Origin of the sequence: Flavonifractor sp. An100 (genome assembly GCF_002161175.1) — a bacterium.
Classification (GTDB): Bacteria; Bacillota; Clostridia; order Oscillospirales; family Oscillospiraceae; genus Lawsonibacter.
Genome location: NZ_NFMA01000017.1, coordinates 1 through 57,671 on the forward strand (window position 1 = coordinate 1; position 57,671 = coordinate 57,671).

Consider the following 57,671-nt stretch of genomic DNA (forward strand, 5'->3'; position numbering starts at 1 on the left):
TTCGGCCGGCGACAGGTTTTGGCCTGCCGCTTTTTGTGCTGCGATGGTTTTTCATGAGGCGTTGAAAGCCTGTTTGTCAAGGTTCACGCCCTCGCTACTTATTTTCGTAGCAAGGTGCCGTTCCGAATGTTGGGGACCAATTCCCCGTTGACAATCGGATTTGCGGGTGTTAGACTATTGTAAGATTATTTTGACAGTCCCCTGTGAGAGTATTGTAGCATGTGAACCTACCCCCTTGTCAAGACTATTTTATAAATTTTTTATGATTGTCTATTTTGGAGGGCGCCGACATGTGGTATGCCAAGATGTACTTCTCTGAGAAAAAAGAGGTTTTCCAATTCGATAGCCACGGGATCCAGGGCGTACCCTCGACCTATCGGGAGCTCCCGTTCCTGGAGAGCCTGCTGTCTTTTCTGGAGACCGACTGTAAGGAGCTGGAGCCCCTGCTACAGCGGGCTTATGAGAATTGGTCCCTTCTGATCGACAGGGATGATAGAGATGCTGGGGTCCGTACCTTGATGGACCTGGGTGACCTTGGGAGCCGGCACATCTACCTGAATCTTCTGTATGTGCGCTGGTTTGAGCGGTTTGGACGCATGGGGATCACCCAGGACCGGGGGAGCAGGGAGGATCAGCAGATGCTGAAGGAGCTGCAGGGCATCCCGGAACAGCTCCCGCTTTATCAGCAGCAGGTACAGCGTTTCTTTGATCTCGTTCTGGATGTGGACAAGGCGGGGCGGGATCCCCAGCAGCAGGCATCGGCACACTATCTCTACGATGCCCCCAAGGACCCGTCTCTGTTCTCCTTCCGGCCCATCCCCCTCAGCTTTGAACCGGTGGAGCCGGGCCGGTGCTCGCCGGTCCTGTATCCCCTCCACATTTCGGACATGATCGACTACTCCCTGCGCAGCTGCGTGGAGCGTGGGATCACTGTCCGGCGGTGCAAGAACTGCGGACGGTGGTTCCCACAGACCGGCCGGGTCAGCGCGGAGTACTGTGAGCGCCCGGTGGCCTCCGGCCAGCAGACCTGCCGGGAGGCCGGGGCCTTCCAGCAGTGGACCAAGAAACAGTCTGACGATCCGGTGTTCAAGGCCTACCGCAAGGAGTACAAGAAACGCTTTGCCTGGATCAAGGCCGGCCGTATCACCGACGAGCAGTTCTACGCCTGGAGCGAACAGGCCAGAGAGATGAAAAAGAAATGCGACCGGGAGGTCATCACCCTGGACGAGTTCAAGGACTGGCTGGGGAAGCCGTGAGGACGAATCGGCAGAAAATGAACAACGGGACGCGCCCAAAGGCGCGTCCCGTGTATTCTTTGTATCGGCGATGCAGTTTTTGCATGGTCCACATGTGCTTAGGCTTCCTGTTTTGGGTCTATGACTCCGTCTCATAGGGCCAGGTATTGATGCCGCCGAATTCGTAGATATTGGTGTAGCCCAGTTCTACCAGGGTGGAGGATGCTGTCTTGCTACGGTTTCCGCTACGGCAGTAGACCAGAACCGTGGAATCCTTCTCGGGGATCACCTCGGCGGCGGTATCCTCGTCGATGCTCCCCACCGGAAGCAGGACCGCACCGGAGATGTGGCTGCTGTCGTACTCGTCCTGCTCCCGTACATCCAGGATGATGACCTCCTGGGTGTCCATCATCTCTTTGGCCTCCTCCTGAGTGATCTGCTGGTAGCCGTCCGAGGTATTTCCTCCGCATCCGGTCAGCAGCAATAGGGATAACAGCAAAGAGGGGAATATTCGTTTCATTTGAGTACCTCCAGAAGTCCGGCGGCAAAGGTTTTGTGCCCCTGCTCCGTAAAGTGGACGCCGTCGTAGGCCAAGGGGATGTCCCACTTTCCGGCGTCGGCAAAGCGGATGCCCAGATGCTCTGCCAGGGTCTGACAGAGTTGAGCAAAGGTGCGGGAATCGTCAATGAGTTGTTGGTTCGGCACCCACGCGCCCAGCTGTACTGGTGGTGGGGCAATCAGCAGGATTTTATTTTGATCCAAGGAGATGCCTGAGAGGAACCGATTCAGCTTCTCAGCGGCCTGCTCCGGACTTCTGCCCTGGAGCAGGTCGTTGGTTCCCAGCATGATAATCAGCAGATCGGTGTCTTCTGGTAAAACAGGAGCGGCAGATGGGATTTCCCGGCCGTTCTCTCCCATGTTGGAGACCGTCCATCCGGTCTCCGAAGCCAGGATGTCCACCCACCGGCTGTCCCCGTCATAGCGCCCGCCGAAATAGCCGTGAGGGTCGTAACCGTAGGTGTTGGAGTCGCCAAAACAGATGACATTCATTTGGTATTTCCTCTTCTCTGCGTGATATCGGGGGAGCTTCGATAGACTCATTGCCCTATGGAGATCGTTGCTCTCAGCTCCCGTTCAAGCCGTTCTTTCTCTCCGCTTTCATCTGTCCGGAGCCGCAGTAGCGGAATACCGCATAGTTCAAAAATCCGGTTTTTCTTTTCATCTCTGTCTGCCTGGGTGCTTCCTGCAGCGTGAAACGCGACTCCATCTACCTCTACTGCCAGCAGAGGAGACTTGTCCATCCTGCGGAACAAGAGAAAGTCCACATGGGTCAGGGGATTGCGGGCGTATGCGGTTTCCTCCTCTGTCAACATGGAGTAGTCTTTCACCAGATTGACCAACGACACATGGACTGCACAGTCCACAAAAGAAAACTCTTCCTTCTGGAGAACATCCTGGATCACAGCATAGAGAAGATTTTCCGAGTCATATTCCGAAACTCGCCCATGCTTTTTTAGAAAAGCCCGCCGCTGCTCGGCGTACCCCTGATAGAGCAAGTCAAAAACGGAGTAGACCGAACTCTCGATCACCGCACAGTTGTTGTACTCGATATAGCGGGCCAGATCACCGTAGTTAGTCCGATCATTTTGTGGATCCTGAGAGGTGATAACAGTTAGAGATTTGACAGCCCGGGATACCGCTACATTCAGCATTCTGGGGTCATCCACAAAGTCGGTAATAACATTATCCACCGAGGTGAGAATGATGGCGTCCTTTTCCCGGCCCTGGAACTTATGGACGGTAGCCACTTCCAGGTTCTTGCCCAGCTGTGTTTGAATTGCCGCCACCTGATCTCTGTATGGTGTAATGATGCCGATACTCCCATACCCTTGTCTCGCCAGACTTGGAAGTACCTCCTGCCGAATCACGTCGATCTGTCTTTGATTCAGGTGACCACGGGCGTGGTTGCCAGGCGCTGTCCGATACATGGTCAGGACATCCGGCTCTTCATGGTCCTCTGTCATGACGATGAGCTTCCCACCGTAGAATTTCTGATTGCAGAAATTGATGATCTTGGGATGGCAGCGATAGTGTTCCCGCAGGAGAACAGTGGGAGCCTCCGGCCATGTGGCAATGGCGGAGGAGAGCAGACTGTGGGAAGAGAAATGGTAGATCTCCGGGAGAGAATACCGCACCCAGACTGCCTCGCTGTCCTGGAAGTTTTTGCTGTCCAGCACATTGGGAAGTTGCTGGAGATCTCCCACAATGACGATATTACGAGCACTTGCAAAGGCGAGTACACCTGTGGCTAAATCTACTTGGGAGGCCTCGTCCACGATCAAGTAGTCATAAATATGTTCAAAGCTTAGCGTGCCTTTAATGGAGTAGGTCGTACTTAAGATTACTGGATACTCCCGGTTAAATTCCCCAGACTTCCCACGAAAATCCCGCATCTCAAAGCGACGACGTGGCTCCTGCCAATGGAATTTTTCACTCAGCTCCGCCCGGAACAACCGCAGAGACTTTTCCGTCAGTTCCGCCATCTTTTCGTCAAATGAATATTGCTCAAGTTTCTTCTCCAGTTGAGCCTGCTCTTCCGCCAATTCTTGTCGGCGTACCACATAGAATTGCCGCTGGAGGTATGGAATCACCAGTTCTGACGTCTGGAGGAACACTTTCAGCGCACTGCGATTGAAGCGAAAGAGAATGGATATCTTTTGGAGCAGACCCAATTTACTCTCCTGCTGGGCATGCTGCTCGTATTCTAACCACAGGGATAAGATCTTTTGGGAGGAGAGGCCCTTCACCTCATCCTTTGGTGCCTGGGCATAGGTGTTGTAGTACTCACTAAAATAGTGTTGTTCCGGCGTCAGTTGGAGGAGTTCCTGTTCAATGGCAGCAATGCGGTTCTTCGCATTGAGCATCTCACCGAGTTCTTTAGAGAGGACGGTCACCTCTTGATCCAACTGCGATTTCTCCTCCGGCTCCATAACCCAAGCCGACATGTCTGGATATTGTCCAGTCTGTGTCTCCAGAAAATGCTCCTTATTGGAACGACTCCCCAGAAAAGCAGTCAGAAACGAGAGCCCCTTCTTCTCCAATTTTTCCGCCACATTCAAGGTGGCGGAGTTATTGTTAGAGACAACGGCTACCGTCTGACCATTTCGAACCGCATTGGAGATGATATTCAGAATGGTTTGTGTCTTTCCGGTACCGGGAGGTCCCTGAATGATGCTGACCTGGGAGGAAAGGGCATTCTCCACTGCTGTTTTCTGGCTTTGGTTCAGGCCGAAGGGGTAGATGACTGCCTCAGGGAGCGCCTGCACTGCGGGCTTCTTGGAAGAATCCAGATAGCAAGACAGCACGGTTACGTCGCTGACACTTTTGATCCGCTCATACTGGGCGCTCAGAATGTTGAGGCCGCCTTCGGCTACCAGGCTGACCGCCGCTGCTGTTTCTTTGAAGTATTCAAAAACGCCCGCCTGCTTCTGGTCCTTCAGGCAGTTTTTCTGGAGTTCCACTTGGCCTTTGGGGTATGTAAGGGCCTTTTTTCCTGTTCGGAGAAAACGGTAAAAGGGGCCAAAATCCAGAATCACATCAACCTGTGAAAGAGGATTTCCGTTCACGGCAATAATGAACTGCGATGGATCAATCCGGTTCTGTACCTTCAGAAGCTGTACTTTTTCGGCATGGTAGTGATAGGCCTTTGGGGAATTGGTATAGATCACCTCGCACATACCGTTCTGAAAACGGAAGCTGGCGACGGAGTCGGTTTTATCCTGGCCATTGATTAAAATCAGGTATTGTTCTCCGTTCACCATGCTCTTCCTCCGTATCATGCAATTTTACCGCATCACTTTGTCCAATAGAGCCTGATATCCATCGATTACATCATAGACTACATCTCCGCTGCTGATAGCCTTAAAGTGCTCTCTTGCGCAGTGAATCTTGGCCTTTTCAATATCCCGCAGTTGCATAGATCGCATGGAACCCTTGGTCTCCGCCACAAAATAGATGTGTTTCACCTTTCCTTCATAAAAGGCGATGGCCCAATCCGGATTATAGCGGCCCACCGGCGTGGAGATGTAAAACCCATCCGGCAGTTTCACATAGACGGCTACCTCTGATTTGATTTCCAGATCGTTGGCAAAATCCCGCTCGTTAGTGGAGTCATAGAGAATATGGTCATAGAGATGTTTGTCCGCCTTCATCGCATTGGTGCCCAGCCTGCCTTTGAGGGTGGGCTCGGTAAACACATCTGTGTCATAACGGTCATCCAGAACGTGATAGGTGATGTGCTGAATGATAGCGGTGGCCTTCTGATCGTTGATAAGAGACGCGGCCTTTATAATGAACTCCTCCGGGTTCTCCTGGAACTGATTGAACACTACCGGCTGAATCCCGGTCAGGATGGCGATTACCGCTTTGCGGGTCAGGCTGGTTTCCTCCACCAGTTTGCCTACCAGGTCATACTTCACAGCACTGTTCGCTCGTACCTGCTTATCCTGGGAGTACAACTCGGATTTCTTTTTGGAGAAAGAACTTCCATCCAGTAGTGATTCCTTAGATTTGACTTCTTCCATGGAACCACTCTCTACCCTAAAATAGATTTTGGAAACTCGCAGATCCTTATCAAGAGATTGAATGGCCTTTTGGATTAGCTCTTGGGTGTCAAAGTCCACCACATAGACGGACTTGCTGTTAATTCTGGACCAGAGAGCCTTGAACTCCGGCATGGCCAGCTTGTCCGGGTCCACCTGCAGCTCCACATTGTTGCTCCGGGCGTTCTCTGGCTTCATAGCCCTGTCATTGTACACGGAGTCCAGAATTTCCAGAACAGAATCGGCGCAGTCTGCCGCTTCCTCCGCAATCTTCACCTGTTTGTTGGCCTTATCCTCGAAGAACTTGTCGGTCAGAGCGCCCTTGCGGTCCACATAGCCGTTGATGATCAGGTCATAGCAGATAGCCTGGGCGAGAACATCGTCCACCACCTGCTCATTGCCAGAGGTATCCCGGAGGACTTTACCCTTGAACAAGTCCGCCGTGACCGCACGGGGACGATCCGCCACGGCTTCAGCCATTTCAGACTGCAATCCCCGTGCAAAGCTATCATAGCTCTCGCTGGCGATGACCGTCAGCACATTGATGTTGTGGACGTCGTTTCCCAGCACATTGGCGTCCATACGCTCACCGTCCTGGTTGACGCACAGGCGGAGACCACGGCCCACCTCCTGGCGCTTGCGAACCTCACTGCTGCTCTGTTTCAGCGTGCAGATCTGGAACACATTGGGGTTGTCCCAGCCCTCCCGCAAGGCGGAGTGGGAGAAAATAAACCGCACCGGAGACTTTTTGGGGTCCCGGTCCAACAACAGCTCCTTGTTCTTCATGATCAAATCATAGGCGTCTTTGTCGTCGGAAGTCCGCTCCTTTTTATCGCCCAGCTTGCTGTCGGTCATGTGTCCTTTTTTATCTACAGAGAAATAGCCCGCATGGGTGTCCTCAGCCTTGATGGATTTCAGATACTTGAGATATTCATCCTCCCCGATGCCAAGCTGCATGGTGGAGAGAATGTCGTTGTACTCCTCCTCGAACATATCCGCAAAGATGCCGTTGTGGGGCTGTCCGGCGGCGTCGTACTGCTTGTAGTGGGCCACCTCGTCGATGAAGAACAGAGAGAGCACTTTGATGCTCTTATAGAACAGCTGCCGCTCCCGCTCGATGTGGGAGAGAATTGTCTCCCGGATCTGGATGCGGCGGAGCTGTTCTTCCGTGACCTTGCCTACCACGTCCCCTGCGTAGAGCTTGACACCGTTCAAAAACTCCAGGGAGTCGTCCCGACCGTCAATGGCCTTCACAACGAAGCCGTTTTTATACTCCTCCAGCTTGGTGACGTCCCCGGAGTTGTCATAGAGGTTGTAGCCGATGCCCACCTTACGGGAGATCTTCCGCAGGCCGGACTTCCCCATATAGTCGAACTGGATGGTGGCCGTGGGGGCTGCCTTGGAGAGGTTGATACCCTCCAGGTATACATAGCCGTCAGTGGCGGTGGAGCCGCTTTCGGTAATACCCTTGACGGCGATTTTCTTCACCAGCTTCTTGTTATATGCCTCCATGGCGTCCAAACGATAGACCATGTTGTAGATGCTGTCCGACTTATGAGTAGCGGAGTAGCGCAGGGTGAAGAGGGGGTTGAACTCTTTCAGCCGCTCCTTGGTCTGCTTGCCCTCCACAGATTGGGGCTCGTCGATGATCAGGATGGGGTTGGTTTTGGCGATGATGTCAATGGGGCGGCGGGAGCGAAACTCATCCAGCTTCATGTAGATGCGCCGGGCGTCCTTGCCCCGGGCGTTGAAGGCCTGGGAGTTGATAATCATCACATTGATGGAGCTGTCCGAGGCAAAGCGGTCAATCTCCGTCAGCTGGGCGGAATTGTAGATAAAGAACCGGATCTTCTTCCCATACTCCTCCGCAAGGTGCTCCTGGGTCACCTGGAAAGACTTGTAGACACCCTCCCGGATAGCCACGCTGGGTACCACCACGATGAACTTGCTCCAGCCGTAGTGCCGGTTCAGCTCGTACATGGTCTTGATGTAGGTGTAGGTCTTGCCCACGCCGGTCTCCATCTCGATGGTCAGATTATAGCGGCCCTCCAGCCGGGGAGAGGGGGCGATCTGGTTGGCCCGCTGGATCTTGTTCAGGTGCTCCAGCACCACCTGATCGCTGAGTTCCGGGACGATGGGCTCATTGCGCCAGCCGGTAAAACTCATCTCCTCCAGGGTGAGCTGGTGAGCGTCGGAGCCCCGGTCCATCAAATAGGTGGGGGTCAGGTAGGGCTGCCCGGCGAACACATCCACCACGGCCTTAGCGGCGTCAGCCTGAAATTTTTGATGTTTGAATTGGAGTTTCATTTCTGTACTTCCTTATGCTGGCGTGTTAAAGACCGATTGAAGGACATAGGGGAGCGCAATTTTACCTACTTCAAACCCTTTTTCCGCAATCCATTTCAACACGCCTTGAGCCTTTTCCCATTTTGATTCTTTTGATTTCTCCGCAGACAGAGAGGCTAATTTCCCGCATAAGGTATCTTTGTCCTCGGCTGATAATGATTCCTGTGGTAAAGAATTGATGTCAGAAACCGTTTGATCCAGAGAAATAGAGATACTGTTTTTCATTGCCTGCTGAACATTTTGAGTGACGTTTACAGAATTATCATTGTTGCGGAGTAATTTATGCAGTCCAGAAGCTAAATTGAGTTTATAATTATAAAGTTTAGCACGAAGTATAGTAGCGTCACCGATATTGTCGACAGGGGTTGTCATATATACATGATGTGGGCTGTATGCATCAAGTCCACTTCTTATCCCATCAATTTCGTTTTCATAAACCGCAACAATTTCATGCCGTAATTGTTTAGCTAATTCATCGCTTTTCTTTGAAATTGCTTCGTCAAGTTTCTCTATATATTCATCAAGTAGTTGAATTTTTTCTTCCATCGCATGAGTCATAAACATATCCCCCTCAAATCACCTTTACCCGGGTATCCGGGGCCAACAACTTGAAAATCTCACCCACGTTGATCTTCTCCGGACTGGTGGCAAAGCTACTGTCCCGGAACACGGCCCGGAGAGGCTTCCGCTTGGCGATCTCCCGGATGACGCTCTCCGGGATGTTTTCGTCAAAGCAGGCGATCAGGTCGCCGTCGTTGTATGTGTGAACGGTGCAGTCCTCCACCTGCTCAGAGCGATAGGGCATGGACAGGGGCAAGCCCCACTCCAGCAGGCAGCCGAACAGCAAGTCCAGGTCCGTGCGGTCGGGCTTGATATTGCTCTCCATCTTCTGGAGCATCTGCTGGTCGTACTCCTGGGCGGAGTAGTAGACGGCCTCCATGTTGGTCTCGTCCAGTTTGAGGACACGGAAACCAATATCCAAATCGTCCGCCATTTTCTTTTTAGCAGTAACAACTTCTGGGGAGTCAGACCATTCTGCATAAACGAACCCCATTGGTGTTCCGTGTTCTTTTTTGAACTTTTCCATTGCACGAACAGCTGTTCCTTCTTCCTCCAAGGCCTTTTTTGCCATATCGCCCGCCCGACGAATGCGTTCTTTACCGATTTCGCAGAGGGTATCATATTGTGGAGATGGACTTTTTTCTGGCAACTGAACCAGAATGAATTTACGGTGTCCACCGTCTTGAGCATTTTTTCGCATGACAGCGTGAGCGGTAGTAGCAGAACCCGAGAAGAAGTCCATCACAATGGAGTCCTGGTCCGTGGCAATGGTCAACATACGGTCCAGTAGACGAACTGGCTTCGGTGTGTCAAATGGAGCGGAACTATCAAACAAATTTTTAAGTTCTTTTTTGGCTTCGTCAGTGTGCCCCACTTCTTCGTATGGCCAAAAGTTTGTAGGCAATTTGCCAACAACCTTATTGATATATGTTTTTCGGCGAATTCCGCCTCTCCCGTTTTGAGTGAAATAGAATCTTGGCCATTGGCCACGCTCTAATACAGCTTCTGCCTGAGCCTGCGCAACTTCAAGCGGTTCTACCAGTACCAATGCTTTTACATCTTTTTTGACGTCATCAGAAGAGATACCGCAGATTTGTGCTCGCTTTTCTGCATCTTGCAAGTCCTTCAAAGTGTACTGTGTCCACCCATTCATAATTTCCAACATAGTATCCTGTTGATAACGCCAATGGGCACCGCTATATGGATATATCATTTCGCCGGTGAAAGGATGCTGTATTGCATACACCATGCCTTGATGAGTTGAAGCATCCGCCGCAAAAGCATCACTGCTTGTCCAAGGCATGATATCATTATCTGGATTCTTGTATTTCGCATCCATTTCCGCTGTGCGAGGCAGATAATTTGGCATCCAAGAGGTTTGCTTGCTATATACAACAATATGTTCCACTTCACTGACGACTCCTTTGGAATCGTTCCGAGGAGAATATGTTCTCTGCCAGGAAATGTCCGCCACAAAATTGCTTTCTCCAAACACTTCTCTGCACATCTGCAAGAGATTAGCACACTCGTTATCATCAATCGAAATGAAAATGACCCCATCGTCCGCCAGCATATTTCTCGCCAGCATCAGCCGCGGGTACATCATGCTACACCAGTCGGAGTGGAACCGGGGATTGCTCTCGGAGTTCTCCGCAAACTGCTTGTTGCCCTCTTCGTCAAACAGGCCAATCTGCTGGTCATACTCCTGCTTGTCCATCTCAAATCGGTCGTTGTAGATGAAGTCGTGGCCGGTGTTGTAGGGCGGGTCGATGTAGATCATCTTCACCTTGCCCAGATAGGCCTCCTGGAGCAGCTTGAGCACCTCCAGGTTGTCGCCCTCGATATACAGGTTTTCGGTGGTGTCCCAGTTCTTGCTCTCCTCGGGGCAGGGGCGCAGGGTCTTGCGGATGGGCTTGTTAGCCTCCACGATGGAGGCTTTCTTGCCCACCCAGGTGAACTCGTAGGCCTCGTCCCCCTCCAGCACATCGTCGGACAGCATCTGCTTAAGCAACTCAAAGTTGATGGCCTTTTTCAGCCCGCCCTTGCCGTCCGGGCCCTCTGTGATGCACCCGGGGAACAGGGCGGCGATCCTCTCTATATTCTGTGCCGTCAAGTCCGGCGTCTCAAATTTCATGTGGTCCATTATGAAGTTCCTCCATTATCGAAAATTGCGGACCTTAACCTTCGATGCAATCTCACTTGCTCGTTTATCAAATGCAATATTTACATAGCTTTCGGGATCGGCAACAAAATCATCCCATTTTACGAGAACACAGTACCGTTCACTTTCGGACCATGCGCACCCAGAATGAGGCTCTATGTAGTAATTTGTGCTGAACTCTCGAATTACAGTGGAGTCTCCAATTACAACCGTATTGTGTGTACCGCCGCAAGTAAGGCATTGGTGACTCCCTTTATAAATGCGGTCATACATTTCCGGTAGGACTACACCCAAAATTCCGTTTCGAGTGTTACCAACCCCATTATATAGAGAAGCTTGCAATTCTCGTTCAATAAAATAGTTTTTTCTTCGTCCCATGAAATCACAGCCTTCATTTTCAGAGGAGTGTGTTCCAATCACGAAGATTGTTACAGTAGAGTCCTGGAGATAATCCTGGCGAATTGTTTTCATAATGTAGTCACCATCATTGCTGTTGATAACTCGGTCAAGCCCTTTGTTAATCAAATCCGACTTTGCAATCAACTTATCAATGCGCTCCCGATACCATTGATCTTCCTTTTTGAAAGAAATAAAACATTTGTGCCCCATGGTAAACCTCCTATGCTTCAAGCCTCAAATCGCTTTTTTATATCGTACAAACTAATTTTATCCAAGCAATCATTTGTGAGAACAATTTTCGCTTTAGCTGGATATTGAAATCGAATACGACTGACTTTGAACGTCCAAATAATTATTTCAAGAAGTTCTTGATCCGTAATATTTTCGTAGCCTCGGAAGCGAGTGATTCCTGAACCAAGTAATGGTAAAACCACCGTGTTTCCACCATAATGAATATCACACTCATTCCACATATTCATTAGGCAAGAAGTGAAGTCATTAATCTCTAAAAACGCACGATTATCTTTGTCAAAGTGGGTAAATGCAAGGAGAAAATATTCACCATTTTTTATTATAGTTCCAAGCCTATATTGGTTTGTCTTGCCAGTTTTTCTTTCGCATTTTCCAAGAATATATTCTGCTGAATGTGAATCTGAATCAATGGTTTTATCCAAGTCGGAGGGATTCAGATAAAAGCGGGTGATATATTGCCCATTTAATGTGTTTTTTGAAATCAATGTGCCGTCTACTTTTGTGTCAAAAAATTCGTTAAACGGAATAATTTTGAAACCATCCTCTGAAAAAATGTCACCCGTTTCGATTTCCATTGTTGAGTTATTTATTTTTAACGATATTTTCTTGAGATTATTCGCACGATACCACCTGAAAAGAAATACTACGACAAGAAAAATGGCAAACGCAATAAAGCAACATGTTTTTTTGTCATCGGGGATATCCAAAAACAGAAAAGTAAGTGAGGCAATAACGCTAACGATAGAGAGAGTTGCGTAGTATTCCTTCCATAATTTCTTGTTTAGGAATTTAACTTTCATAATTACAACATCTCCAATTCCCTCTTCAACTTCTTTATGTTTACATTTATCTCCACCTGCCGGTTGAGTTGTTTTTCCTTCCTGATCTTGTTCTCCAACACTGTAATCTGTTTCTGGAGCTGCTGCCGCCGGAGGTCCCTCACCACAGACTCATGCAGGCTCTCCGCTTCGGCAGGCACAAGGCTTTCCCCGGCGACTTGCCGCACAAAATTTTCATACACGGCGTCCAGGGAGTGGCCCTCCATGCAGAGGGGGAGCTGGACTGCTTCCATCCAGTCGGTGTGATAGTATTGGCTGACTTTGAAGGCGGAACTGCCGGAGGCGGCTTCTTTGTAGCCGATCCAGGCCTGGTATTTTCCCCCGTATTCCAGCAGGAAGAGAATGTGGTAGGGGATCTCTCTGTCGATTTGGAGCAGGACGGATTCGTCAAATGAGGGCTGGCTGAGCCGGAGTTCCAGCACCTCAATCTCTGTGACAGCCTCTCCCGGGGCCAGATTGACCGTTGCGGCGGCGATCTTGTTCCGCCACCAGATGATCTTAACCTGCTCTGTAAAGGCCCGCTTTAGGCCAGGCGTCACTGTCAGGTTCTCATAGAACTTTTGCTTCGGAATACGCTTATTGAATTCTGTAGTTTTTGGCAGGCCCAGCACAGGATCACCCCTTTTCCCTTATGCATGTCAACAAATATTACTTTAGCAATCCATTTTCTCTTAAATAGTCAAGGAACTTCGCCATTATTTCCTCGGTTCTATCCAAAATATCTTTTTCGGTAAAGTCTGTCAAAGTTTCAGAGAGATGATGCAACTCATGGTTTCTTGTGCCCTCCTTCTTCTGATTGCGACTATTCACAAAGCCTTGGTAATACTTGATTTTATCCTCAAAGCGATAATCAGCGGCACGGATATTAATGCGTTTTTCCAAAAGAGCCTTGTTTCCCAGCGCCTCCAGATTTTTTACATCTGTTAGAGACTTATCTTTGTCATAGCGATTCCTGGCATAGATATGTTCAATCTCAAGTACCGTTTCAAGGGGAAAAAGCTCCTGATCATCATCTTGGAACGTCCACCATGCTAACATCGATTTTGTGATCGGTCTACTATTGTTGAATGTAAAGTTAGCAAACATGCTCTGCACCTTATCCGCCTCAAACTTGAAGTCGACAAAAGTAACCGGCTGGCTGTTGACGATACTGACCATCTCGGCATATATAGGGGTACGAAGTGCATTTACCCCAGGGTTTGTAACTGCATATGTCCAGATAAATCCAGTGATTTTGCTGAGGAACCGATAGAACTGGTCCTCATCTAACAGTCCTTCGCTATCTCGATTCTGCATAAAGAACACGGAAACAACATAGGTCCACATACCATTTGGGGCATAATTTAATACAAATAGGCGGCGCAAAATCCGTTGTGAGAACCGATCTTTATCTTGATTGATGACATCCTCCCAAAAATGAGCAAGTGTAATCAGATCATTAAACGTATCTTCTCTTTTGAGTAAGGTGTAATTGTCTTTCTCATAAAATTTGCGCAATGCTTCAGTCGTGGAAGACTTGATTCCCTGCTTGGCACGGATATAATACATGTACCGTGTAAACAGTTCATCCATTGGCGTTCCGTTTAGCGGATGGAAAATTGATTCCGTTAATTCCTCCAGATCTTTCCACTGCTTAATAAATAGATCCTTTTTTCCGATATCAGAGTAATATTTGTAAAACTGTGCCTTGAAAATATCAGAATCAGAGAGTGGCATTCCTCGGTCATTTAATGTTGAAAAGATTCGGAGCGCAGTGTCCTGCGATTCTGCTTCGATAGGGAGGAGAATGCAGTTGTTCATGATTCGAGTGGGTAAATAAGCAAAATACGTCGGATACTTTGCTAAAAAGTCGTCAATACAGTTCTGAAAGAACCGGTAATTGGCGGCATATCTGCTTTTTTGCCCAGGTTTTACAACACCCGTTTTCAATATCTCAAGAAATTCGTCTTTGTCTTTATCAGTGGCAACTTCAGAATCAATCTTTAGAGCTGACATATCAGGCTCACCAAATTCATCCGTTTTCCAGATACATTTCTCAATATTCTGTTTTGTAGCAACAGAGGCCTTGTCTTGCATGTGGCCAAATTTTTCATAGAAGGCACGTAAAAGTAGCATTAGCGTAGTAAGCCGTTGTTGTCCATCAATCACTTCCATCTTGGAGACACTATTTTTGAAAGTAACGATTGGTCCGAGAAAGTATTCACTATTACTGTCAAATTCTGTGCGTCCTTCGTCTGGAATTGCGAATGAAAAGATATCATCCCAAAGGGTCTGACACTCAGTTTCACCCCACGCATAGGGACGCTGGTAATCAGGAATCAAAAAGTCTGCTCGTTTATCCTGGAATAAATCTTTAATTGTCTTTTGGTCCACGTTCAGCTTCGACATTTTTCTTCCTCCAATAAGCTTATCTAATTCGACTTCCGATTACTACTTCACAACTAAAAAGCAGATCAACTCAAAATCATCCAGCCCGGAGATCTGGGAAAGCAGAGCCGTCGTGCCGCCGCTTTTGAACAGGCTGTCGATGTCGCTCTCTTCCTTCACATCGATGATGGAGTTGACCGCCTCACTCAGCAGTTCTGACATCTCAGCCATATTCCGGCCATCGTCAGTCTCCTGATTGAATTTCCGGCAGAGGTCGGAAATAGGTTCCGTTCTGCCTCTGCACAGCAGGCGGATAGTGTCCAGCATCTGCTTGGGGTTGAGATAGTCGCAGAGGATCTCGCCATCCATCCCGATGTAGACCATGTAGAACGGATGGATGCGGTTCCGGTGGTCTACGTTTACGCTGTCGTTGACATTCCGAAGGACGAAGATGGCGCCGGCCGGGGCGTCCTCCCGGGCCGGGACTACGGCGTGCATCCCATGAGGCGTGGTCTCCACATCATGGTGGTGTTTCATATACTCCAAAAGGTCCAGGCGGAATTCGTTGAGACCCAGATCCATGATGGAGATGCCGCTGGACATCTCCTCGATGTCCACGACTTCCTCCTGAAGCCGCTTTAGTTGCTGGCGGCGATACTCTAAATCTCCCTTTTCTTCGGAATTGATGGGATCATCGTCGCCGGTGGAAGTCATAACAGAAATCTTCATGCGGGTCTCCACCCGGCTTTTCAAATTGATGTATTCGTCCAGGTCCATATCCGGCCAGAAGTTCACCAGCTGGATCACCTGGTTCCGGCTTCCAATGCGGTCGATCCGGCCAAACCGCTGGATGATGCGGACCGGGTTCCAGTGGATGTCATAGTTGATGAGATAGTCGCAGTCCTGGAGATTCTGGCCCTCGGAGATGCAGTCGGTAGCAATCAGGATGTCCAACTCTTCCGTACTGCCCGGCATCAAAATATCCCGGCCTTTTGAGATGGGGGAGAAACAGGTAAGGACCGTATTCAAGTCCGCCCGCAAGCGGGGAATCGTCGTCCTGCCGTCTACGGTGCCCGTGACCTCCGCTGTGTTTAGACCAAAATTCTGTTTGACAAAGGGAGCGACCTGATGATAGAGGTAGTCCGCAGTGTCGGAGAAGGCGGTGAAAATGATGATTTTCCGGTTTCCGGAATTGATGGGATGCTCTTGTTTGTCCCGGATCAAGTTCAGCAACGTTTGCAGTTTGGTGTCGTGCTCTGGTGTGATGTCACCGATCATCAGGGAGAGCAGCTGCAGATTGTCAGCGTCTTTTTCCAAATCCCGCAGCCAGGAGAAGTAGTCCATATCTGCCAGATCGATTTTGATCTTCCGACCCACGGAGAAATAGTCGGTGTTCTGGTCATCCAGATCAAACTCGTCGGCGTCAGAAAGTTCTTGCAAGTCCAAAATCTGCTCACCGGACTGGTAGGCGTGGATCGTCTCAATGGTAGACTGGATCAGTTGATAGACCCGGTCAATGGTGAGCCGGAAGGCGTAGACCGAACTCTCCAACCGTTTGAGCAGATTGATGCTCATCAGGCGCCGAATGCCTTCCTCCCGGCCCTTCTGGGTCAGGCTTGTCCCCTTGTTGTGGGTGAGATCCTCATATTTGGAAAGCCGGGAGGACATGATGTAATAGGTGGGGGTGTAGATTGAAAGATTCAGAGAGATCAACAGCTCATAGATTTGATTGTAGTTGATGGCATCCCCCAAATCGGTCAGGCAGGGGCGCAGGGAGATGGGCTTGAGTCGCTCCGGAAATTTTCCAATGTCCGTGGTATCGTAATACTTCTCAATGTGCCGCCGGGAGCGGGCGATGGTCACGCTGTCCAGCACTTCAAAGAAGTCAAAGTCCAGCATTTTCAGCAATGCGTCCGTAGTGCGTTCTTCGGCGGGCAGACGGCTCCACACATTAAAGGCTTTCTGGGCCCGGCGGAAAATTTCATCAATGGAGGTGCTGGTGTCCAGCTTCTCATTGATTTGGGTGGAATCTCCCTCATAGGCCAGAGCAAGCTGATTTTTCAGGTCAATGAATCGGTTGTTGACCGGGGTGGCAGAGAGCATCAGTACTTTGGTGCGGACACCTGCCCGGATGACTTTGTTCATCAATTTCAAGTAGCGGTTTTCCTTAGCGCCCTCGCCAGAAATTTCCCCGCCATTGCGGAAGTTGTGGCTCTCGTCGATGACCACCAGATCATAATTACCCCAATTCAGACGATCCAAATCAATGCCGTTGGATTTGCCTTGTTCTCGGGACAGATCCGTATGATAGAGCACGTCATACCGTAGGCGATCTTCGGCGATTGGGTTGTTAATATAGTTCCCTTTATAGGTGTTCCAGTTCTCGGACAGTTTCTTGGGGCACAGGACCAGGACAGATTTGTTGCGGTTTTCGTAGTATTTGATGACCGCCAAGGCTGTGAAGGTCTTGCCCAGGCCAACGCTGTCTGCCAGAATGCAGCCGTTGTACTTTTCCAATTTGTTGATGATAGCAAGGGCGGCATCTTTCTGGAAGTTGTAGAGCAGGTTCCAAATCTTGCTCTGTTTGAATCCCGTTGCCTCGTTGGGCAGAACATCCTCCGAGATGTCATCCAAAAATTCGTTGAAAATATTATACAAAGTAAAGAAATAGATGAAGTCTGGGGAATTTTCTCGATATGCAGTAGAGATACTGTCAAGTACCAAATCTGTGACATCCTGTAAGCGAGTCTTATCGTTCCAAATTTCCTCAAACAACTTCAAGAAATACCGGCTGTTTTCATGGGAATCCGTTTTCTGAACAGGGTAATAGGCATTGTTGCCCCGCTCACAGCCCAGATCCACTGTGGTAAAGCCGTTGATGGGCATATAGGTGCTCTCATCCACAGTCAGAAATCCCATCATCTGTTCCTGCGTCACATTGGACTTGAAAGTCACCTTTTTCCGCACCCAATCGGCGCACTCTTTGGCAATGGCCTTTTGGGTCAATTCATTGCGCAGTTTGATCTCAAAATCAGTCCCATACAGGCTACGCTCCCGGTTCAGTCTGGGGATATAGAACTCCCGCTTCTCTTTGGGAATCTTCTCCTGGATGAACGTAGGAGAGGTGAAGATAAATCGCAGCTCATCAATGCTGTCCAGCTGCTTCTTCAGCTCTTGATAGGCATAGATGGAGAAACAGGCGGCGGCGATGGATACTTTGCTTCCTTTTTTGATCGAGGCCTGCAAATCAGACCGCACTGTCTGATTGATATTGTCTAATATCTGCATAACGGCCTCCTTCAGCGGCCAGAAGTTTCAGGATTTTCGGCAGAACATTCCTTTTTCTTTCGATACTTCTCAGAAAAACCGATATATTTTCCGCTTTTGATTCTGGCGTCACCAGGCTTTTGAGCGTCTTTTGGAATCGCCCAGCTTCGTCCCAGGCGTTCTGCGCCGGAGATTCGGCCAGAGGCGCACAGAATCTGGACCCGGCGGGAACTAATCCCCCATTTTGCAGCCGCATCAGAAATGGTCATGTAATCCATCTGGGTCCTCCTAATCGACAGTACTACAAATTCCTCTTAATTCTGATAATACACGATTTGGCGAATATTATCAACATAAATCTACAATTTTAGCCTGCCGTGCCCCGGTTCCTTCGTGTTGTGTGGCACGACCTGTCATATGTAGAAAATTTGTAAGTTTACTATCGTTGTGAAACTGAATTTGTTCCAATATAATAAAACTAAAGTAAATGGTGAGGATTTTCACAGAAAGCAGGTGGCGCAAAATGATTGACCCTACCATGGAAAAGAAAGCCGCATCCGTCTTTCCAACTACTTTTCCTGGTGCCCCGGTGATCTACCTGAACACATACTCCGATGAGGGGAAACAGGTGTTTGATGCTGCGCAGGCGGTTGGCTGCCCGCCGTTCAATTTGGTGACCGTCAGCGACTTGGCTTGGAACCACGACATGGCCCTATGGGACAGTCCGGCGGCCTTCAAGAAGGGGGAACCCTTTACCGGCGGTGCGGACGACTATCTGCGGCTGCTGGTTGAAGAAATCATACCCAGGGCAGAAAAAGAGTCGGTCGGGCCTCCGGCGTGGCGGGGAATCGCTGGATACTCTTTGGCTGGTCTGTTCGCCCTGTACGCCATCTACCGGACGGATGTGTTCTCCAGGGTGGGGTGTATGTCTGGTTCCCTGTGGTTTCCTGGTTTCAAGGAATACGTCTTTTCCCACGAACCGAAGCGTCGGCCGGACTGCATCTATTTCTCTCTGGGGGACAAGGAGGCCAAGACCCGCAATCCGGTTCTGAAAACAGTTCAGGAAAATACAGAGGAGATCCAGAGTTTTTACCAGGGCAAGGGTATCGACACGGTGTTCCAGCTGAATCCCGGAAATCACTTCGTCCGGGGAATCGAGCGGACGGTGGTGGGCATTCAGTGGCTGTTAAGCAGATAGAGGATAGCCTTCGGCCCTTATTCTTTGAATAGGCGTGTGAAAAATTGATACGCCTGCCGCGCAGAAAGGACTTGCTTAACACCCCCGGCAGAGGTACAATACCCCAAACCCAGAGTCGTGAAAAAACGCTTCCGGGCCGGGGTTGGCAGACACCTGCCGCCCCTGGTCAGGAAGCGTTTTTGACCCCATATTTGACCACAGTCAGGACCGGAACACGTGGAAACAGCGGATTTAAGAGCGCTAAAAAATATCAGGTACCGAGCAGAAAGCGCCGGAAAGCACTACAAATCACCATAAAAAATTTGGTTCAAGCGTTTGGGAGCAAGATGCCGGGAGTTCGAGTCTCCCCACTCGGACCAACTAAGGTTGCCAAAAAAGATGCAACCCCTGAAACCCTTGCTACGGCAAGGGTTTCAGCCGTTTCAGGGGACAAAATCGAGCACCAGCCGAGATGGAGATGCAAAAGGCCATTTTCGTGATGTGGGGTGATTCGAACCTCTGAGCAAAGAGAAAACAGCGAGAGAAGCCCCCGCTGGTAGTTCAAAGCGAACTGCTAGCGGGGGCTTCTCGCTTTTTATTACGTAGCTGTTTCAGTTGGTGGTATTGCTTACTTTGTCCCTGCTTCCTTGGTGGTCTTGATAATAGCTTTCGGCCATGGCTTTGGATATACTTGCGTTGCAAAACGAGGAAAGGAGAGCAGGCCATGGCAGACAAGAAAAATCTATGCGCCCAGATCGACATCGCCCTGCATAACCGGGTAACGGAAGAAAAAGACCACCTGGAAATGACTACCAGCCAGTACATCACCCATTTGCTGATAGAATACTACGAGATAAAAGAAAATGGAGGAAAACCGATTATGGCAAATAACGGCAGCAGAACAATGGCCTTTCAGGTCTCAGAGGAACTGTTCCAGCGGATCAAACAGTGCCTAGAACGCATGAGTGCACGAAATGGCAGAAAGATGACTCAGCGGGAGTTTGTCCTAGGCTTAATTGAGAAGGCCCTGGAGAAGGATGAAAATGAGTCTGTGGAGGAGATAGATACACAAGAGAGGCAGGAATCATATGGCGCATAAAGAGCGGTTCCCGGTTCGGCCGCAAGGAGGGATAAGGTGGATCACAGCATGTGGATAGAGGTCGAACGATCCCGGAAACGGATGCATGAAATACTGGATCAGAAATTTGATAACTTCATCCTGCATACGGCCTGTGGAGATTTGGCAGAGTATCTGGACAAGGATACCTACGCCAAGCCCTTACTGGCCCCAGCCCGTATGTTCAAGGGAGCAAAGCCTACAGCGGTCATCCTACCTGAAAAAGGAAAGGTAGTGGCGGCCACGTGGCAGCGGGTAGTACTTACTATCCTGCTGGACTGCGATAGTGATCCTGTAAAACATGAACGCCTGATGACTCTGCGGAGCCGTGTCGCCGGAGATTTCCGCTGGTTGCTCTCAGATAAGTCAAAGGGATTGCGCGCACCTTTGAGAATCAACGAGGGGCTATACTTTGAGGGGAAATTTGATACAGAGGCCCTGCTACGGAATCTGACAAAGAAGATTTTGGAGCCAGTCGGGTATGATTACAGCGGAATTGCCGTCCTTCTGCGTAACGTCTAGCCCTTTCTATAAAGCAGCATAATTAGAGGAGGCCCCTGGGCACCCAATCATAAGATCGGGTGCCCAGGGGCCTTTTACTCGCTTATTAAGGAGGAAAAAATATCAAGCGGAATAAGAAACGCTTTACAGATGCAGAGATGGAGATCGCCAAAAACACAGATCTCCCGGACTTAATGGAGTTTTTGGGCTACCAGGTGAAGCGGATCGGCAGGTACTACACCACGCAGGAGATGGACAGCATCCGGATCAAGGACAGACGCACCTGGTTCCGCTACTCAGAGGGCATCGGCGGAGATGCCATCACATTCCTCCAGCGGTTCTGCAACAAGAGTTTCCCGGAGGCGGTGGAATACCTGTTGGCTTGGCACGGCCGCGCCCGTGACTCTCCCCCGGCGAGCACTCCGCGGCAGACCAAGGAAAAGGAGGAAAAGGTCCCCTTTACCCTCCCACCTGCCAACGTGGATCACCGCAGGGTGTTTGCCTATCTCCGCAAGCGTGGGATCGCACCCCAAGTGATCCGGGGCTTTGTGGAGGCTGGATTGCTGTACGAGGACGCCCAGCACCATAACTGTGTTTTTGTTGGCCGTGATCAATCAGGGACACCGGTGTTCGCCAATCAGCGAGGAAGCTATGATCAAAATGGCCGCAGCTTCAAGGGCGACGTGCCGGGCAGCAATAAGGATATTGCATTCCGCCTTCGCTGTGATCCGGGAAATGACGTCGTCCTTGTCTTTGAGGCCCCAATCGACCTGATGAGCTTCTGCACCCTGCACCGGAAGGTGACCTCCAACGCGGTGGCGCTGTGTGGGCTGTACGAAGGAGGCCTGCGGACCTACCTGCGAGATAACCCACACCTGCGCCGGATCATTCTGTGCCTGGATGCCGATGAACATGGTCGGCAGGCAGCCCAAGAGATTCGAGAGATGTTCTCCGCACAGGGCTATCAGGTGTCTCAACAACTTCCGCCACAGGGAAAGGATTGGAATGAGTATCTGCTGCAACGAAATGTGCTCCGGGAAAGGGGGTGACAATTTCCAAAAGAAGAAATAACAATATGATTTCCGGCAAATCAAAAGAAAAATTGTTGTAGGAGGAATCCAGTATGAAACGCATTTTGACTACGATGTGCGCCCTGACCCTGCTCCTGGCGGCATCTGTCCCCGCTCTGGCCGCTGAACCGGAGCAGAGTGCCAGTTACTACCCCACATCAGTGGAGGAGTATATGGAGGGCGACAGCCCCAGGATCAAGAAAGTGTACCAGCTGTCCCTGGCAGATGACCCATCCCAGATCCCCACCGAGGATTTTGAGCGGGATGGCCGCCTCTATTATCTGCTGGACATGACGCGGAAGGACGAGGTTGGGGTGGACATCCAGACCATCACCCAGACCAAAACTCTGGCCAGCGAGACCAACAATATGGAGAAGATCCTCCAGAGTCTGGAACCGCAGATGGAGGTAACCACAGAGGACGGTTATACCGGCACTCTGACACTGGATCATACCACTGTTAAGGTAGCGGCAGACGGTTATGCTACCCGGACAAAGGATCTCTCCGCCACCCGCACCTATCCCAATCTCTCGGAAGCGGATCTATCTTTGATTCCAAAGAGCATTGAGGACAATGGAAAAAGCCTGACTCTGGCAGACGTGCAGTGGGCCGAGACCAGTGAAGCCGGGGCGGATGGGGCTGTCACCCGATATACTGCCACCGCCAAATATACCGGCACTACCAGCAGCACCTATGCCACCGGCTACACTGTTACGGCAGACTATACCGGCCAAGTTTCCAAAACCAACCGCTCCGTATTGACCTATACCGCCATTTTCGGCAGCATGGAGGTTCCCGAGGAGCAGACAGACCCGGCCCCCACAGATACCCCTTCCAGCGAAAACTCAAACGGGGCCACGGAAGAGATTGACATCAACCAGCCCCTCCTGATTGGCGGAGCGGTTCTCCTGCTGACCGCGGGTGGGGTTTTCCTGTTCAAGCGGTATAAAGGAAGGAGCTGATTCAACTGAAGCTGAGAGCACTTCTGCTGGCCACCATGCTATGCGCCCTGTGTGTGGGACAGGCCAGCGCCCTGGAATATCCCATGGAGGCCCCGGACGATTACCTATTTGGCAGACCTACCAGCGATGACACCATCTACGAATGGGAAGATCCCAATGTAGATTGGAGCAAGAACACCGCCCTGATCCCGCCTGGATTTGGCACACCTACCAGTTACCTCCCCGGCAGCGGCGACCCTCTGACGCCCAATCTCATCCCCGGCGCTCTGGATGGCGGCGGGCTGGTGTCCCAGACAGGGAGCGTCAACTATCCTGTGATCGACACAGGAAATGGGGGCAGTTCTGGCCAGGACGTCGGCTATACTGCCGTCACCAGCGATCTCTACTACTCCGGCGGACATCTGGGGACGCTCAAGATCCCGGCTATCGGCCTGTCTACCAAGGTCTACGAAGGGACAGACAGCAGCACTCTGGCAAAGGGGGCCGGTCATTTCCCTGGCACCAGTATCTGGGACGGCAACTGCTGCATTGCGGGTCACAACCGCGGTGTCCGGGATGACTTTGGAGACCTGCACACCCTGGAGCCAGGCGATACCATTACCTGGACCACTAAGCTGGGCACACGCACCTATCAGGTGGTCAGCGTGGAAAAGGTACTGGAGACTGACACCAGCAGCACCGTATCCACCAGCGATAATCGAATCACCCTCTACACCTGCGTCCGGGATCAGCGGGCATACCGCTGGTGCGTCCAGGCTGTGGAACGCTAAACGCAGTGCATCTCCCCAAGTGGGAAATGCACTGCGTTTTCTTTGTTTTGTTTATGGGAAACCATAACTGAATTACTTACGGAAAGAGGTAGTGAACAGATCATTGTTCAATGCCTCTTTCTGATCATTTGTAAGGAGGCATTATGATGCATCAAACGGGGACCTCAATCCACTGTTTACAACAAAATTGCAGGAGACAGCCTGCGTAGGTTGCCTGCGAGGCGTGTTCACAGGGCGAGAGATTGGTGACGGTGTCACGGTGACCTGGATGCGGCAAAATCGTGATCTGGAGTCTCCAGGTTTTCTTGCAGAGTTAAATGAACTGCTGGATGAACTGCGAAACAATGTACTTTGAACAGTTTTCCCGCCATGGAAACGTATTGCAAAGCGCATCCAGAGGCACGAATGTCTGATCGACAGACCTTCTATGCATTCCGCATGGACAGCAGCCAATATCGATACCACCTTCGGCTTTTCCCGCAAGTGCAGAAATTCTACATCTTCTGTTATCGAACGGACCAGATGCGGGCAGACCGCCCCAGGCCGGATTTCAATGTGCTATACGGCAGCAAAAAGAAAAAAGGAATTGGAGGAATGAGCGCACATGAAAGTATTAGTGGTAGAACCGCAAAAGCCCTGCCGTGTGCAGGAGATTGAAAGCCTCGCGGATATGCAGCAGCTCGTAGGAGGAGATATTGAAGCTGTGTACCCATTCCAGGATTCGGCAGCCCTGGTGTGCAATGCCGAGGGGAAGCTCCTTGGCCTGCCGATGAACCGCCCGCTGCTGGATGAAGATCGCCTGCCCTATGACATCATCTGCGGCACCTTCTTCATCGCCGGGCTTGGTCAGGAGGACTTTGTTTCCCTGACGGATGAGCAGCTCCAGCGGTACAAGTCTCTGTACGACAACGTGCAGATCCTTCCTGTGCGAACGGCAACCGGAGAACAGGGACGGATCGTTGGCGATCAACACATAAAAAAGAAAGGGAAATCTGACCATGAGAGATAAATACATCTTGACTGCGGAGTCTGTGACCGAGGGCCACCCTGACAAGCTCTGCGACACCATCGCGGATTCTGTTCTAGATGCCTGTCTGGAGGGTGACTCCTCCGCCCATGTGGCCTGTGAAGTGCTGGCCACAGCTGGCAAAGTGCTGGTGGCCGGTGAGATCTCGGCAAAGGTCATGCCGGATATCCCTTCCATTGTCTGCCGGGCCATCCGGGAGGCCGGGTATACGGGGCTGGACTATGAGATCGAGGTCATCACCCACGATCAGAGCGACGATATTGTTCACGCTGTGCGGGAAGGAGTCCAGACCGGGGCCGGTGACCAGGGGATCATGTATGGCTTTGCCTGTGATGAGACAGAATCCTATCTTCCTCTGCCGGTCATCCTGACCCACCGGCTCACCCGGCTGCTGACCAACGCCAGAAAAACCGGGATGATCCAGGGCCTGCGTCCGGACGGCAAGGCGCAGGTGTCTGTGGAGTACAACTTCGATATCCCTGTGCGTCTTGCATCGGTGGTTCTGTCCTGCCAGCATGACCCGGAGAAAGACCTGGATCAGCTGCGGGAGGAACTCATGGACCATGTGATCCAGCCCGCACTGCAGGAGCTGCCGCCCGATGGAGAAACGGAGATCCTGATCAATCCATCGGGGCGGTTTGTCTATGGCGGATTTGAGGCGGATACCGGCCTCACGGGCCGCAAGTTGATGGTGGATACCTATGGCGGACTGGCCCCTCACGGCGGCGGAGCACTGTCTGGCAAAGACGCCACCAAGGTGGACCGCAGCGGAGCCTATATGGCCCGCTATATTGCAAAAAATATTGTGTCTGCCGGTTTAGCGGATCGCTGTACCGTCTCTCTGGCCTATGCCATCGGAAAGGCAGGACCTGTGGCGGTCAATGTGGATACCGCAGGGACCGTCGAATACCAGGATGAGGTTTTGAAACAGGCTGTCCAGGCAGTCTTTGACCTGACCCCTGCCGGGATGCGCCACACCCTCGGACTGGACAGGCCCATCTTCGCTCAGTTCTGCAACTACGGCCACTTCACCCATCCGGATGCCCCCTGGGAGCAGACGGACAAAACGGAGGTACTGTGCAATGCCTGTCACATCAAGGAAGCAGGTGTGTCAGACCGTTGAAGCATGTTGCCTCTTGTTCCTTCGGTAAGGACAGTCTTGCCACCATATTACTGGCACTGGAACATGGGGAGCCTCTGGATGAGGCGGTATACTGTGAGGTCATGTTTGATAAGAAAATCTCCGGCGAGGTGCCGGAACACCGAGATTTTATCTACACCACCGCCATCCCGACTTTAGAACGCAGGGGTGTGAAGGTGACTGTCCTGCGCAGTGAGAAAACATATTTGGATCTCTTCACAGGCAAAATCACCCGCGGCCCCAAGAAGGGCCTTCTGCGTTCTTTTCCCATCTGCGGACGGTGTGCTGTTCAGAGAGACTGCAAGTTGAAACCCATCCTGCGATACCAAAAATCGCTGCCGTCCGATACGGTTCAATATATCGGGATCGCCAAGGACGAGCAGGATCGGCTGCTTCGGTTGGCCGGGAACCGGGTCTCCTTACTGGACAAGTACAACTGCACAGAGGAAGATGCAAAGCAGCTCTGCCAGCGGGCAGGGCTGCTTTCGCCTATTTACGCATTTACAAACCGCGGGGGCTGCTGGTTCTGTCCCAACGCCAAAAGAAAAGAACTGCGCCACCTCTATGACCAACATCCGGACCTGTGGGGCCGGATGTTGGAGCTGCAGGCTCTCCCCAATAAAGTGAGTGAGAAATTCAACCGCAGAGAGACTTTCTCCGATATTGACGCAGAGTTCCGGATGGAGGATGCGCAGGAGAGCCTGTTCCAGAATGCCGCATAAAAGGAGATGAGAACAACGAGCAATCAGAAGTATGAAATCACCGAGATCACGCACGAAAAGTATCCCTTCCTCCATCGCATTCGGGCGCTGAGAGATGTCGGAAAGAAAGTAAAAGCCGGAGATCTGGGCGGTTTCGTTGAGAGCGAGAGCAACCTGTCTTTTGAGACGGGAGATGACGCTTGGATCTTTGGTGACGCGATTGCGTGTAATAACGCCTATGTGGATAAGGGCTCGGCCCTGTATGGGGAGTCCATTGTTTGCGGAAACGCCTATGTTTCCCAAGGTTCTGCTCTGAGTAGCCATGCCCGTGCGGAGGATGATGCCTATATTCGAGGCAGCAATCTATGCGGCCACGCCAGAGTGTCCGATTGCGGAATGGTTTTGAATTCGCCGGACACGGGATATGCGCCTTTCTTATCCGGACTTTGCGCTGTATATGGCAGGGTGTGCGGCGATGTGCATTTAACTGGCACCGCCCTGGTCATCAGCGGTGAGGAGATTTGCAACGAGTCTCTTGATACCTTGGTCATGGACGGAAAAAGCCGTTCTGTGCTCCGAAATTCCTCCCGAGACGAACTGGCTCCCCAGCAGCCGCCCCCATCTCGCTCCAAAAAAGAGAAAGGTTGTGAGATGAGCAGATGAGCAACTTTTTTGAGCAGGAACTTCGCAAACTGTTTGCGGACGGGGCTGTAATCCATGATCCGGTCTTTGTAGGCCGGGCCTGCCTGGGCAGCTTGGACGGAAATCGTCAGGTGAGGGCTGAATTTGTTACGCTGGGCCATGCGGATCACTATGCGGCTCTCCGTCTGACACTGCTGGACAACAACCAGGGTGTGGTGGACAAGCTGACTCTTCGGTTCAAGGATGTGTGGGGGAAAAAGAAGATCCCCAGCAACCCCTATCTGCGGGATGGCGTTGATGCGCATATTTGGGTAGATGGTGACCGGATCGATTGGTATGCTTACCATCCCACCCAAGAGGACTACCGGCAGCTCCGGCAAATGGCCAGCGATTATGTGGAGACCTTCCGTATTCAAGCCCTGGCAAAAGACCACAGCCCCAAATTGGTGTACATCTGTGCGCCCCTCCGAGGTGAGGTAGAGAAAAACATTGAGTTTGCCAGACAGAAAGCCCAGGAAGTCTTTCGGGTGGGCGACGTCCCAGTCTGCCCCCATCTCATGTTCCCGCCTATCGCAGATCCGGGCGATCCGGCACAGGACCTGGCCGCACGGGAGATGGGCCTGCGGTTGGTAGAAAAGTGTCAGCAGGTCAATGCCTATGGACCTGTGTTCACGGAAGGAATGTGGGCGGAGATCCATCGTGCCAATAAACTGGGCATCCCAGTTGTAACCGATTTGAAAACAAAGGGACGTACTTCTCCCGGAAAAAAGAAAAGCACCAAGCGCGAGGAGGTTAAATGATCCAAGAAAAGACCATGGAGGACCTGCGGCACATGGCCAATGAGGAGGGGCTGATTCTCCAGGGCTGCGGCGGCGACCTCCAGGAGTGGGTGGACGGAATCAATGATCTGCTCACCCAGGAAGGGATCCTGCTGAATGGCACCAAATTTGAACATGCTGCCACATTTCAGCACGACGGTCTCACAAACCTGCTGTTCTCTTTTGAGGGGGTAGAGCTGAATGTAGGAAAGCTTGCGATGTGGCGGATTCAGACCCACAGCCAGTTCGGCGGCACTTGGCTGTCCGACTATGTGCCCAATCGGCTGGGTGGTTTTCTGGATCAGCCGAACCAGCAGGAGCGACCAAAGCCGCACTGTTCGCTGCTCGAACAAGACGGCAACATCTTCAACCTGATGGGGGCAGCATCCAGAACGCTCCGGGAGCATGGTATGGCTGACCAGGCCAAAGAGATGTGCGGCCGCATCACCGGAGGGAATTGCCACACTTACCATGAGGCGCTGAGCATCATCAGCGAATATGTAGAGACAGAATTGCCCATACCGCAAAATCCATCCAAAGGGAAAAAGGAGAAACATGCCTATGAGCGATAGCACCACCGCAATCCGCCCCGGTTGGGAGATCATCCACGGCGACGCACTGAAGATCCTGCGCAATTTCGCCCCAAATACCTTCGATGCAGTCATCACCGATCCCCCCTATGCCTCCGGAGGCCGGACCCAGGCAGAGAAAAACAAGTCCACCGACAAGAAGTATTCCAGCATGGGGGAAAGTGCGCCCCCTCCCTTTGACGGAGACTCCAAGGATCAGCGATCCTGGACTCGCTGGGCCGCCGAATGGCTCTATGAAGCTCGGAAGGTCTGTAAACCCGGGGCCCCTGTGTGTATGTTCATCGACTGGCGGCAGCTCCCCGCGGCCACCGATGCCCTCCAGTGGGCGGGGTGGATCTGGCGGGGCACAGCTGTCTGGGACAAAGGCAACAGCCGACCCCAGAAGGGCCGCTTCCGCCAGCAGGCTGAGTACATTGTCTGGGGTTCCAACGGGGATATGCCCATCAGCAGACCCGTCCCCTGTCTGCCCGGCGTATTCAAGTACGGCAATCCCCAAAACCGCATCCACCTGACGGAAAAGCCCCTGCAGCTCATGCGGGATGTGGTGAAGATCACGGAGCCGGGCGGACATATCCTGGACCCCTTTGCCGGTTCCGGCAGCACGGTGCTGGCCGCCGTGCTGGAGGGCTACTCCGCCACCGGCATCGAGATTACAGATACCTATGCCGCCATAGCCAAGGAACGAATCGCACAGGAGCTGGCTCAAAGTGCGTGACGGCCTGCTGTCCGCCGATTGCCCTTGATAACTCCCCAACAGGCGGGTATAATGAAACAAAGTGTCTGGATACTGTGGGGTTCCACAGTAGGATTGTGAAAGCAGAGGACACCAGTATCATAAAAGAAAAAACAAGCCGTTTTGTGCATACCTGGATACGATTCCAGAAATCTCTGACTGTCTAAAATGGAGGTGAACACGGCATGGAGCAGGAATACATGCTGCGACTATATGATATGGATCTGCTGTCTTTCTCCCTGGCGGAGCAGGGCATTGAGGGCCTGAAGGCCAAGCTGCTGTGGACCAATGAGGAACACAGGCAGCTCCTGCCCCTGGACATGGAGCTGTCCGATGCTGGTGTGTTGAAATGGCTCCAGAAGCGGGTCATCCCCAAGAATAGAGCCTATGTAGCGGAAATTTTGAAAACCTTCGGCCTGAGCATCAATGATACCAAAGGGATCATCGATGTGTGCAAGGGGCTGTCCCTCAACGACAGCTACTGGGTGGTGCCCGGAGGCTTCTCTGGAAGCTTCGCACAGTATAATCTGTACGAGAATCGCTTCTCCGAGATCCTCTCCCTGGTGGCTTACACCGGCATCGGCCAAAGTGACGCCGCCTTTACCACCTCGCCGGAGCTGACGACCAACGGGATGCTGCCCAAGGCATGGCGTTTCATAGAGGGCAAGGGGATCTACCTGTACAAAGGGGGTACCTTCGGCGCAGCAAACACCGGAAACGAGCCATACAGTGAGTTTTACGCCAGTCAGGTGGCCCAGGCCATGGGCCTGAACGCGGTGCCCTACGAGCTGGAGAATTGGAAGGGCATCCTGGCCTCCCGCTGCAAGTTGTTCACCGATATCGACACATCTTATATCCCCATTGGCCGTATTGTGCGGGAGGGTGGGCTGAAAGCCTGCCTGGATTACTATGAGAAGCTGGGACCGGAGGCGTATGAACATATCAAGAGTATGCTGGTGTTCGACGCTGTGATTTACAACGAGGATCGGCACTTCGGTAACTTTGGTGTCCTGCGGGATAACCACAGCGGAGCGGTGATCGGAGCGGCTCCGATTTTTGACAATGGTCTATCCCTATTCAACTTCGCTATGCCGGACGATTTCAAGGATTTGGACAGCTACGCCAGAACCAGAGGGACCCCCTATGGCATCAGCTTTGAAACTGTGTGCCGGGAGGTAATGGGGCCGGTTCAGATGCGGCAGCTTCGCAAACTGATTGGCTTTACATTCCAAAGGCATCCTAGACTGAACCTGCCCGATGACCGGCTGAGGGCGATTGAACGGCACTTGCAAAAACGTGTGCGGCAGCTTTTGGAGCTGACACCGGAACGAAGGATACAGCCAGGAAGGAAAGCTGCGGAGCCAGAGCGTTGATGACGCAGGAGAGTGTGTCCGGGCGGATACGCTCTCCTGCCTTTATAATCCGGGCGGGGTGTCACATTAGACACCCCGCCCGGATTTTTTAACTTTCAGGGTGCTAACACAGACACCCTTGTGTGGAGATAGCATGTCGGAGGAATATGGAGCATTCCAGCCCACAATAAGCGTCGCCGCTCTGTCCCAGAGCGGTGGTTTTTCTTTTTCGCGGAGTTGGCAGGCTCTGCCTGCCATGATTATAATCCACCTACCGCTTGAAAACAGGCCCCGCTTCGGCGGGGCCGAGCCAACGCCGCCAGGGGCGGCGTTGGGCAAGCATAGCGCAAATGTACATTTTGCGCGCTTGCAGGGGAAACCCCTGACCCCAATGCCGCCTGCAGGCGGAAGGGTTGCGGCAGAGCCGCAGAAAGGAGGCACGCTTGGGGCTCCCAAAAGAAAAACACCATCTGCACATCGAGCTGACGGCGGAACAGTATCAGCTGCTCTGCCAGCAGGCCAAACTCTGCGGGCTGTGTAAACGGGCCTACATTGTCCGGCTCATCGATGGGACTCCGATCCGGGCCAGGCCCTCTCAGGAGATCAAGGCCCTGCGCACGGAGATCCATCACATCGGCAATAACATCAACCAGATCGCTCGCAGCGTCAATGCCGGCATCGCCACAGCAGAGGATGCCAGATATGGACTGTTCCTGCTGGATAAAGTCTATGAGTTGATGTACCAGGTGGCCAATCCGTAATGGCCATCACCAAGATCCTGGCCCGAAAAGGTCGGTTGGATATTGGGATCGACTATATTCTGAACGGCGATAAGACGGAGCAGAAGATACTCACCGCCCATCAGGGCTGTGAGCCAGGCCGGGAGTGCCGCCAGATGTTGGAGACCAAACGGGACACCGAAAATATGGGAGGCGTCCAGTATTACCACATTGTGCAGTCCTTCAAGCCCGGCGAAATCTCTCCTGAGCTGGCCCTGGAAATTGCCAAGACTTTCGCCGCGGAACATCTAAACGGCTACGAGGCGGTAATTGCCACCCATGTGGATCGAGAACATATCCACTCGCACATTGTATTCAACTCCGTGAATGCGGACACCGGCGAGAAATATCATAGCAATGCCAAAAGCTACTACCGCCAGATCCGGGCCATCTCAGACCGGCTGTGCCGGGAGCACGGCCTCTCCGTGATCCTCTCCGGAGAGGTCTCCAAATCCATGAGCTATGTGGAATGGCTGCGCCAATCCAAGGGTCAACCCACCTTCCGCTCCATGCTGGAGACGGATCTCCGGGAGTCCATTGAGGACGCAAACGACCTGGGGCACTTTTTCCTGCTCATGGAGCACAAGGGCTATGAGATCCGCCACGGAAACCGCCTGGGGTTTCGCCTGCGGGGGCAGGAATGGTTCCAGTATCCAGGCAGGAAAAATGCCGCTTTCACGGAGGATGGTATCCGTGCCGCAATCCTGGGAAATCTGGAGGAAATCGAGGCAGGCCAACGGGCAGCTTCTGCTGACAAACCAATTTTTCGTCCCTACCGCAGACATCCCAAATACACGGGCTTTTTGGCCTTGTATGTTCACTATCTCTATCTGTTGGGGAAGATCAGCAAGCGTCAGTATCCTCCCAGAATGACCCCGCACCTGAGACAGCAAGCCATGAAATTTGAACGCTACCGGACACAGTTTGCTTTCCTGCGGGAAAATGGCATTTCCACCGCTGACGAAATGACCGCCTATCAAAGCCGCACAGAGGAAACGCTGGCCAGCCTGATGAAGCGGCGCACCATCCTCAATGTGCGCAAAAAGAGGCGGCAGGCGCTGTACGACGCCCTGGCGGATGTGGAGGCCCTGGCTCCGGCCAAGGTATGCTATGAGATGGGGCTGTCCGGCATGGAGGATGAGTTTGACTGCTATATAAAAGCTGTGCGCCTATTGGAGCGGTGCGGCATCCCTCCAGAGCATCTGACACAGGAAAAAACGCAGGTGTATCACCAGCTTGCCGAGCTGAGCCGGCAGATCCGTGCAGAACGCAAAAAGCTGGCCCTGTGCCGGGAGATCCAGACGGCAAGCAAGCAAATGGAAGAAGATATCCGCAAAACTGAAACAAGAGGAAAAGAGGTGGAACACGATGAACATCGGAGGCGGTGAGGCTGCCGACCAGATGGTTCGCATGATGCTGACCGGCACAGAAGTGACGGTTCGGCTGGGTGCGTCCGCCCTCAAAAATCTGCTGGCCATTACGCTGGCTTTGGCAAAGCAGCACAAGACCCTGTCCGGGAAGGTCAACATGGGAAAAATGCTCCGGGAGACACGGGATATCCGAATGTTCCCCATGTCGCCGGAACAGTATCAGGCATTCAAGCAGAGAGCGGTCAAACAGAAGATCCTGTTCTCTGTCATCCGGGATTCGGATGGGCGGGGCAAGGTGGTAGATGTGGCCATGCCAGTCACAGAGCTGGAGCGCGCCAATCTCATTTTTGAGCGAATCCGATACCTTCCGCAGGATCGCCAGAGCACACCAGCCAAGGAGCAAGCCCCCGTGCGGGATTCACAGAACCGGGAGGAAAGAACGCCAAAAAAAGAGTCTCGGTCGGAGTTCGACTTGGCCGGTATCAGCGGCAGCTCCAGTATCTCCAAAAGCGAAATCAGTACGGAGACGATTCATGAGCGTCCCTCTGTTCTGGCACGGCTGAAGGGGTACCGGGAGCAGCTGGACCGGCAGCACAAGGCGGCTCCGGCCAGAAGTAAACAAAAAGGACGCCCCAAGCAGAGATAATGCCCTTACTGCTGAGGAGTGTGTTCACACTCACTATCGATGACAAACAAGTCATTTGGTGTGCAGTTTAGCAGCAAACACAAGGTTTCAATTCGCTCCAATTTAATAGACTGGGTCTCATTGTTTACCATTCGGTTGAAATTCTGATAGCTCATTCCAAGCTGCTTATAGAGCCAATATTTTGTTCTGCCCTGTTTCTCCAGCAATTCCAATACATTCAGTTTCACCATATCTCATGCTCCTATTATCTAATGTTGTAGTTAGATAATAGGGAATTGCCCGCCTGAGGGTATAGACTATTACATTAGATAATGTTATAGTCTACTACTGAGGAGGCGTGGTTTATGCATGAACAGGAACTAAGACGGCACCGCTGCTGTTTTACTGGACACAGACCTGAAAAGCTGCCTATCTCTGAGTCGGCACTATGTAAAAAGTTGGATACCGAAATCGGAACTGCAATCCAAGACGGGTTTACAACTTTTATCACCGGCATGGCAAAGGGGGTGGATATTTGCGCGGCAGAGCTGGTTCTTAAGCGCAGAGTATCAGATGAGCGACTGAAGCTGATCTGTGCGCTCCCGTTTGATGGCTTTGGCCTTCATTGGAGCATGGACTGGACACAACGGTATTCTCGCATTTTACAGCAGGCTGATTTGGTGCGATGTATCTGCAAAGAGTTTTCTTATGCCTCGTACCAGCGCCGCAATGAATGGATGGTAGATCACTCCGGGCGGGTGATCGCAGTCTATACAGGTGAGAGCGGCGGAACCAGGAATACCATCGCTTATGCCAAACAGCAGCACATCCCGTGTGTCATCATCACACCATAAATAGCGGGACTCAGCAGACGAATCCATCTGCTGAGTACCTTGTATTTTGTCTGGAGGTGAGTTTTCCTGAAGCAAAGCTCCAGGGCCGGGGACATTGTCCTGGCCCTGTTTTTCTATGTTCCGGTGGTCTGGGGCGCATTGCTCATTGCCCAATCCTTGGGGTGTGGATTGCCGGAGCTTCTTACCAATCTGACATCAGCGCTCCAGCACCCGCTGGATATCCGTTGGACAGACAAAAGCCTGCTGTCCATCCTGATCTGCACCGGCCTCTATATCATGGGCCTATGTATCTACGCCTCGGAGCAGCGGCGCACGCGGGACGGCGAGGAGCACGGCTCCGCTGCCTGGGGCTCTCCCCGGCAGGTCAACGCCATGTTCCGCCAAAAGGAGAATAAGATCCTCACGCGCCATGTCCGCCTGGGCCTGGATACTCACAAGCACCGCCGCTCCCTCAATGTCCTGGTCATTGGCGGCAGCGGCGCGGCCAAGACCCGCAGCTATGTGAAGCCAAACATCCTGGAAGCCAATACCAACTATGTTATCACCGACCCGAAAATGGAGGTGCTCACGGCCACCGGGGGATGGCTGAAAAGCAAAGGATATGACATCCGGGTGCTCAACCTGGTCAACCTGGAACAGTCGGACGGGTACAACCCATTCCGCTATCTGAGGGATGAAAAAGATGTCCTCAAGCTGGTCAATAACCTCATCCAGGCCACCACACCAAAGGGCAGCCACGAATCCGACCCATTCTGGACAAAGGCGGAGACGGCACTCCTCCAAGCCATCATCCTCATGCTGTTCCAGGAGGCCCCGGAGTATGAACAGAACTTCTCCATGGTCATGCGGGTGCTGGAATACGCGGAGGTTCGGGAGGAGGATGACGAGTATCTCTCCCCCCTGGATCTGCTGTTCCAGGCCATGGAACGGGAAAACCCGGAGAGCGTGGCTCTGCGGCAGTACAAAGTATTCAAGCAGAGCGCGGGCAAGACGGCCAAGAGCATCCTGGTCTCCGCTGCGGTTCGTCTGGCCCCCTTCAACCTGCCCCAGATCCGGGCCATCACGGATCACGACGATATGGATCTCTATACCCTGGGAGAAAAGAAATGCGCTCTCTACGCCGTGATCCCGGACAATGACAGCACCTTCAATTTCTTGGTGTCCCTGCTCTATTCCCAGGCATTTCAGACGCTCTATTACAGCGCGGATCAGATTCATCATGGGGCGCTGCCCCGGCATGTCCACTTTGTACTGGATGAGGCTCCTTCCATCAATCTGGGTGGGCTGCCTCGGGAGCTGTCCACTATGCGTTCCAGAAACATTTCCTGCAGCACCATCATCCAGAACATGGCCCAGATCAAGGAGCTGTATAAGGACTCCTGGGAGACCATTCCCGGCAACTCGGACACCATCCTCTATCTGGGCGGCAATGAGCAGAGCACCCATAAGTACATCTCCGAGGCCCTGGGCAAGGCCACCATTGATACCAAAACACACGGGCAGACCAAGGGGAAATCGGGCTCCTACTCCACCAATTTCCAGATGAGCGGGCGGGAGCTGCTCACCCCCGATGAGGTCCGTGCGCTGGATAACCGCTATTGCATCTTGTTTATCCGGGGTGCAAAGCCCGTCATGGACCTGAAGTATGAACTGACCGAACACCCCGCTATCCGCTGCACCGTGGACGGAGGCGGAGCGCCGTATATTCACCATGGACACAACACCACACCGGCTATTCCGGGCACACCGCTCTTTCAGGTTATTTCTGCCGATGAAACCGATGAAGAAAAGGAGACTGCAGTATGAGACATGATTTGACCACCCGTAAGTATGAGCGCCGCGCGCGGAAACTGTACGCCCTGTTTTCCTGCCTCGTTCTGGCGCTGACCGTTATGGTTGTCCCGGCCTTTGCCGCGGACGATCCGCTGACGGTCGTCAACAACCTTTCCGAGTTCATCTTCTCCCTGATCCGGGCCATCGGCCTGATCCTGCTGGGCTTCGGCGTCCTCCAGCTGGGCCTGTCCCTCAAGAGCCACGACCCCTCTCAGCGGGCCAATGGTATGCTCACTGTCGCCGGCGGCATCGTGATCACCTTTACCAAGGAGATCCTCACCCTCATCACCGGTTGATGAGCAAGAAAGTAAAAAACGCCCACCCGCAGCCCGGCACAGCGGCTGCGGGTGGGAGAGAAGGGACAAAGGAATGGAGCGTAATTTTCGCCGCCAGGCGGGACCGGAGCGAAATGGATTTCGCCCCGACGAGGAGGTGATGTAATTGGGCAGTGGGAACTGGATCGTAGACAACCTAAATTCTGCATTGCAAACATGGAATGGCAAAATGACGGAAATTTGGAGCCTTGTCAGTACCAGCCCGGAAAACTTTAAGGGCGGCGGGATTTGGCGTGTAATCGTCAATATCAATGAAGCCCTGCAGGCGATTGGCTGTGCTTTGCTGGTGCTGTTTTTTGTCATGGGTGTGATAAAGACATTTGGAAGTTTTACAGAACTGAAACGGCCGGAAGTAGTATTTAAATGTTTTATTCGTTTTGTGCTTGCTCAGGCTGCGGTCACCTATGGTATGGAACTAATGAAATCTCTGTTCCAAATTGCCCAGGGAACAGTAACTGCTATTATGGGTGCCGCAGGGGTAATTACCATTTCTCCAACCACATTGCCCAGCGAAATGATCACAACAATTAAAAGTGTGGGGCTCCTGGAATCCATCCCCCTCTGGGCAGTTACCCTGCTGGGCTCCCTCTTTATCTGGGTCCTGTCCCTTGTTATGATCCTGACCGTCTACTCCCGCTTTTTTAAACTTTATATAGCCACAGCCATCGCGCCCATTCCGTTGTCCAGTTTTGCGGGACAGCCCTCCAGCAGCATTGGCATAGCCTTTCTGAAAAGCTATGCCGCGATCTGCTTGGAGAGCTGTATCATGGTGCTTGCGTGTATCATTTTTTCAAAATTTGCCTCTACACCGCCAGCTATGGGGAGCAGCTCACTGGCTCCGGCAACTTTGGTCTGGAACTACATTGGAGAATTGATCTTCAACATGCTGGTGCTGGTAGGCTCAATCAAGATGAGCGACCGGATCATCAGGGAGCTGATGGGGCTTGGTTAATCATCCTCAAACAGGTCGTCCACCTGAATTTTATATCCGCCATCCTGTTCCGGCTCCCCATGCATTTGTGCCTCCCGCATACGGTTGCGCACGATAAGCTCCAGCATCTTGTCCTCTCTCCGCCGGAGCAGAATGCCCCGGACCTTTCGAACCAGGGAGACGACCCAGGATAGGACTACCGCCGCCAGCAGCACATACCAGATGACATTGGCCAGAGTCTGATTGGCATAGTACCATTCGTGGAACACGGTGGGAACGACCAGCGCATAAAGCAGTGGAATGGTCAGGCAAAATACGGTTGCCAAGCGGAACACGATGGAGAGAAAAATCATCACAACCCCGAGGATCAAGTACGCCATACGCTCCACTCCCTTCCTAAGTTGAGCAAATGGTACCATAGCCGGACAGGCTTTACAACGGTCTGTCCATGAAAACCAAGCAAAAATGCAGGAGGTGAGACCTTGGAGGTCCGCATCAACAAAGAAGTCCGGAATTATCAGGAAAGCCTGTTTTTTGGCCTGTCCCTGCGGCAGTTCTTGTTTGCCCTGCTGGCTGTTCTAGTGGCGCTGGCCGTGTACTTCGGTCTGCGTCCGGTGCTGGGGACTGGCGAGATCGGCTGGGTGTGCATCCTGACCGCGTTTCCCTTTGCCCTGGGCGGTTTTTTTACCTACAACGGCATGACACTGGAACAATTTCTCATGGCTTACATCCGCTCGGAATTTCTCATGCCCAAACGGCTTTCGTTCAAATCGGACAACTTGTATGTAAAACTCATGGAACACTCGTCAATAAAGGAGGCCATCCGACTTGATTAAAACCCTTCAAAACACGCTGAAGCAGGACAAAGAACACCTTTCGTTGCCAAAGTCCGTACAGGATACCATCCCCATTCGCCGCCTCTGGCCGGATGGGCTTTTTCAGTTTGGTGGGAAATTCTCAAAAACCATCCGCTTTTCCGACATCAATTACGCCATCGCTTCCAAAGAGGACAAGACCTCCATGTTCCTGGGCTACTCCGAACTGCTCAATGCCCTGGACACCGGCTCTACCACCAAAATCACCATCAACAACAAACGGCTCAACCGCCGCAATTTTGAGCAGGAGATCTTGATCCCGCCCCAGGGGGATCATCTGGACGGGGACCGTTTGGAGTACAACGCCATGCTGCTGGACAAGGTCACCGACTCCTCCAACAGCATGGTGCAGGAGCGATATGTCACAGTATCCGCCCATAAAAAAACGCCCGAGGAGGCCCGCACCTTCTTTGACCGGGTCATGAATGATGTGACCACCCGGCTCAATCACCTGGATTCCCACTGTGAGGAGCTGGACGCGGTAGAGCGGCTGCGTGTGCTCCACGACTTTTACCGGGTGGGCGAGGAGTCCCGGTTCCATATCGACCTGCGGGAGTGCATGAGAACAGGACGCTCCTTCAAGGATACCATCTGCCCGGACAGCATGGAGTTTCGGAAGGATCACTTCATCATGGGCGATCAATATGGCCGGGCCATGTTCCTCAAGGAGTATGCCAGCTACATCAAGGACTCCATGATCAATGAGCTCACCAGCCTGAACCGCACCATGATGCTGTCCATCGATGTGATTCCCGTCCCCACCGACGAGGCCGTGCGTGAAATGCAGAACCGCCTGCTGGGGGTAGAGACCAACGTCACCAACTGGCAGCGGCGGCAGAACAGCAACAACAACTTCTCAGCGGTGGTTCCCTACGACCTGGAGCAGCAGCGGAAAGAGACACGGGAAATGCTGGATGACCTGACCACGCGGGACCAGCGGATGATGTTCGCCGTGGTGACTCTGGTGCATCTGGCCGACAGCAAGGAGGAACTGGACAGCGACACAGAGACCCTCCAGTCCATCGCACGCAAGCATCTGTGTCAGCTGACCACCCTGAACTGGCAGCAGGACGCGGGCCTTGTGACCGCTCTCCCCCTGGGGCTGCGGCGGATCGACGCCCTGCGGACCCTTACCACCGAGGCCCTGGCCGTCCTCATGCCATTCAAAGCCCAGGAGATCCGGGACCGGGGCGGCATCTACTACGGCCAGAATGTCATCAGCAAAAATCTCATCATTGCCGACCGCAAGCAGCTCCTCAACGGCAACGGATTTGTTCTGGGTGTGTCCGGCTCCGGCAAATCCTTTACCGCCAAGCGGGAGATCACCGCCCTGGCCCTCTCCACGCAGGATGACATCCTGATCATCGATCCGGAAAGTGAGTATCGGCCCCTGGTGGAGGGGCTGGGCGGCGAGGTGATGGAGATGTCGGCCACCTCCAGCAACCACATCAACGCCATGGATATGGAGCAGGGCTACGGCGAAGGGGAAAACCCCGTGGTGCTGAAATCGGAGTTCCTGCTTTCTCTCTGTGAGCAGTCTGTGGGAGCTGGAAAACTGTCTGCCAAGGAGAAGTCCATCATCGACCGCTGTACGGCACAGTGCTACCACAACTATGTGCGGGATGGCTGCCAGGGGCAGGCCCCCACGCTCCAGGACTTCCACGCGGAACTGCTGCGCCAGCCGGAGGCGGAGGCGCGGGACGTGGCGCTGGCCCTGGAACTGTTTACGGAGGGCAGTCTCAACACCTTTGCCAAACCCACCAATGTGGACACCAACTCCCGCATTACCTGCTATGACATCCGCAAGCTGGGCAAACAGCTGCTCTCCATGGGCATGCTGGTGATCCTGGACAGCTTTCTCAACCGGATCACCCGCAACCGCCGCCTGGGGCGGAATACCTGGATCTATATCGATGAGATCTATCTGCTGTTCCAGCATGAGTACAGCGCCAACTTCCTGTTCACCCTTTGGAAGCGGGTCCGGAAGTACGGTGCCTGCTGCACCGGCCTGACCCAGAATGTGGACGACCTGCTCCAGTCCCACACGGCCCGGACCATGCTGGCCAACAGTGAATTCTTAGTCATGCTCAACCAATCCAGCACCGACCGGCTGGAGCTGGCCCGGCTGCTGAACATCTCCGACAACCAGCTCTCCTACATCACCAATGTGGACTTTGGACGGGGACTCATCAAGTGCGGCAGTGCCATTGTGCCCTTCCTGGACAATTTTCCCCGGCATACGCAGCTCTATAAACTGATGACCACCAAGCCCTCTGACTTGGCCGCGTAATAAAGCCAGGGAGGGGCCAAGGCCCCTCCCTGCTGAATGGAGGTGAGATATATCCATAAGATCAAAGAGAGGCCCCAGGCACAGCATTCCCTGAAAGAACGGGTCAAGTCCGCGCCGAAGGAATTGATCCGGCGGGGGCTGGATGACGGCACGGAGCGCCTGCGGGGCCAGCTGCGGGATACGGCCCAGCACAGCCAGCAGGATGACTTCGGCGGTGACCAGCTGGGCGATGCCGAGGTGGGCGGCGTCAAGCGGGTGGAGCAGCTGGCCGAGCGCCTGCTTGGAAAACGGAAAAAAGGCACGGCATACATCCCGGATGCAGATCCAGGCGGATACCCTGACCGTCATGATACTCCCGGAGCTGCAAAGTCAAGGGGTAGCGGCTCTCTGCCTCCAAGGGACCGCCTCCGCGGAAAAGATACGGGAGATCGAGTTCAGTCACAAAGTGCAGGCAGGAGCCGCACTCAGCCGCTGCCTACATCCCAGGCACCTCAAAAAAGAAACATCAAGACTAAGGACGCATATCTGAAGATGCAGGCCGATCCCGCACCTGCCACACCGCCAAGCGCCTTGCAGAAAGGAAAAGCGTCCTTTGTGCGGAATCGCCAGGGGACCCTTCTCCGCAGCGGAAAACTGGAACGGCGCTTGCCCACAAGAGAAGATAGTCCCGCAGTAGCTCCTTCCTCGGGAAAACGGCTGCAAGGTATAGAAGCCCACAAGCATCTGCGGCAGGTGCCTGGGCGTCCTCATGTGCAGCCCCGGCCTCACGGGGAGACCTCCAGGCAGGCTATGGGCGGCACTGCAAAGACGGTAGTAAAGGAACGGGGCGCACCGGTCAAGCCGGCTGCCCATCCCATTGGAAAAACGGCTGGGATCGGAAGGCCGGGTGGAAAACCGCCAGCAATGGCATTTCCAGCCCGACAGGCCCGCCGTGCGGCGGAGGCGAGAGTCAGACTGGCAAGGGCCCAGAAGGCCGCAAAGGCGGCCCGTGTGACCGCCAGACAGGCCGCACAGGCGGCAAACTGCGCACTCCGCGCCGTGATCGCGGCGTCAAGAGTCCTGGTCACTGCAGCCATAGCAGGCGGCGGAGTGGTGATCGCAGTGGTGATTGTCATCTGCCTGTGCGGTGTCATCCTCGCCTCACCGCTGGGTATCTTTTTTGCCGGGCCTGATGAAATGACCGGAGCCATCTCTCCCGCCCAGGCGGTGGCACAGATCAACAGCGAGTTGGGAGAGAAGATCTCCGGTATGCAGTCAGAGGATGAGTATGACACCCTGGAGCTCCAGGGCCAACCGCCCTCCTGGACTGATGTCCTGGCAGTGTTTGCTGCTAAAACGGCAGGTGCGCCCGACGGAACGACCGTGGCGATATTGGATGCTGCCAATGTGGAGGTCCTGCGTACTGTGTTCTGGGACATGACAAAGCTCACACCGTCCTCCGGAGAGGTGGAGCACCCCGCAGATGGAGACATACCGGCCTGGACAGAGCAAATACTCACTGTGAAGATCACCGCCAGGACACCGGATGATATGCGGGTATTTTATTCTTTCACCGAAGAACAAAATGAGGCTCTGGACCAACTGCTGGCAAATTCCAATATGCTGGTTCCTTTGGTCGAGGACCTTACGATCTCTGATGCCGCAGCAAAGAAAGTGCTGGCTGATCTGCCCGTTGACCTGGATCCGGAGCGCCGGGCTGTGGTGGAGACAGCTCTGTCTCTCTATGGCAAAGTCAATTATTTTTGGGGTGGCAAATCGTTGATCCTCGGGTGGAATGGTCATTGGGGTACCCTCCAGAAGGTCACAGCAGTCGGCAGTTCCACCACGGGCACATATCGCCCATACGGTCTTGATTGCAGCGGGTTTGTTGACTGGGTATTTTACAATGCGACCGGCGGGAACTATATTCTCGGTCACGGCGGGGGCGCTCACATGCAGCACACCTACTGTACCCCCATCTCTTGGGACGAGGCCCAGCCCGGCGATTTGGTGTTCTATCCCGGTGATGAGCATGTGGGGATCGTAGGCAGCAGAGATGAGGATGGGAGCCTGCTCATCATCCACTGTGCGTTTAGCCAAAATAATGTGGTGATCACCGGCCTGGAGGGCTTTACTTCCATTGGACAACCTTTGTATTACGGGGAGTGAAATAAAACTTGGGGCAGCCTGATTATTCGGTCAGGCCAGATTAGTACAGGACAAACAGATAAACAGGTCAATTGTGGATGCCAGGATTCCATAGCTTAGAGCAACCTTGACAATCTGCCTTAGGGGAGCAATTACCGGTTCTGTGTCGTAACATTGGAACATCCTTTTCCTTTGATCAACAATGCAGATGGAGACTCTGGGTGCATATCCTCTTTAAAAGATAGATTTATAGTTGAATTCAATCCTTCGACGCTCATCGCTTTGAGTGATTTATGCAAATTATACTTGATTTGGCACAAAAAATCTTGTTCTAGGATATTCCTTCATGTGCGGTGACCATGTTTCAGGTTACTCCGATGGATAAGCACGGCAACTTTAACTTTGACCCTGGATGTTCTCATCAGGCGGCTGTGGTAGATAACGTACAGAAAGCGATTGTGGAAGTCAATCCCAATCTTCCATATGCTACCCCTTAAGGTTAAGTTCCCGAAAGAACGCTTCCAACGATAGAGAAAGAATCGCTAAGCAGAATGCGCTTTGGGGCATATCGTTCATTATATGATATCAACATTACTTGTAGATGCAGCACACCATCACTGTCCATATAGTCCTCCGCTTCCTCTGCGGCGGGGCGCTGTAAATCATATATTTTCAGATAGCCCTCCCCGTTGCAGATGAACACCCCTACTTCTCCGGGCTGCAAAGTATCTTTTTTTTCCACCCAGACGATCTGACCGTCATGATAGACCGGCTCCATACTGTCTCCGCTGACACGCACACCAAAATCAGCTTTGCTTGGAACTGCACTTCTGGGGAAACGGATCATCTCAAACCCGCCTTCATCCAAGAATTCACCAACTCCAGCCGAAACAGCCAGTGTACTGACTGGCATTTCAATGTAAGTTTCTGTATATCGCTCCGGAGCAGGCCGATAGCGGCTGGAAGCAATAAGATCCATCTTGTACTCATCCAGCTTTCGCAGCCCCGTATCGTTCAAAAGCACCGACTCCATGCCAACCATACAGTCTTCGATCCCAAGTATGCGGCAGAGCGCAATAAACTGGTATGCATTGGGTACTGTAAGTCCTTTTTCCCATTTGTTTAACCCCTGGATCTGGATCTCCACACCATGGTTTTGCAGCAACTCACGCAGTGCCTCCAGTGTGAGGCCCCGCCGTTTGCGTTCCATGGAAAATCTCTGTCCAATGATGTTATTTGCGCGTTCCTCGGCAGTATTCCAAACCGCATTGGGACGGAAAGGAACAACTTTGGCTGGCCCTGCATTCTGGCTTCTTTTCACAGTTGACATACTAATCTCTCCCCTCTCAGATAGAAATATTATAAGTTCTATCGTACAGCAAGTCAATATTTTTATCTTATTAAGATAAAATAACTATTGACATATCTCCTCGAGATAATTATAATGATTTACGGCTGAAAGGGGAGAGCAGTGTGCCGTACCTATCGAGAATGGAGATAGAGGCGATTGCCACACGGGTGGTAAAGGCCTATCAGAGAATGGTTGAAGCCACGGGTGATGTGATTCAACGGATTTGCCCAGAGGTTTTGCTCCAAAATCTCCTTGGACTGAACATTACCTATCGAACGCTGTCCATTGATGGGTCAATCCTTGGCATGACTGCTTTTGATCAGGTGAGCGTCCAAATTTATGAAAGAAAGAACCCGACCTATTTTTACCTGGATGGCAGGACTGTTCTGATCGAATCCGCTCTGATAGCTCAGGACGTAAATCCTGGACGGCTGCACTTTACACTTGTCCATGAAGCCAGCCACCACATTCTCAAAATGCTTTTTCCAAAAGAGTATGTTCCGGGGATAAACCATCGTCGGGTCTATTGCTGCGCAGATTCCTCAATATTGCGTAGCGGAAAGCAGGCGGACTGGGAAGAATGGCGTGTCAATACGCTGACAGCTGCTATTTTGATGCCGCTGGATCTGCTGATGAAACATCTGAAAGCAGTGGGATTGGACCAAAAAATCCATATGTTAAACCGTGTTTTTGCGCCGAAAGAATACCAGGCGTTTGCAGCAGTGGCAGAAAACCTGAGCGTGTCCAAGTCCGCCCTCTCCATCCGGCTGGAGCAGCTTGGACTTTTGGCTCGGAATGATTTGAAAGATCCGTATGCCCTTGTCCGCATTGAAGCGGACGAGGAAGAACTGTTTTGAATCGGAGGGAAGCGTCCTTATGTCACGATACAATATACGAACCGAAAACCCGGTCCGTTATGCCCAAGTCAAGGCAGAACAGGACAGGCTCCGGGCAGAATGTGCCGAGAGCAGCAACATAACTCTGGCTCGCCTGTGCCCTTATTGCGACCATAAGATTGAAATCCTGTTCCGCGGGTCCCACGGTTATTCTTTTATCAAATGTCCAAATTGCGGAGAGAATGTCGGATTCCCACCTGTCTCTTTCCGAAGAGCATAAACAGCTTCCAACAATAAAATAACTGAAGATCGTGCCCCGGAGCCGCTTGATGCGCTGACTTCCCATGTGCCGCTTGATGTTTTTCTCCACCAAAATGGTAGAGAAGCTCAACGGCGTGTGCCAGCGAGATCAAGCGGCTCTTTTTGCGCTCATTCAGCTCCCAGGCGGAGTTGAATGAGCATTTTTCATATCTGGATGCTGCAAAAATATTTTTCAAAAAAGTTTTCTAATCCGGACATGGCCTGTCCGCTTTAACCTGTATGATTCGGCCATGGAGGTGAAAGGGGGTGAGAGTGTGAGGAACAACGACCGCCATCAGAAGATCATCAACCTGCTGTGCCAGCGGCGGAGCGATACTGTTCAGAATCTGGCGGCGGATCTCGGCGTCTGTGAACGGACCATCCGTCGTGACATCGAAGAACTCACACTCACCTACCCCCTCGAGACGGTCCGTGGCCGATATGGCGGCGGAGTCCGGGTGGCCGACTGGTACTTCCAGGACCGGCCAAAGCTATCGCCCAAACAGACAGCTTTGCTCAAACGCCTGGCGGTCGGTCTGCAAGGCGAGGACCTGGACGAAATGAACCAGATTCTGGCCCGTTTCGCTTCCTGAAGGAGCGCCCACCGCTCCACAACACCTTGATAAGTTCATACCAGCAGTACGGATCACCACCGAAACAGTCGAGCGTCATGCAGCGCGCGCCATGACACCCAGGGCATCTGCCCTGGGCCGAGCGAGAACGCCACCTGCACGGGGGAGCTATGGCACGCTCCTTAGCAGAGACGCTGTTTGGGTACACAATGAGACACCTCGCATGGCCTGCGCGTAAGACAGGCGGCGCTGCCCTGGAGTTGAAAGCAGTAGAGACTCCAGGTAAAAGCCCGTGCGGCTTCTTGCCGAAAGCCGGTCCGTACTGTTCCCCATCGTCGGGGTGCGAGCTGCAAATACGACGAGAATGGAAAAGAAAAACAACTCAACTTATTCAAGGAGATTTTACAAATGATCAGTTATCCTAACAGGCAGATCGCACATCAGGAGATCGACCATATCTTTCAGGACCTCTTCCCAAGACATGGCATGGTGGCTAGGCCCGGCCAAATCGAGCTGAGCCACAAAATGCTGGACGCCATGACCCACAGCAAGATTGCTTTAAGTGACGCAGGAACGGGGACCGGTAAGACCTACGCCTATCTGGTGGCCGGTGTTACTTTTTCCAGGGCACTGAACAGGGAAAATATTCCCTTCCGGCCCATCCTCATCTCCACGTCCAGCATCGCCCTGCAAACGGCGGTATGGGCGGAATACATCCCGTTTCTCTCCTCTGTTTTTATGGAGGACAAGCTGATCCAGGCCACCATCCGGGCGGTCATCCGAAAAGGAAAAAGCCACTATGTCTGTGATGAACGCCTGATGCGCCGCCTGCGGCAAGTGGACCTGGAACGAAAGAATCCGCTATCTGCCCAGGCCCTCCTTTCTCTGCGAGACCATTTGGATACGGACCTGGCTCCCCATCTCAGTCAGTATGACCGAAACCGGGTGTGTGTGCCCCAGATATGCGACTGCAGCAGGGACAGCTGCCGGTACCTCTGTTACATGAAAGCCTGCAACTCTGGCTGCTATCTGTTTCAGATCTGTAACCACAATCTTCTGCTGGCAGACGCCATCCATCGGGGCAGCGGTCACCGCCCCATTCTGCCGGACTTCGGCGCTTTGATCATCGATGAGGCACACAAGCTGCCCGAGACTGCCCGGCAGATGTTTGGGGTTACTCTTGCAGCCAAGGACATCCGCACGCTAATCCGCACCCTGCGGGCAGAACGGTATCTGCTGGCATCGGAATCCCTGGCTGACATGGCGGCGGCGCTTCTGAAACTCATGTCCCTACCCCCTGATGGTAACCGCCCTTTTTCCGACTATGTCCGACACATGATCGGACCGGCCCGAACCCTGGCTGACATCCAGAGACAGCTTAGCGGGGTACTGGACCCAACCGTCAGAAAGGAATTGGATCGGATATCCTCCGCAGTCCACCTATTTCTGGAGGAGCGCTCCGATTTGATGTGTTACACTGCGGAGGATGATGACGGCGGCACATTGCTGTGCGCCTCCATCTCCGATCTGACCGCCCAACTCCAAACAACGCTCTGGTCCCAGCCTCAGCCGATCCTCCTTACTTCTGGGACCCTGGCCATTGGCAATGACTTTTGTCGTTTCAAAGAAGAGGCCGGCCTCGCCGGCAGCTCTCGGGTGGAGGAGTCTGTTTCGCCCTCTCCCTTTGATTACCGGAAAAACTGCCTGCTGTATTTTCCCGCTATGCCGCCCAGGCAGCACGAAGTAGACTACTTTGACAAGCTGGCCGTGGAGATCCGCACACTGCTGATCGCAGTCCACGGCCATGCGTTGGTATTGTTTACTTCTTATGCGGCCATGTCCGCAGTGAGGGACCGTTTGAAGCATCAGCCTCTTCCATTTTCAATGTTTACCATGGGACGAAACGCCCCGCACACCATGGCTCAGTTTAAGGCGGCTCCCGGAAGCGTTCTGCTTGCCACCGGCGCCGCCTGGGAGGGCTTTGACTTTCCCGGAGACTGCGTCTCCTTACTGGTCATCCCAAGACTGCCCTTCCAATATCCGGACGCGCTGCAAGAAAAAAAGCGGGAGGGATATCCTGACCTTCGCTCATTCATTCGGGCCGTGGCTGTGCCGGAGATGCAGATCAGGCTCAAACAGGGATTTGGGCGGGCCATCCGCACGGAAACGGATACCTGTGTCATTGCGGTCCTGGATGAACGGGCCTCCAAAAACCGCCGGTACTTCAAGGATGTTCGTTCCGCTTTGCCTGAAATGCCCGTGACAGACAGCATTTATGCAGTGGAGCAGTTTATCCGGCAGGTCAAGGATGTGAGCTACTTTGAGGAGGCTGCGTGATGGAGATCCGAAACGAACTGCGCTACCTGCTGTCGGTGGGACTGTGGGAACAGATGGCCGCGGACGGCCTGCTTACCAAAGAAGAACTTGCCAGGGCCAAACGACTGTCCGCGAAGCGGTACAGGCCCAAAACTGTTTGGGAATAGTGCTGGCTATTTCCGCAGGGGTGTGATATGGTTTCGTTGCCGAAAAAGATGGAAGGAGGCAAGTAAGAAATGGCTGAAGTACAAGTGATCCCACCCACAACGGCGAAGCCGAACACCCTGCGGGTAGCAGCCTACTGCCGGGTCAGTTCCGACTCGGCGGACCAGCTCCACTCCTATGCCGCTCAGATCCGGGCCTACACCCAGGCGATCAACGCCCACGATGGCTGGGATCTGGTGGACATCTACGCAGATGAGGGCCTGACCGGCACCCGGATGGACAATCGGGAGGACTTTAACCGCCTGATGGCAGACTGCCGGAAGGGTAAGATCGATAAGATCGTGGTCAAGTCCATCTCCCGATTTGCCCGGAATACCCGTGACTGCCTGGCCGCTCTGCGGGAGCTCTCCTCTCTGGGTGTGACTGTCAAGTTTGAAAAAGAGAATATCGACACCAGAACGCTCACCTCGGAACTGATGGTGAGCGTTTCCGCTTCTCTGGCCCAGGAGGAATCCATCTCCATCTCAAAAAATCAGCGCATGAGCTATCAGCGCCGCATGGAGCGTGGAGAGTTTGTCACCTGTAAAGCACCCTTTGGATATAAAATCATTGACGGCAAGCAGCTGGAGATCATTCCTGAGGAGGCCCGCTATGTCAAATGGATCTTTGAGGCATACCTCGGCGGAGCCAGTATGGAATGGATCGCGGAACAGATGACAAATACAGGACTTTTAACTTCGGATGGAGGGCATCAATGGTATAGCTCTACCATCGCTTATCTTCTGACCAACGAAAAGTATATGGGAGACGCCTTATGCCAAAAGACCTGCGCCAAAATATTTCCCTTTACCAGGGGGATCAACCGAGGAGTACAGGATCAATATTATGTGGAGCGCAGCCATCCAGCCATCATCTCAAAGGATGTATTTGAAAAAGCCCAGGCGCTTTTGCAGCGCAAAGGACAGCGGATAGACCTGCAGCGGGAACACTCTCCGCTTTCAAAAAAGATGCACTGCGGGCTGTGCGGCAGCACATTGGTAAGGCGGATATCTAAAAACGGCAAGATCACCTGGGTATGCCGCAGGCATGACAGGAAGGCCGCAGACTGCCCCAACGGCAGGGTCAGCGAGGACATCATCCATATGGCATTCCTTCGGATGTACCACAAGCTGCAAACCCATGACGGCATCGTGCTGGCGCCTGTGCGGAAGCAAATGGAGGCCTTGTCAGACGCCCTGCATCGCGGCAACCCGGCCATGCTGGCGGTCAACACAGCCATCGCCACGGCATCCGAGCAGAGTTACCACCTCACCAAGCTGCACACGGCAGGCCTCCTGGACGAGGCTGCCTTATCCGCAAAGCAGGCGGAACTCAACAACAAGCTGACAGAGCTGCGTCGGGAAAGGCGAAAGCTGCTTTGCAATGAGGATATTGAGGAACAGGTAGATGCGCTTCGTACAACTATAGATACCATCCGAAACGGTCCAGAGACTCTGTCCGGCTTTGACGAAGCCCTGTTCACCAAGCTGGTGGAACGAATCGTTGTAGATACTCAGAGTACCATCCGCTTTCAACTATATGGCGGGTTTGAATTCCAAGAAACACTGGGGGCGTAGTCGATGGCAAAGCGGAAAATATTGTATGGCTATCAGATCAGACACGGTGATCTGGTCATCCAGGAGGAGGAACGCCTCACGGTTCAAAATGTATTTACCGCCTATCTGGCCGGGTCGTCCTACCAGGCTCTGGCAGACCGGATGAATGCGGATCATATCCCCTTCTCCCATGAATCACCGCTGTGGAACAAGCACAAAATCAAGCGAATGCTGGAAAATCCCCGTTATGCCGGGGAAAATGGATACCCTCCCATCATTGACCAGGATACCTTCCAGCAAGTGCAGGAAAAGATCGTGGAAAAGACCCATGGTCAGCTTCCGCGCCGGACGGAAACGGATCGCTTATGGCCAAAGCTGCGCAGCGGATGCTGTCAGGCCCGCCTGCTCCGGACTGGCGGAGTAAGTGGAGAAACCGGAAAAGTCCGTCTGAGATGTTCTGCCTGCAGAAGCATATTTGCTGTCGGGAAGGAGGAACTGCTTGCGCAGACGGCACGGCAGCTTGCGGCACATGAAACGCCCGTATGCAAGCCATACGCGCCCTCTGCGGAGGCCGTTCGCCTGGCCAACGCCATTAACCGGGCGCTGGAACAGCCAGGAGACGGTAAGGAGGCTCTCGCCTGTATCCTGCGTGGGGCGTCTGCCCGGTATGCCTGCTGTGAGGATGGTGCGGATGCGGTCGAAAGTCAAGCGCGGACTGGTCAAATCGATTGGGGCCGCTTTGAACGAACGGTCTCCCATATCATAATCGGAGCAGACAACACAATAATCGTACATTTTTGATCAGGAACAGAAAGGACAGCAAAATGGAACAGACAGCACAGGAACGCACCGTCCACCGTATTCCGGCATCGCGGTCCAATGCGGCGGGCAGCAAGACGAGGCTCCACGGCAGGCAGCGGGTGGCGGCTTACTGCCGGGTCAGCACCGACAGCGAGGAGCAGATCAACAGCTACGCCGCCCAGAAAGCCTACTACACCCAGAAAATTGAGGAGTCCCCGGATTGGGAACTGGCCGGGATCTTTGCGGATGAGGGGATCACCGGGACCAGTATGAAGAAACGAAAAGAATTCAACCGGATGATCACCGCCTGCAAGCGGGGAGGGATCGACCTCATCCTGACAAAATCCCTCTCCCGTTTCGCACGGAATACAGTGGACTGCCTGGAGACCGTGCGGATGCTGAAGGCCAGGGGGATCGGGGTCATCTTTGAAAAAGAGAACATCAACACCCTTACAGAATCCAGCGAGTTCCTCATCACCCTGTTCAGCGGCTTTGCCCAAGCCGAGAGTGAATCTCTGAGCGTCAATGTCCAGCTGGGCATCCGCATGGCCATGAAGGAAGGAAAAGTTTACTTCCACTACAGATCCATGCTGGGTTACCAGCGAGGGGCGGACGGCAAGCCGGAGATCGTGCAGGAGGAGGCCGAGGTGGTGCGGCAGATCTACCGGCGATACCTGGAGGGCTGCAGTGAGGGCCAGATCCAGAAAGAACTTACTCAGGCTGGGATCGCCACCGCAAAGGGCGTCAAGGCCTGGTCCCATCAAATCGTACATAATATTCTCACCAACGAAAAGTACGCGGGAGACGCCCTGCTGCAAAAGACCTTCACCACAGACTGCATCAGCAAAAAGGTCAAGAAGAATACCGGCGAGTTGCCGCAGTATTACATCAAGGACAACCACCCTGCTATCATCCCGCAGGACATCTACCAGCGGGTACAGGAGGAGATGGCAAGGCGGACCAGCAAGCGGAAGATCCTGCAGAAAAGCGGAAAAACAGAACAGGGCAAGTATTCCGCCAAATATGCCCTCAGCGAGCGGCTGGTCTGCGGGGAGTGTGGTTCCCCTTATAAGCGATGCACCTGGGCCAGAAATGGCAGCAAACAGATCGTCTGGCGGTGCGTCTCCCGGTTGGAATTCGGGAAAAAATACTGCCATAACTCACCTACCATGGCAGAGGACAAGCTGCACGCCGCAATTCTCACGGCGCTCAACCAGGTAGTCGAAGCAGGCGATGGCCTGCGGGATGAGCTTGCAGAGACGCTTCGAATGGTATGCGCCCCGAAAGGAGACGGCGACAACCTGTTGGAATTGGAACGCAAACTGGAAGTACTGACCGCGCGGCAGACTACACTGCTGGATCAGGCTCTGACCAATATGGATGACCTGACGATAACAGAGCAGCTCAGGACTCTGCTGGAAGAAAAGCAGCGCATACAGGCGCAGATCGACACCATGAGAAGAGAGGCGGTCAGCAGGATCAGCGAGGACTCACGCATGGCGGAGTACACGGCTTATCTGGAGGAACACCTCAATGGCTTCCCTCACTATGATGATGAGCTCGTTCGCAAGATGATCGAACGAGTCACCGTGGTCGATAGGGAAACGATCCGGATCAAGTTCCGATACAGCGATTGGGAGATCGAGCAGACCGTGTGCTAAAATAAAGGCAAGGGGCGAACGATTGATGAACATTTTTATTACAGGAGATACACACGGAGATTTCCGGCGGTTCCGGCCAGACATTTTCTATGAACAGGCGCATATGACCAAGGAGGATCTGGTTCTGGTCTGCGGAGATTTTGGGGGGATTTGGCACGGTGACCCACGGGATGATGCAGGACTGGACTGGCTGGAGAGTCTGCCCTACACCACGGCCTTCGTGCTCGGGAACCACGAAAACTATGACGCTTACAAAGGCTACCCCAAGGAAGAATGGCATGGCGGACAGATCCAGAGAATACGACCCTCCGTCCTGCACCTCATGCGGGGCCAGGTATATGACCTCAACGGCAGGAAGTTTTTTGCCATGGGCGGTGCTTCCTCCCATGATATCCAGGACGGCATCCTGGAGCCAAACGCCCCTGATTTCGAGAAAAAGCTTCAGCAGTTGGAGCGGCGCGGCGCGCTGTTCCGTGTGAACCACATCTCCTGGTGGGCCGAGGAGCTGCCCAGCGAGGAAGAGTATCTGGAGGCCCGAGCAAACCTGGAACATGTCAACTGGAATGTGGATTACATCATCACCCACTGCTGCCCATCCAGCATACAGGACATGTTCAGCGGGGGAATGTTCAAAAAAGACGCATTGACCGACTTCTTCGATGAAGTGCGGCAGAGATGCACCTTCCGGTACTGGTTCTTCGGCCACTATCACAGCAACATGGTGATCGAGAAAAAATATGCCATGCTATATGAGCAGATCATAAGACTGAAGTAAGATAAAGGGCTGTGCTGACGCACGGCCCTTTCTTGCATAAAGAAAAACTTTGTCAGAGAAATTTATCAAGAAATCACGAAAAGCGATTGGGGGAATTATTGCGGCGGCTGTAATTTATATATATTTGTTTTCTCTGTAATTGTATTTAAAATACGGCTGCATTCATTTGAGTGACGATAACAAAACTCAAGAACAATAGTATTGCATAATGCCAACGCCGATACATTTGAATTATACATCATAAAAGGATTCTTCGATGAAATAACAAATTCGAGATTAGAACACAAAGAAAGAGCACTGCTATTACCGTCAGATATGAGTACAGTGAAAGTCCCATTGGTTCGAGCTAATTTAAGAGCCTCGTGGCAGTCTTTGCTGTACCGAGGAAATGTTGTAGCAATGAGCAAATCCTCTTTATCGCAAAAAGCTAGTTTTTCCATCAATGCATTTCCACCAAAGTCAAGAAGAGTACAATTCAGTTGTAGTCGATCGAAGGAAAAATACAGGCTTCGGGCAGGAATAGAGCTACTTCCTAAGCCAAGAAAATAAATTTTTTTTGAACGTTCGATTGCATCGACAGTTTGGGTAATTTTATTGATAGAGAGTGTTTCCAACAGTTCTTTTAAGGCATAAATCTCGTATTGGAGAGCAATGCTTGCATATTCTTGACTTGCATAGGATTCCTGCATTTGTGGAGGAATAGAACCTAAACTTGAGACAGGTTTTTGCTCTAGTGCAGATATTAAGGCTTGTTTAAATTCACTATATCCATTGTATCCAAGATAACGGCAAAACCGAATGATTGTAGCATCACTTACACCGATAAGAGACGCTAATGTACTAGCTGAATATAAAAGAATACGCTCTCTTGCCAATAAAATAAAATCAGCTGTTCTTTTGAACGATTTTGTCATATGAATATATTCATGTTTGATCTGCTGGAATAAATCTTCAGACATACTATTGCCTTCTTTCTTTAAAGAAAATTAAATGTTGAAAGTACAACTTTCGCGCAAAAATATATTGACTTCACAACAATTAAAAGTTATAATTTAAATATATATTGTAAACACTACATTTTAGAGAGAGGGAGCTGTACGTATGACAACCGCTTGACTAACTGATAACTGAATTATACCAAATGAACGGAGAATTGCAATGAACAATAAAAAGATACTTATTCGGCAAGCGTTTGTCGTCGATCCTTCTAGTGAGTATGCGCAGTTATCCGATATTTTAATTGTGGGGGATACAATAGATGCAATTGTTCCCTCGAAACCTCAACTGGAAAAGAGTAATGATTTAGAAATTATCGAAGCACAAGGTGCGTTGGCCACTCCGGGCTTTATTGATTTGCAGGCCAATCCTGGATTAGGCATTGAACAAATGACAAAAGAAATGCTGCTGGCTGGGGTTACAACACCCTTAATTATGTCGTGTAATGTTTTGGGGGAAACATATCTTACTTATTACGGAAGTTTAGAAAATGTCGTGAAAATTTCTAATGGGCAATATTCAAATGTAGCAACAGCTGTTTCAATCGAGCCACCAGACACACAGTCGCATGAGACCTATATGGAATTAAGTGTGCCAATAGAATGTGTAAAAGCAAGGGTGGAAGAATTATACAGACTTGGAATTACTGCAATCGGTGAAGTGGTTTTGCCCCTTGGCGGTACAGCTCATATCCTTTCTAATATGAGTGAACTATTTCTGGACAAATTGTTAGATGTAACGGAATCCCTTAACTATCCAGTATTGCTGCATACAGGATTGGGAACAAATGGAGTTCTTGAGGCAATTAGAATTGCTAATGGCAGGCATCTTCATATTTGCCATGTTGGTTCAACTGTCGCCGGCGGAGATCTGATGAGAGTGCTGCATGAATTAAACCAAGTCCCCAATATTTCCTGCGATACCCATTTGGCACCTATGGCAGGAGGCAATAGCAGAAAAAGTGATCTCTTGCACCACTATTTTAAATTAGGAGAGGCTTACCACATCGATCCGATTACGTTAGAAGCAACACTGCTTACAAATTTAGATACAGATGCACCACCATATTATTACAACAAAGAAAATTTGTTAGAAAACAATCTTATTTGCGCTTTGAGTGATGCTGTAGATGCAATTGAAAGTGATGATTTAGGGGAGGGGGTTCGTTCTAAACTAATGGTAAAAAATATGCTTAGTTTATTATCTACAGCACATACGAAGAGTTCAAAACAGAAGCTTATGTTGAAATTGCTGGGCAAAATGACCTACCGTCCTGCTGATATTTTACATTTGGATCGACGCGGACGCTTGGTACCAGGTTGTTTTGCAGACATTGTCATTTTTAATAAGGAGATGAGTGAAGTAGATACTGTTTTCGTAAATGGAGAGATTGCTCTTCAACATAAGAGATTTACAGGAAAAAAAGCAGGCCGCCATTTAGCTCGAAAAATATAATAAAACACAGGAAGGAGATTACTGTATGGGACGGCAAATGTCGAAGCCAACGGTCACACAGCGTTTTGTCATGAAGGCAGAGCGAGTAGGAGACAAGCTCCCTCACCCGTGTATTATGTACCTGCTCCTTAGCACAATGGTAGTTATTGCATCGGCAATTTGGGGCGGTATTGAATTTACTGTTCCAGGAAGTGAAGAGCCGCTGGTGATCTATTCGTTGCTGTCGCGTGATGGAATTGTTTACATGCTTGGGAATATTTTTAGTAACTTTTCTAGTGTAAGTATTGTAGCGATGCTGATTTGTCTTGGTGCTGCGGTTGGAATTGGAGAAAAAGCAGGCTTATTTAAAAGCTTAATTACTAAGATGTCCAATATTTTGCCGGACAGCGTACTGATTAGCGGATATATTTTTCTTTGTATCAACGGAAATTTGATATCTGATACCACTGCAGTTTTGTTACCGCCATTAGGAGCTATGCTATTCAAAGCTAGGGGACGCAATCCAATTCTGGCAATTATTTTAACTGCTGTTGCTTATGAAGGTGGTTTAAGTGCAAATATTTTGTTGGCTTCGACAGATGCTAATATCTTTGCCATTACTTCTGATGCACTTTCTATTTTACCGATTACAGAAAATATATCGCTTAATGTTTCATGTAACTACTTTTTCCTATTGACTAGTGCAATTGTCCTTACGATAGCCGAGACATTTGTTGCACTGCGTATTACAGAGCCGGTATTGAATGCGGATAAAGAAATTGACGTGAACGGCGATTTGTTGTATCAGTGTGACGAATTTATTATTGGTGATAAAGAAAACCGGGGTCTAAAAGTTGCTGGAGTTACTGCGCTGATTTTCTTTGGTATAATTCTTGTTTGTGTGATTCCGACCAATGGTTTGCTTCGCGCCACAAACGGGGACATTCTTCCCAAGTCACCTCTTATGAGCTCTATTGCTCAGCTCATCTTCTTGTTTTTCTGTACGACTGGAATTGCTTATGGTTTTGCGGCCGGCACGTTTAAAAATACCAAAGATATTGTGCTAGGGGCAACTCAGGGTGTTCGTGGCGTAGCAGGTATTACTACAATCTTTATTTTTGCTGCTCAGTTCATTGCTTTTCTGAAAAAGAGCAATTTAACGTCTTTGATTGCGGTGCGAGGTGCTGACTTTTTGAGCCATAGCGGCATCAGTGGAATTCCTTTGGTATTTTCGTTGCTAATTTTAGTTATGTTTATTAATTTCTTTGTTGGCTCAGCCTCTACAAAATGGGCTATGCTTGGCCCGATTTTTGTTCCGATGTTTGCCCTTTTAGGGTTTAATCCTGCCTTTACGCAGGTAATTTATCGCGTAGGGGATTCTCTTACAAACCCAATCAACCCGTTGAACTCTTGCATGCCTTTGTATGTAGGGTATGCCCAGCGGTATAAAAAATCTGCGACTATTGGTACGATCATAGCTCATACATTACCGTATACCATTGTGAATTTCTTTGTTTGGGGAGGCATGTTGGCGCTTTGGTTTGCGCTGCAGCTACCGTTAGGGCCTGGGGCGACAATTTTATTATAATTTATAATATTGTATTTTGTTAAGAGGGGGGAAAGTGTGTTTTTTGGGGGGGATTTTCAGCTGTGGAAACTACATACATTAAGTGATTATATGGACGTCTCGATTTCAATTATCTTTCTCATTGTGTGTGCCAGAATCGGCCTATACATTTCTAAAAAAAGACGAACAGCTGAACAGGCCAAAAAAAGAACAGCTAAAATGTTAAAAAAGGTATGTAAAAAAGATGGCTTGCTGCTTCCGCTACCTTTGGAGCTTCCGAACTACGCAAACGATTATATGCTTTTACTTTGGAGAGGAACAATTTATATTCTCCGAATATTTCATTGGGGAACAAGGCTGATTGGAAAAGCAACAGAAAAGCAATGGAAACTTGTTCATGCTTCAGAGGTCAGGACGATTGTCAATCCACTGATTGAGATGGAGAAGGATTTGTCTTGGATTCGCCAACAGTTGTCGGGTAGCCCGCTTCAATATTTAGAAGTTGCCCCGCTCATCATTCTTGCTGACAATTTTTCTCCACCAATCTTAAGCATAGACAATGAAGCAAAGCCATATGTGATAACGTATTATCAGCTCAAACGTTGGTTAAAGAGCAGGCCAGATCAGTTAATAGGACCAAAATGCACGCACAAA

Annotated in this window: 54 protein-coding genes (1 of these 54 running past the window's edge); 37 read left to right on the forward strand and 17 right to left on the reverse strand. The window is 51.8% G+C overall.

Translation table 11 applies throughout. The features are described from left to right. Window positions 1-290 precede the first annotated feature (290 nt). A complete protein-coding gene (locus B5E43_RS10130; RefSeq protein WP_087396373.1) occupies window positions 291-1,256 on the forward strand; it encodes a DUF6076 domain-containing protein in 966 nt (321 codons plus the stop codon). Window positions 1,257-1,374: 118 nt separating this feature from the next. Here B5E43_RS10130 and B5E43_RS10135 read toward each other — a convergent pair whose 3' ends face one another. From B5E43_RS10135 to B5E43_RS10190, 12 genes are read right to left on the reverse strand one after another with little or no spacing between them, the layout of a single operon-like run. Further along, a complete protein-coding gene (locus tag B5E43_RS10135) occupies window positions 1,375-1,755 on the reverse strand; it encodes a rhodanese-like domain-containing protein (RefSeq protein ID WP_087396375.1) in 381 nt (126 codons plus the stop codon). Then, window positions 1,752-2,285, reverse strand: a complete 534-nt coding sequence (locus tag B5E43_RS10140) for a GDSL-type esterase/lipase family protein (RefSeq protein ID WP_087396377.1) — start codon at window positions 2,283-2,285, stop codon at window positions 1,752-1,754. Before B5E43_RS10140 ends, B5E43_RS10135 begins: the two co-directional genes overlap by 4 nt. A gap of 47 nt (window positions 2,286-2,332) precedes the next feature. Further along, window positions 2,333-5,056 carry an AAA domain-containing protein gene (locus tag B5E43_RS10145; RefSeq protein WP_242964795.1) on the reverse strand — a complete coding sequence of 908 codons (2,724 nt, stop codon included), beginning with the start codon at window positions 5,054-5,056 and terminating at the stop codon, window positions 2,333-2,335. Window positions 5,057-5,080: 24 nt separating this feature from the next. Continuing rightward, entirely contained in the window at window positions 5,081-8,143 is a 3,063-nt protein-coding gene (locus B5E43_RS10150) for a DEAD/DEAH box helicase family protein (protein WP_087396379.1), read from the reverse strand. A 12-nt stretch (window positions 8,144-8,155) separates the two neighbouring features. Continuing rightward, a complete protein-coding gene (locus B5E43_RS10155; RefSeq protein ID WP_087396381.1) occupies window positions 8,156-8,740 on the reverse strand; it encodes a hypothetical protein in 585 nt (194 codons plus the stop codon). A gap of 13 nt (window positions 8,741-8,753) precedes the next feature. After that, on the reverse strand, window positions 8,754-10,886 hold the full coding sequence (locus B5E43_RS10160) for a site-specific DNA-methyltransferase (RefSeq protein ID WP_087396382.1): 2,133 nt from the start codon (window positions 10,884-10,886) through the stop codon (window positions 8,754-8,756). 15 nt (window positions 10,887-10,901) lie between these two features. Beyond that, window positions 10,902-11,513, reverse strand: a complete 612-nt coding sequence (locus tag B5E43_RS10165; RefSeq protein ID WP_087396384.1) for a TIR domain-containing protein — start codon at window positions 11,511-11,513, stop codon at window positions 10,902-10,904. Between the two features lie 17 nt (window positions 11,514-11,530). Then, window positions 11,531-12,355: a macro domain-containing protein gene (locus B5E43_RS10170; protein ID WP_087396386.1), complete on the reverse strand. Its 825-nt coding sequence runs from the start codon at window positions 12,353-12,355 to the stop codon at window positions 11,531-11,533. A 2-nt stretch (window positions 12,356-12,357) separates the two neighbouring features. Continuing rightward, on the reverse strand, window positions 12,358-13,005 hold the full coding sequence (locus B5E43_RS10175) for a DUF4391 domain-containing protein (protein ID WP_087396389.1): 648 nt from the start codon (window positions 13,003-13,005) through the stop codon (window positions 12,358-12,360). 37 nt (window positions 13,006-13,042) lie between these two features. Next, window positions 13,043-14,782: a DUF262 domain-containing protein gene (locus B5E43_RS10180; RefSeq protein WP_087396391.1), complete on the reverse strand. Its 1,740-nt coding sequence runs from the start codon at window positions 14,780-14,782 to the stop codon at window positions 13,043-13,045. 42 nt (window positions 14,783-14,824) lie between these two features. After that, the gene (locus B5E43_RS10185) at window positions 14,825-18,049 is read right to left on the reverse strand and encodes a helicase-related protein (RefSeq protein ID WP_087396392.1); all 3,225 of its coding nucleotides are present in this window, start codon (window positions 18,047-18,049) and stop codon (window positions 14,825-14,827) included. 11 nt (window positions 18,050-18,060) lie between these two features. Beyond that, a complete protein-coding gene (locus tag B5E43_RS10190) occupies window positions 18,061-18,306 on the reverse strand; it encodes a helix-turn-helix domain-containing protein (RefSeq protein WP_087396394.1) in 246 nt (81 codons plus the stop codon). A 245-nt stretch (window positions 18,307-18,551) separates the two neighbouring features. Between B5E43_RS10190 and B5E43_RS10195 the strand changes: the two genes are divergently transcribed. From B5E43_RS10195 to B5E43_RS10280, 17 genes are all read left to right on the forward strand, one after another. Then, window positions 18,552-19,226: an alpha/beta hydrolase-fold protein gene (locus B5E43_RS10195; RefSeq protein WP_242964796.1), complete on the forward strand. Its 675-nt coding sequence runs from the start codon at window positions 18,552-18,554 to the stop codon at window positions 19,224-19,226. A gap of 703 nt (window positions 19,227-19,929) precedes the next feature. Continuing rightward, window positions 19,930-20,304, forward strand: coding sequence for a translation initiation factor 2 (locus B5E43_RS10200; protein WP_087396395.1), 375 nt, complete (start codon window positions 19,930-19,932; stop codon window positions 20,302-20,304). A 36-nt stretch (window positions 20,305-20,340) separates the two neighbouring features. Continuing rightward, entirely contained in the window at window positions 20,341-20,844 is a 504-nt protein-coding gene (locus tag B5E43_RS10205) for a hypothetical protein (RefSeq protein ID WP_087396397.1), read from the forward strand. 137 nt (window positions 20,845-20,981) lie between these two features. Next, the gene (locus B5E43_RS10210) at window positions 20,982-21,872 is read left to right on the forward strand and encodes a toprim domain-containing protein (protein ID WP_087396399.1); all 891 of its coding nucleotides are present in this window, start codon (window positions 20,982-20,984) and stop codon (window positions 21,870-21,872) included. 74 nt (window positions 21,873-21,946) lie between these two features. Next, complete coding sequence (locus tag B5E43_RS10215) at window positions 21,947-22,855, forward strand: hypothetical protein (protein WP_087396401.1); 909 nt, start codon at window positions 21,947-21,949, stop codon at window positions 22,853-22,855. Window positions 22,856-22,890: 35 nt separating this feature from the next. Beyond that, complete coding sequence (locus B5E43_RS10220) at window positions 22,891-23,625, forward strand: class D sortase (RefSeq protein WP_087396403.1); 735 nt, start codon at window positions 22,891-22,893, stop codon at window positions 23,623-23,625. A gap of 604 nt (window positions 23,626-24,229) precedes the next feature. Next, window positions 24,230-24,634 carry a DUF3846 domain-containing protein gene (locus tag B5E43_RS10230; protein WP_087396405.1) on the forward strand — a complete coding sequence of 135 codons (405 nt, stop codon included), beginning with the start codon at window positions 24,230-24,232 and terminating at the stop codon, window positions 24,632-24,634. Then, window positions 24,624-25,775, forward strand: a complete 1,152-nt coding sequence (gene metK / locus B5E43_RS10235) for a methionine adenosyltransferase (protein ID WP_087396408.1) — start codon at window positions 24,624-24,626, stop codon at window positions 25,773-25,775. Before B5E43_RS10230 ends, metK begins: the two co-directional genes overlap by 11 nt. Beyond that, window positions 25,772-26,515 (forward strand): phosphoadenosine phosphosulfate reductase, encoded by a 744-nt coding sequence (locus tag B5E43_RS10240; protein ID WP_087396410.1) that lies wholly within the window; start codon window positions 25,772-25,774, stop codon window positions 26,513-26,515. The genes metK and B5E43_RS10240 overlap by 4 nt, the downstream gene beginning before the upstream one ends. A gap of 6 nt (window positions 26,516-26,521) precedes the next feature. Then, window positions 26,522-27,157 carry a hypothetical protein gene (locus B5E43_RS10245; protein WP_087396412.1) on the forward strand — a complete coding sequence of 212 codons (636 nt, stop codon included), beginning with the start codon at window positions 26,522-26,524 and terminating at the stop codon, window positions 27,155-27,157. After that, window positions 27,154-27,936: a DUF4406 domain-containing protein gene (locus B5E43_RS10250; protein ID WP_087396414.1), complete on the forward strand. Its 783-nt coding sequence runs from the start codon at window positions 27,154-27,156 to the stop codon at window positions 27,934-27,936. Before B5E43_RS10245 ends, B5E43_RS10250 begins: the two co-directional genes overlap by 4 nt. Beyond that, the gene (locus B5E43_RS10255) at window positions 27,933-28,526 is read left to right on the forward strand and encodes a hypothetical protein (RefSeq protein WP_087396416.1); all 594 of its coding nucleotides are present in this window, start codon (window positions 27,933-27,935) and stop codon (window positions 28,524-28,526) included. The genes B5E43_RS10250 and B5E43_RS10255 overlap by 4 nt, the downstream gene beginning before the upstream one ends. Then, a complete protein-coding gene (locus B5E43_RS10260; protein WP_087396418.1) occupies window positions 28,516-29,259 on the forward strand; it encodes a site-specific DNA-methyltransferase in 744 nt (247 codons plus the stop codon). The genes B5E43_RS10255 and B5E43_RS10260 overlap by 11 nt, the downstream gene beginning before the upstream one ends. 203 nt (window positions 29,260-29,462) lie before the next feature. Further along, window positions 29,463-30,650 carry an XRE family transcriptional regulator gene (locus tag B5E43_RS10265; protein ID WP_242964797.1) on the forward strand — a complete coding sequence of 396 codons (1,188 nt, stop codon included), beginning with the start codon at window positions 29,463-29,465 and terminating at the stop codon, window positions 30,648-30,650. A 422-nt stretch (window positions 30,651-31,072) separates the two neighbouring features. Next, complete coding sequence (gene mobC / locus B5E43_RS10270; RefSeq protein WP_087396420.1) at window positions 31,073-31,390, forward strand: plasmid mobilization relaxosome protein MobC; 318 nt, start codon at window positions 31,073-31,075, stop codon at window positions 31,388-31,390. Beyond that, the gene (locus B5E43_RS10275; RefSeq protein ID WP_087396422.1) at window positions 31,390-32,796 is read left to right on the forward strand and encodes a relaxase/mobilization nuclease domain-containing protein; all 1,407 of its coding nucleotides are present in this window, start codon (window positions 31,390-31,392) and stop codon (window positions 32,794-32,796) included. The genes mobC and B5E43_RS10275 overlap by 1 nt, the downstream gene beginning before the upstream one ends. Then, a complete protein-coding gene (locus tag B5E43_RS10280) occupies window positions 32,777-33,424 on the forward strand; it encodes a DUF3801 domain-containing protein (RefSeq protein WP_087396423.1) in 648 nt (215 codons plus the stop codon). The genes B5E43_RS10275 and B5E43_RS10280 overlap by 20 nt, the downstream gene beginning before the upstream one ends. Window positions 33,425-33,429: 5 nt before the next feature. Here the strand turns inward: B5E43_RS10280 and B5E43_RS10285 are convergent, their stop codons facing one another. Next, window positions 33,430-33,654, reverse strand: a complete 225-nt coding sequence (locus B5E43_RS10285; RefSeq protein ID WP_087396425.1) for a helix-turn-helix transcriptional regulator — start codon at window positions 33,652-33,654, stop codon at window positions 33,430-33,432. Window positions 33,655-33,768: 114 nt separating this feature from the next. Between B5E43_RS10285 and B5E43_RS10290 the strand changes: the two genes are divergently transcribed. From B5E43_RS10290 to B5E43_RS10305, 4 genes are all read left to right on the forward strand, one after another. Continuing rightward, a complete protein-coding gene (locus B5E43_RS10290) occupies window positions 33,769-34,257 on the forward strand; it encodes an SLOG family protein (RefSeq protein WP_087396427.1) in 489 nt (162 codons plus the stop codon). Window positions 34,258-34,425: 168 nt separating this feature from the next. Then, a complete protein-coding gene (locus tag B5E43_RS10295; protein WP_242964798.1) occupies window positions 34,426-36,063 on the forward strand; it encodes a type IV secretory system conjugative DNA transfer family protein in 1,638 nt (545 codons plus the stop codon). After that, window positions 36,060-36,386, forward strand: coding sequence for a formate hydrogenlyase (locus B5E43_RS10300; RefSeq protein WP_087396431.1), 327 nt, complete (start codon window positions 36,060-36,062; stop codon window positions 36,384-36,386). The genes B5E43_RS10295 and B5E43_RS10300 overlap by 4 nt, the downstream gene beginning before the upstream one ends. Window positions 36,387-36,531: 145 nt before the next feature. Then, window positions 36,532-37,377, forward strand: coding sequence for a hypothetical protein (locus B5E43_RS10305; RefSeq protein WP_087396433.1), 846 nt, complete (start codon window positions 36,532-36,534; stop codon window positions 37,375-37,377). Here B5E43_RS10305 and B5E43_RS10310 read toward each other — a convergent pair. Continuing rightward, on the reverse strand, window positions 37,374-37,736 hold the full coding sequence (locus B5E43_RS10310) for a molecular chaperone GrpE (protein WP_242964799.1): 363 nt from the start codon (window positions 37,734-37,736) through the stop codon (window positions 37,374-37,376). The two genes, B5E43_RS10305 and B5E43_RS10310, sit on opposite strands and share 4 nt — an antisense overlap. A gap of 102 nt (window positions 37,737-37,838) precedes the next feature. Here B5E43_RS10310 and B5E43_RS10315 point away from each other — a divergent pair, with 102 nt between their 5' ends. The 4 genes from B5E43_RS10315 to B5E43_RS14915 all read left to right on the forward strand — a co-directional run bounded on the left by B5E43_RS10315 (window position 37,839) and on the right by B5E43_RS14915 (window position 43,145). After that, window positions 37,839-38,192 (forward strand): PrgI family protein, encoded by a 354-nt coding sequence (locus B5E43_RS10315; protein WP_087396436.1) that lies wholly within the window; start codon window positions 37,839-37,841, stop codon window positions 38,190-38,192. After that, on the forward strand, window positions 38,185-40,521 hold the full coding sequence (locus tag B5E43_RS10320) for a DUF87 domain-containing protein (protein ID WP_087396439.1): 2,337 nt from the start codon (window positions 38,185-38,187) through the stop codon (window positions 40,519-40,521). The genes B5E43_RS10315 and B5E43_RS10320 overlap by 8 nt, the downstream gene beginning before the upstream one ends. 36 nt (window positions 40,522-40,557) lie before the next feature. Next, on the forward strand, window positions 40,558-42,669 hold the full coding sequence (locus B5E43_RS10325) for an NlpC/P60 family protein (protein WP_087396440.1): 2,112 nt from the start codon (window positions 40,558-40,560) through the stop codon (window positions 42,667-42,669). A 338-nt stretch (window positions 42,670-43,007) separates the two neighbouring features. After that, window positions 43,008-43,145, forward strand: a complete 138-nt coding sequence (locus B5E43_RS14915; RefSeq protein WP_143382992.1) for a hypothetical protein — start codon at window positions 43,008-43,010, stop codon at window positions 43,143-43,145. Between the two features lie 2 nt (window positions 43,146-43,147). Here the strand turns inward: B5E43_RS14915 and B5E43_RS10330 are convergent, their stop codons facing one another. Next, entirely contained in the window at window positions 43,148-43,978 is an 831-nt protein-coding gene (locus tag B5E43_RS10330; protein WP_087396441.1) for an XRE family transcriptional regulator, read from the reverse strand. Window positions 43,979-44,139: 161 nt separating this feature from the next. Here B5E43_RS10330 and B5E43_RS10335 point away from each other — a divergent pair, with 161 nt between their 5' ends. After that, window positions 44,140-44,856 carry a hypothetical protein gene (locus B5E43_RS10335; protein WP_087396443.1) on the forward strand — a complete coding sequence of 239 codons (717 nt, stop codon included), beginning with the start codon at window positions 44,140-44,142 and terminating at the stop codon, window positions 44,854-44,856. Window positions 44,857-45,053: 197 nt separating this feature from the next. Here the strand turns inward: B5E43_RS10335 and B5E43_RS15135 are convergent, their stop codons facing one another. Then, a complete protein-coding gene (locus tag B5E43_RS15135; RefSeq protein ID WP_158099021.1) occupies window positions 45,054-45,332 on the reverse strand; it encodes a hypothetical protein in 279 nt (92 codons plus the stop codon). A 54-nt stretch (window positions 45,333-45,386) separates the two neighbouring features. On the opposite strand from B5E43_RS15135, the gene B5E43_RS10345 reads away from it, so the two are divergent. From B5E43_RS10345 to B5E43_RS10370, 7 genes are all read left to right on the forward strand, one after another. Continuing rightward, window positions 45,387-45,728, forward strand: coding sequence for a DeoR family transcriptional regulator (locus B5E43_RS10345; RefSeq protein ID WP_087396447.1), 342 nt, complete (start codon window positions 45,387-45,389; stop codon window positions 45,726-45,728). Window positions 45,729-46,115: 387 nt separating this feature from the next. Next, window positions 46,116-48,044: an ATP-dependent DNA helicase gene (locus tag B5E43_RS10350; RefSeq protein ID WP_087396449.1), complete on the forward strand. Its 1,929-nt coding sequence runs from the start codon at window positions 46,116-46,118 to the stop codon at window positions 48,042-48,044. Further along, window positions 48,044-48,190: an SHOCT domain-containing protein gene (locus B5E43_RS15245; RefSeq protein WP_164475089.1), complete on the forward strand. Its 147-nt coding sequence runs from the start codon at window positions 48,044-48,046 to the stop codon at window positions 48,188-48,190. The genes B5E43_RS10350 and B5E43_RS15245 overlap by 1 nt, the downstream gene beginning before the upstream one ends. Window positions 48,191-48,259: 69 nt before the next feature. Continuing rightward, the gene (locus B5E43_RS10355; protein WP_087396451.1) at window positions 48,260-49,804 is read left to right on the forward strand and encodes a recombinase family protein; all 1,545 of its coding nucleotides are present in this window, start codon (window positions 48,260-48,262) and stop codon (window positions 49,802-49,804) included. Between the two features lie 3 nt (window positions 49,805-49,807). Next, window positions 49,808-50,584 carry a recombinase family protein gene (locus B5E43_RS10360; RefSeq protein WP_087396453.1) on the forward strand — a complete coding sequence of 259 codons (777 nt, stop codon included), beginning with the start codon at window positions 49,808-49,810 and terminating at the stop codon, window positions 50,582-50,584. 23 nt (window positions 50,585-50,607) lie between these two features. Then, entirely contained in the window at window positions 50,608-52,245 is a 1,638-nt protein-coding gene (locus B5E43_RS10365; RefSeq protein ID WP_242964800.1) for a recombinase family protein, read from the forward strand. Window positions 52,246-52,270: 25 nt separating this feature from the next. Continuing rightward, a complete protein-coding gene (locus B5E43_RS10370) occupies window positions 52,271-53,020 on the forward strand; it encodes a metallophosphoesterase family protein (protein WP_087396454.1) in 750 nt (249 codons plus the stop codon). A 95-nt stretch (window positions 53,021-53,115) separates the two neighbouring features. Here the strand turns inward: B5E43_RS10370 and B5E43_RS10375 are convergent, their stop codons facing one another. Next, window positions 53,116-53,979 carry a MurR/RpiR family transcriptional regulator gene (locus B5E43_RS10375; protein WP_087396456.1) on the reverse strand — a complete coding sequence of 288 codons (864 nt, stop codon included), beginning with the start codon at window positions 53,977-53,979 and terminating at the stop codon, window positions 53,116-53,118. 199 nt (window positions 53,980-54,178) lie between these two features. Here B5E43_RS10375 and B5E43_RS10380 point away from each other — a divergent pair, with 199 nt between their 5' ends. The 3 genes from B5E43_RS10380 to B5E43_RS10390 all read left to right on the forward strand — a co-directional run. Then, on the forward strand, window positions 54,179-55,471 hold the full coding sequence (locus tag B5E43_RS10380; protein ID WP_087396458.1) for an amidohydrolase family protein: 1,293 nt from the start codon (window positions 54,179-54,181) through the stop codon (window positions 55,469-55,471). A 25-nt stretch (window positions 55,472-55,496) separates the two neighbouring features. Next, window positions 55,497-57,038, forward strand: coding sequence for an AbgT family transporter (locus B5E43_RS10385; RefSeq protein WP_087396460.1), 1,542 nt, complete (start codon window positions 55,497-55,499; stop codon window positions 57,036-57,038). Window positions 57,039-57,128: 90 nt separating this feature from the next. Next, on the forward strand, window positions 57,129-57,671 hold the 5' portion of the coding sequence (locus B5E43_RS10390; RefSeq protein WP_158099022.1) for a hypothetical protein. It continues 33 nt past the right edge of the window; only the first 543 of its 576 coding nucleotides appear in the window; its start codon is at window positions 57,129-57,131; the stop codon falls past the right edge of the window.

Coding starts and splice junctions, on each gene's coding strand:
- B5E43_RS10190 (WP_087396394.1), bottom strand. CDS start 18,306: ATGGATTACATGACCATTTCTGATGCGGCTGCAAAATGGGGGATTAGT.
- B5E43_RS10200 (WP_087396395.1), top strand. CDS start 19,930: ATGGCAGACAAGAAAAATCTATGCGCCCAGATCGACATCGCCCTGCAT.
- B5E43_RS10355 (WP_087396451.1), top strand. CDS start 48,260: ATGGCTGAAGTACAAGTGATCCCACCCACAACGGCGAAGCCGAACACC.
- B5E43_RS10140 (WP_087396377.1), bottom strand. CDS start 2,285: ATGAATGTCATCTGTTTTGGCGACTCCAACACCTACGGTTACGACCCT.
- B5E43_RS10255 (WP_087396416.1), top strand. CDS start 27,933: ATGATCCAAGAAAAGACCATGGAGGACCTGCGGCACATGGCCAATGAG.
- B5E43_RS10250 (WP_087396414.1), top strand. CDS start 27,154: ATGAGCAACTTTTTTGAGCAGGAACTTCGCAAACTGTTTGCGGACGGG.
- B5E43_RS14915 (WP_143382992.1), top strand. CDS start 43,008: ATGTTTCAGGTTACTCCGATGGATAAGCACGGCAACTTTAACTTTGAC.
- B5E43_RS10195 (WP_242964796.1), top strand. CDS start 18,552: ATGATTGACCCTACCATGGAAAAGAAAGCCGCATCCGTCTTTCCAACT.
- B5E43_RS15245 (WP_164475089.1), top strand. CDS start 48,044: ATGGAGATCCGAAACGAACTGCGCTACCTGCTGTCGGTGGGACTGTGG.
- B5E43_RS10385 (WP_087396460.1), top strand. CDS start 55,497: ATGGGACGGCAAATGTCGAAGCCAACGGTCACACAGCGTTTTGTCATG.
- B5E43_RS10370 (WP_087396454.1), top strand. CDS start 52,271: ATGAACATTTTTATTACAGGAGATACACACGGAGATTTCCGGCGGTTC.
- B5E43_RS10335 (WP_087396443.1), top strand. CDS start 44,140: ATGGAGATAGAGGCGATTGCCACACGGGTGGTAAAGGCCTATCAGAGA.
- metK (WP_087396408.1), top strand. CDS start 24,624: ATGAGAGATAAATACATCTTGACTGCGGAGTCTGTGACCGAGGGCCAC.
- B5E43_RS10265 (WP_242964797.1), top strand. CDS start 29,463: ATGGAGCAGGAATACATGCTGCGACTATATGATATGGATCTGCTGTCT.
- B5E43_RS10365 (WP_242964800.1), top strand. CDS start 50,608: ATGGAACAGACAGCACAGGAACGCACCGTCCACCGTATTCCGGCATCG.
- B5E43_RS10380 (WP_087396458.1), top strand. CDS start 54,179: ATGAACAATAAAAAGATACTTATTCGGCAAGCGTTTGTCGTCGATCCT.
- B5E43_RS10300 (WP_087396431.1), top strand. CDS start 36,060: ATGAGACATGATTTGACCACCCGTAAGTATGAGCGCCGCGCGCGGAAA.
- B5E43_RS10345 (WP_087396447.1), top strand. CDS start 45,387: ATGGAGGTGAAAGGGGGTGAGAGTGTGAGGAACAACGACCGCCATCAG.
- B5E43_RS10185 (WP_087396392.1), bottom strand. CDS start 18,049: ATGCAGATATTAGACAATATCAATCAGACAGTGCGGTCTGATTTGCAG.
- B5E43_RS10210 (WP_087396399.1), top strand. CDS start 20,982: ATGGAGATCGCCAAAAACACAGATCTCCCGGACTTAATGGAGTTTTTG.
- B5E43_RS10135 (WP_087396375.1), bottom strand. CDS start 1,755: ATGAAACGAATATTCCCCTCTTTGCTGTTATCCCTATTGCTGCTGACC.
- B5E43_RS10165 (WP_087396384.1), bottom strand. CDS start 11,513: ATGGGGCACAAATGTTTTATTTCTTTCAAAAAGGAAGATCAATGGTAT.
- B5E43_RS10245 (WP_087396412.1), top strand. CDS start 26,522: ATGAGAACAACGAGCAATCAGAAGTATGAAATCACCGAGATCACGCAC.
- B5E43_RS10170 (WP_087396386.1), bottom strand. CDS start 12,355: ATGAAAGTTAAATTCCTAAACAAGAAATTATGGAAGGAATACTACGCA.
- B5E43_RS10145 (WP_242964795.1), bottom strand. CDS start 5,056: ATGGTGAACGGAGAACAATACCTGATTTTAATCAATGGCCAGGATAAA.
- B5E43_RS10260 (WP_087396418.1), top strand. CDS start 28,516: ATGAGCGATAGCACCACCGCAATCCGCCCCGGTTGGGAGATCATCCAC.
- B5E43_RS10330 (WP_087396441.1), bottom strand. CDS start 43,978: ATGTCAACTGTGAAAAGAAGCCAGAATGCAGGGCCAGCCAAAGTTGTT.
- B5E43_RS10155 (WP_087396381.1), bottom strand. CDS start 8,740: ATGACTCATGCGATGGAAGAAAAAATTCAACTACTTGATGAATATATA.
- B5E43_RS10275 (WP_087396422.1), top strand. CDS start 31,390: ATGGCCATCACCAAGATCCTGGCCCGAAAAGGTCGGTTGGATATTGGG.
- B5E43_RS10375 (WP_087396456.1), bottom strand. CDS start 53,979: ATGTCTGAAGATTTATTCCAGCAGATCAAACATGAATATATTCATATG.
- B5E43_RS10360 (WP_087396453.1), top strand. CDS start 49,808: ATGGCAAAGCGGAAAATATTGTATGGCTATCAGATCAGACACGGTGAT.
- B5E43_RS10230 (WP_087396405.1), top strand. CDS start 24,230: ATGAAAGTATTAGTGGTAGAACCGCAAAAGCCCTGCCGTGTGCAGGAG.
- B5E43_RS10150 (WP_087396379.1), bottom strand. CDS start 8,143: ATGAAACTCCAATTCAAACATCAAAAATTTCAGGCTGACGCCGCTAAG.
- B5E43_RS10130 (WP_087396373.1), top strand. CDS start 291: ATGTGGTATGCCAAGATGTACTTCTCTGAGAAAAAAGAGGTTTTCCAA.
- B5E43_RS10160 (WP_087396382.1), bottom strand. CDS start 10,886: ATGGACCACATGAAATTTGAGACGCCGGACTTGACGGCACAGAATATA.
- B5E43_RS10180 (WP_087396391.1), bottom strand. CDS start 14,782: ATGTCGAAGCTGAACGTGGACCAAAAGACAATTAAAGATTTATTCCAG.
- B5E43_RS10280 (WP_087396423.1), top strand. CDS start 32,777: ATGAACATCGGAGGCGGTGAGGCTGCCGACCAGATGGTTCGCATGATG.
- B5E43_RS10350 (WP_087396449.1), top strand. CDS start 46,116: ATGATCAGTTATCCTAACAGGCAGATCGCACATCAGGAGATCGACCAT.
- B5E43_RS10310 (WP_242964799.1), bottom strand. CDS start 37,736: ATGGCGTACTTGATCCTCGGGGTTGTGATGATTTTTCTCTCCATCGTG.
- B5E43_RS10215 (WP_087396401.1), top strand. CDS start 21,947: ATGAAACGCATTTTGACTACGATGTGCGCCCTGACCCTGCTCCTGGCG.
- B5E43_RS10325 (WP_087396440.1), top strand. CDS start 40,558: ATGGAGGTGAGATATATCCATAAGATCAAAGAGAGGCCCCAGGCACAG.
- B5E43_RS10220 (WP_087396403.1), top strand. CDS start 22,891: ATGCTATGCGCCCTGTGTGTGGGACAGGCCAGCGCCCTGGAATATCCC.
- B5E43_RS10290 (WP_087396427.1), top strand. CDS start 33,769: ATGCATGAACAGGAACTAAGACGGCACCGCTGCTGTTTTACTGGACAC.
- B5E43_RS10285 (WP_087396425.1), bottom strand. CDS start 33,654: ATGGTGAAACTGAATGTATTGGAATTGCTGGAGAAACAGGGCAGAACA.